General features: G+C 54.8%; 49 protein-coding genes and 1 pseudogene (1 of these 50 running past the window's edge). 13 read left to right on the forward strand and 37 right to left on the reverse strand.

Annotation, left to right across the window (positions count from 1 at the left end; genetic code table 11):
- Nucleotides 1–80: 80 nt before the first annotated feature.
- Complete coding sequence (locus KVG95_RS00005; RefSeq protein WP_217854088.1) at nucleotides 81–848, reverse strand: CHAD domain-containing protein; 768 nt, start codon at nucleotides 846–848, stop codon at nucleotides 81–83.
- 44 nt (nucleotides 849–892) lie between these two features.
- Nucleotides 893–1,171 carry a hypothetical protein gene (locus KVG95_RS00010; protein WP_052964059.1) on the reverse strand — a complete coding sequence of 93 codons (279 nt, stop codon included), beginning with the start codon at nucleotides 1,169–1,171 and terminating at the stop codon, nucleotides 893–895.
- A gap of 232 nt (nucleotides 1,172–1,403) precedes the next feature.
- On the opposite strand from KVG95_RS00010, the gene KVG95_RS00015 reads away from it, so the two are divergent.
- Nucleotides 1,404–2,453, forward strand: coding sequence for a patatin-like phospholipase family protein (locus tag KVG95_RS00015; RefSeq protein WP_217854089.1), 1,050 nt, complete (start codon nucleotides 1,404–1,406; stop codon nucleotides 2,451–2,453).
- Between the two features lie 130 nt (nucleotides 2,454–2,583).
- Here the strand turns inward: KVG95_RS00015 and KVG95_RS00020 are convergent, their stop codons facing one another.
- The 6 genes from KVG95_RS00020 to kdpF form a co-directional block, all read right to left on the reverse strand.
- On the reverse strand, nucleotides 2,584–3,282 hold the full coding sequence (locus tag KVG95_RS00020) for a response regulator (protein ID WP_217854090.1): 699 nt from the start codon (nucleotides 3,280–3,282) through the stop codon (nucleotides 2,584–2,586).
- Between the two features lie 48 nt (nucleotides 3,283–3,330).
- Entirely contained in the window at nucleotides 3,331–5,982 is a 2,652-nt protein-coding gene (locus KVG95_RS00025; protein WP_217854091.1) for a DUF4118 domain-containing protein, read from the reverse strand.
- A 156-nt stretch (nucleotides 5,983–6,138) separates the two neighbouring features.
- Nucleotides 6,139–6,684: a potassium-transporting ATPase subunit KdpC gene (kdpC, locus tag KVG95_RS00030; protein ID WP_217854092.1), complete on the reverse strand. Its 546-nt coding sequence runs from the start codon at nucleotides 6,682–6,684 to the stop codon at nucleotides 6,139–6,141.
- Nucleotides 6,685–6,898: 214 nt separating this feature from the next.
- On the reverse strand, nucleotides 6,899–8,956 hold the full coding sequence (kdpB, locus tag KVG95_RS00035; protein ID WP_217854093.1) for a potassium-transporting ATPase subunit KdpB: 2,058 nt from the start codon (nucleotides 8,954–8,956) through the stop codon (nucleotides 6,899–6,901).
- 24 nt (nucleotides 8,957–8,980) lie between these two features.
- Complete coding sequence (kdpA, locus tag KVG95_RS00040) at nucleotides 8,981–10,678, reverse strand: potassium-transporting ATPase subunit KdpA (RefSeq protein WP_217854094.1); 1,698 nt, start codon at nucleotides 10,676–10,678, stop codon at nucleotides 8,981–8,983.
- 8 nt (nucleotides 10,679–10,686) lie between these two features.
- The gene (gene kdpF / locus KVG95_RS00045; protein WP_007899818.1) at nucleotides 10,687–10,776 is read right to left on the reverse strand and encodes a K(+)-transporting ATPase subunit F; all 90 of its coding nucleotides are present in this window, start codon (nucleotides 10,774–10,776) and stop codon (nucleotides 10,687–10,689) included.
- 404 nt (nucleotides 10,777–11,180) lie between these two features.
- Between kdpF and eat the strand changes: the two genes are divergently transcribed.
- A complete protein-coding gene (eat, locus tag KVG95_RS00050; protein WP_008006002.1) occupies nucleotides 11,181–12,545 on the forward strand; it encodes an ethanolamine permease in 1,365 nt (454 codons plus the stop codon).
- A 145-nt stretch (nucleotides 12,546–12,690) separates the two neighbouring features.
- Complete coding sequence (locus tag KVG95_RS00055; RefSeq protein WP_008006000.1) at nucleotides 12,691–12,858, forward strand: DUF2897 family protein; 168 nt, start codon at nucleotides 12,691–12,693, stop codon at nucleotides 12,856–12,858.
- 212 nt (nucleotides 12,859–13,070) lie between these two features.
- On the opposite strand, the gene KVG95_RS00060 is transcribed toward KVG95_RS00055, so the two are convergent.
- The 6 genes from KVG95_RS00060 to KVG95_RS00085 form a co-directional block, all read right to left on the reverse strand.
- Nucleotides 13,071–13,922 (reverse strand): urea carboxylase-associated family protein, encoded by an 852-nt coding sequence (locus KVG95_RS00060; protein ID WP_217854095.1) that lies wholly within the window; start codon nucleotides 13,920–13,922, stop codon nucleotides 13,071–13,073.
- Between the two features lie 15 nt (nucleotides 13,923–13,937).
- Nucleotides 13,938–14,591 (reverse strand): GntR family transcriptional regulator, encoded by a 654-nt coding sequence (locus tag KVG95_RS00065; RefSeq protein ID WP_217854096.1) that lies wholly within the window; start codon nucleotides 14,589–14,591, stop codon nucleotides 13,938–13,940.
- A 74-nt stretch (nucleotides 14,592–14,665) separates the two neighbouring features.
- On the reverse strand, nucleotides 14,666–15,940 hold the full coding sequence (gene fabF / locus KVG95_RS00070) for a beta-ketoacyl-ACP synthase II (protein ID WP_052964075.1): 1,275 nt from the start codon (nucleotides 15,938–15,940) through the stop codon (nucleotides 14,666–14,668).
- Nucleotides 15,941–15,972: 32 nt separating this feature from the next.
- The gene (locus KVG95_RS00075) at nucleotides 15,973–16,767 is read right to left on the reverse strand and encodes an SDR family NAD(P)-dependent oxidoreductase (RefSeq protein WP_123723166.1); all 795 of its coding nucleotides are present in this window, start codon (nucleotides 16,765–16,767) and stop codon (nucleotides 15,973–15,975) included.
- Between the two features lie 209 nt (nucleotides 16,768–16,976).
- On the reverse strand, nucleotides 16,977–17,312 hold the full coding sequence (locus KVG95_RS00080; protein ID WP_217854097.1) for a ComEA family DNA-binding protein: 336 nt from the start codon (nucleotides 17,310–17,312) through the stop codon (nucleotides 16,977–16,979).
- 112 nt (nucleotides 17,313–17,424) lie between these two features.
- Nucleotides 17,425–19,419 carry a polysaccharide biosynthesis protein gene (locus tag KVG95_RS00085; RefSeq protein ID WP_217854098.1) on the reverse strand — a complete coding sequence of 665 codons (1,995 nt, stop codon included), beginning with the start codon at nucleotides 19,417–19,419 and terminating at the stop codon, nucleotides 17,425–17,427.
- A gap of 362 nt (nucleotides 19,420–19,781) precedes the next feature.
- Between KVG95_RS00085 and KVG95_RS00090 the strand changes: the two genes are divergently transcribed.
- The 8 genes from KVG95_RS00090 to KVG95_RS00125 all read left to right on the forward strand — a co-directional run bounded on the left by KVG95_RS00090 (nucleotide 19,782) and on the right by KVG95_RS00125 (nucleotide 32,812).
- Nucleotides 19,782–20,801: a glycosyltransferase family 2 protein gene (locus KVG95_RS00090; protein ID WP_225922852.1), complete on the forward strand. Its 1,020-nt coding sequence runs from the start codon at nucleotides 19,782–19,784 to the stop codon at nucleotides 20,799–20,801.
- A 127-nt stretch (nucleotides 20,802–20,928) separates the two neighbouring features.
- Nucleotides 20,929–21,765 carry an ABC transporter permease gene (locus tag KVG95_RS00095; RefSeq protein WP_217854099.1) on the forward strand — a complete coding sequence of 279 codons (837 nt, stop codon included), beginning with the start codon at nucleotides 20,929–20,931 and terminating at the stop codon, nucleotides 21,763–21,765.
- Nucleotide 21,766: 1 nt separating this feature from the next.
- The gene (locus tag KVG95_RS00100) at nucleotides 21,767–23,167 is read left to right on the forward strand and encodes an ABC transporter ATP-binding protein (protein WP_225922853.1); all 1,401 of its coding nucleotides are present in this window, start codon (nucleotides 21,767–21,769) and stop codon (nucleotides 23,165–23,167) included.
- A 4-nt stretch (nucleotides 23,168–23,171) separates the two neighbouring features.
- Complete coding sequence (locus tag KVG95_RS00105; RefSeq protein WP_217854101.1) at nucleotides 23,172–27,179, forward strand: glycosyltransferase; 4,008 nt, start codon at nucleotides 23,172–23,174, stop codon at nucleotides 27,177–27,179.
- Between the two features lie 18 nt (nucleotides 27,180–27,197).
- Nucleotides 27,198–29,657, forward strand: coding sequence for a rhamnan synthesis F family protein (locus KVG95_RS00110; RefSeq protein WP_217854102.1), 2,460 nt, complete (start codon nucleotides 27,198–27,200; stop codon nucleotides 29,655–29,657).
- Between the two features lies 1 nt (nucleotide 29,658).
- On the forward strand, nucleotides 29,659–30,591 hold the full coding sequence (locus tag KVG95_RS00115) for an NAD-dependent epimerase/dehydratase family protein (protein ID WP_217854103.1): 933 nt from the start codon (nucleotides 29,659–29,661) through the stop codon (nucleotides 30,589–30,591).
- Complete coding sequence (locus KVG95_RS00120) at nucleotides 30,588–31,574, forward strand: glycosyltransferase family 2 protein (protein ID WP_217854104.1); 987 nt, start codon at nucleotides 30,588–30,590, stop codon at nucleotides 31,572–31,574. The genes KVG95_RS00115 and KVG95_RS00120 overlap by 4 nt, the downstream gene beginning before the upstream one ends.
- Before the next feature lie 2 nt (nucleotides 31,575–31,576).
- Nucleotides 31,577–32,812, forward strand: coding sequence for a rhamnosyltransferase WsaF family glycosyltransferase (locus KVG95_RS00125; protein WP_217854105.1), 1,236 nt, complete (start codon nucleotides 31,577–31,579; stop codon nucleotides 32,810–32,812).
- Between the two features lie 93 nt (nucleotides 32,813–32,905).
- Here KVG95_RS00125 and KVG95_RS00130 read toward each other — a convergent pair whose 3' ends face one another.
- Complete coding sequence (locus tag KVG95_RS00130; protein ID WP_217854106.1) at nucleotides 32,906–33,982, reverse strand: acyltransferase family protein; 1,077 nt, start codon at nucleotides 33,980–33,982, stop codon at nucleotides 32,906–32,908.
- Nucleotides 33,983–34,206: 224 nt separating this feature from the next.
- On the opposite strand from KVG95_RS00130, the pseudogene KVG95_RS00135 reads away from it, so the two are divergent.
- A pseudogene (locus KVG95_RS00135) lies at nucleotides 34,207–34,358 on the forward strand (transposase domain-containing protein); the annotation flags it as partial.
- A 257-nt stretch (nucleotides 34,359–34,615) separates the two neighbouring features.
- Here the strand turns inward: KVG95_RS00135 and KVG95_RS00140 are convergent.
- The 19 genes from KVG95_RS00140 to KVG95_RS00230 all read right to left on the reverse strand — a co-directional run bounded on the left by KVG95_RS00140 (nucleotide 34,616) and on the right by KVG95_RS00230 (nucleotide 53,359).
- A complete protein-coding gene (locus KVG95_RS00140; RefSeq protein ID WP_217854107.1) occupies nucleotides 34,616–36,940 on the reverse strand; it encodes a hypothetical protein in 2,325 nt (774 codons plus the stop codon).
- Nucleotides 36,937–37,776 (reverse strand): glycosyltransferase family 2 protein, encoded by an 840-nt coding sequence (locus KVG95_RS00145; protein ID WP_217854108.1) that lies wholly within the window; start codon nucleotides 37,774–37,776, stop codon nucleotides 36,937–36,939. The genes KVG95_RS00140 and KVG95_RS00145 overlap by 4 nt, the downstream gene beginning before the upstream one ends.
- Entirely contained in the window at nucleotides 37,776–38,132 is a 357-nt protein-coding gene (locus KVG95_RS00150; protein WP_217854109.1) for an EamA family transporter, read from the reverse strand. Before KVG95_RS00150 ends, KVG95_RS00145 begins: the two co-directional genes overlap by 1 nt.
- A gap of 2 nt (nucleotides 38,133–38,134) precedes the next feature.
- Nucleotides 38,135–38,971, reverse strand: coding sequence for a sugar phosphate isomerase/epimerase family protein (locus KVG95_RS00155; protein ID WP_217854110.1), 837 nt, complete (start codon nucleotides 38,969–38,971; stop codon nucleotides 38,135–38,137).
- A complete protein-coding gene (locus KVG95_RS00160; protein ID WP_217854111.1) occupies nucleotides 38,968–39,762 on the reverse strand; it encodes an NAD-dependent epimerase/dehydratase family protein in 795 nt (264 codons plus the stop codon). The genes KVG95_RS00155 and KVG95_RS00160 overlap by 4 nt, the downstream gene beginning before the upstream one ends.
- Nucleotides 39,755–40,936, reverse strand: a complete 1,182-nt coding sequence (locus KVG95_RS00165) for an NAD(P)/FAD-dependent oxidoreductase (RefSeq protein ID WP_217854112.1) — start codon at nucleotides 40,934–40,936, stop codon at nucleotides 39,755–39,757. Before KVG95_RS00165 ends, KVG95_RS00160 begins: the two co-directional genes overlap by 8 nt.
- Nucleotides 40,936–41,961 (reverse strand): glycosyltransferase, encoded by a 1,026-nt coding sequence (locus tag KVG95_RS00170; protein ID WP_217854113.1) that lies wholly within the window; start codon nucleotides 41,959–41,961, stop codon nucleotides 40,936–40,938. Before KVG95_RS00170 ends, KVG95_RS00165 begins: the two co-directional genes overlap by 1 nt.
- 487 nt (nucleotides 41,962–42,448) lie before the next feature.
- Nucleotides 42,449–44,008 carry a hypothetical protein gene (locus KVG95_RS00175; RefSeq protein ID WP_217854114.1) on the reverse strand — a complete coding sequence of 520 codons (1,560 nt, stop codon included), beginning with the start codon at nucleotides 44,006–44,008 and terminating at the stop codon, nucleotides 42,449–42,451.
- Nucleotides 44,009–44,257: 249 nt separating this feature from the next.
- Nucleotides 44,258–45,640, reverse strand: coding sequence for an FAD/NAD(P)-binding protein (locus KVG95_RS00180; protein WP_217854115.1), 1,383 nt, complete (start codon nucleotides 45,638–45,640; stop codon nucleotides 44,258–44,260).
- Nucleotides 45,637–46,230, reverse strand: a complete 594-nt coding sequence (gene cysC / locus KVG95_RS00185; protein WP_217854116.1) for an adenylyl-sulfate kinase — start codon at nucleotides 46,228–46,230, stop codon at nucleotides 45,637–45,639. The genes KVG95_RS00180 and cysC overlap by 4 nt, the downstream gene beginning before the upstream one ends.
- 109 nt (nucleotides 46,231–46,339) lie before the next feature.
- Entirely contained in the window at nucleotides 46,340–47,353 is a 1,014-nt protein-coding gene (locus KVG95_RS00190; protein ID WP_217854117.1) for an MraY family glycosyltransferase, read from the reverse strand.
- A complete protein-coding gene (locus KVG95_RS00195; protein WP_217854118.1) occupies nucleotides 47,350–48,312 on the reverse strand; it encodes a UDP-glucose 4-epimerase family protein in 963 nt (320 codons plus the stop codon). Before KVG95_RS00195 ends, KVG95_RS00190 begins: the two co-directional genes overlap by 4 nt.
- Nucleotides 48,309–49,232: a glycosyltransferase gene (locus KVG95_RS00200; RefSeq protein WP_217854119.1), complete on the reverse strand. Its 924-nt coding sequence runs from the start codon at nucleotides 49,230–49,232 to the stop codon at nucleotides 48,309–48,311. Before KVG95_RS00200 ends, KVG95_RS00195 begins: the two co-directional genes overlap by 4 nt.
- A gap of 56 nt (nucleotides 49,233–49,288) precedes the next feature.
- Nucleotides 49,289–50,179: a glucose-1-phosphate thymidylyltransferase RfbA gene (gene rfbA / locus KVG95_RS00205; RefSeq protein ID WP_052964110.1), complete on the reverse strand. Its 891-nt coding sequence runs from the start codon at nucleotides 50,177–50,179 to the stop codon at nucleotides 49,289–49,291.
- Nucleotides 50,176–51,069 carry a dTDP-4-dehydrorhamnose reductase gene (rfbD, locus tag KVG95_RS00210; RefSeq protein ID WP_217854120.1) on the reverse strand — a complete coding sequence of 298 codons (894 nt, stop codon included), beginning with the start codon at nucleotides 51,067–51,069 and terminating at the stop codon, nucleotides 50,176–50,178. The genes rfbA and rfbD overlap by 4 nt, the downstream gene beginning before the upstream one ends.
- Nucleotides 51,066–52,142, reverse strand: a complete 1,077-nt coding sequence (gene rfbB / locus KVG95_RS00215; RefSeq protein ID WP_217854121.1) for a dTDP-glucose 4,6-dehydratase — start codon at nucleotides 52,140–52,142, stop codon at nucleotides 51,066–51,068. The genes rfbD and rfbB overlap by 4 nt, the downstream gene beginning before the upstream one ends.
- A 227-nt stretch (nucleotides 52,143–52,369) precedes the next feature.
- Entirely contained in the window at nucleotides 52,370–52,609 is a 240-nt protein-coding gene (locus KVG95_RS00220; protein WP_123723144.1) for a LapA family protein, read from the reverse strand.
- 24 nt (nucleotides 52,610–52,633) lie between these two features.
- Entirely contained in the window at nucleotides 52,634–52,930 is a 297-nt protein-coding gene (gene ihfB / locus KVG95_RS00225; protein ID WP_007899751.1) for an integration host factor subunit beta, read from the reverse strand.
- A gap of 150 nt (nucleotides 52,931–53,080) precedes the next feature.
- The gene (locus KVG95_RS00230) at nucleotides 53,081–53,359 is read right to left on the reverse strand and encodes a hypothetical protein (RefSeq protein WP_007899746.1); all 279 of its coding nucleotides are present in this window, start codon (nucleotides 53,357–53,359) and stop codon (nucleotides 53,081–53,083) included.
- Between the two features lie 287 nt (nucleotides 53,360–53,646).
- Between KVG95_RS00230 and KVG95_RS00235 the strand changes: the two genes are divergently transcribed.
- Nucleotides 53,647–54,756 (forward strand): acyltransferase family protein, encoded by a 1,110-nt coding sequence (locus KVG95_RS00235; protein ID WP_217854122.1) that lies wholly within the window; start codon nucleotides 53,647–53,649, stop codon nucleotides 54,754–54,756.
- A gap of 275 nt (nucleotides 54,757–55,031) precedes the next feature.
- Here KVG95_RS00235 and rpsA read toward each other — a convergent pair whose 3' ends face one another.
- From rpsA to KVG95_RS00250, 3 genes are all read right to left on the reverse strand, one after another.
- Entirely contained in the window at nucleotides 55,032–56,723 is a 1,692-nt protein-coding gene (gene rpsA, locus KVG95_RS00240; RefSeq protein ID WP_008005961.1) for a 30S ribosomal protein S1, read from the reverse strand.
- A 120-nt stretch (nucleotides 56,724–56,843) separates the two neighbouring features.
- Nucleotides 56,844–57,533 carry a (d)CMP kinase gene (cmk, locus tag KVG95_RS00245; protein WP_123723142.1) on the reverse strand — a complete coding sequence of 230 codons (690 nt, stop codon included), beginning with the start codon at nucleotides 57,531–57,533 and terminating at the stop codon, nucleotides 56,844–56,846.
- Nucleotides 57,530–57,671: the final stretch of a bifunctional prephenate dehydrogenase/3-phosphoshikimate 1-carboxyvinyltransferase gene (locus KVG95_RS00250; protein WP_264082242.1), read on the reverse strand. Its footprint extends 2,066 nt past the window's final position; 142 of the gene's 2,208 nt are visible here — the last part of the coding sequence; the start codon falls outside the window, past its right edge; its stop codon occupies nucleotides 57,530–57,532. Before KVG95_RS00250 ends, cmk begins: the two co-directional genes overlap by 4 nt.

The following is a 57,671-nucleotide window of genomic DNA, read 5'->3' on the forward strand; positions in this document are numbered from 1 at the left end:
GACAGAGCGAATATCAACCCAAAGCTGGTTGAGGGCTTCCCTTCAACCATAGAATCTCCCACGGTTGATCTTTGGTGGTTTCAGGATTTGAAGCAGGCGGCGCTGAATTTGTCGAGGACGCGGTCGGCGCGCGCTTCGGCCTTGGCCAAGGTGGTTTTCCAGACTGCGACACAGGGCTGCAAATCGGGCTCTTCTTTGGCACGGTCCAGCCACTGCCAGCTGTCGTGCCAATCACCCAAAGCAGCCTGCGCCGATTTCAGGCTGGGCAGGGCCGCTTCCGGCAAGCGATCCAGTTCGGGGTAGGCTTCGATGCCATAGCGCACGCGCTTGATCAGCAGGCGCAGGCGATGGCGGTCATGGGCGGGGTCATGCAGGGCCTGATCGAGTTTCTTCCATTGTTTGCCCAAGCGTTTTTCGATGCGCTTGCGTAAGCCCTTGAGCAAGCCCTGACGCTGGGAAGCCCGCAGGAAACGCGGAAAAGCGTCGAGGATCATCAGCATCTGCGCCACTTCCGGGCTCGCCGCGACGAGGGGATAAGCCTCGTCCATCCGCACCATGCGCCGATGCGCGGCCTCGGGTTGATCGTGCTCGAGCAAGTACGCCGCCAGCACTTCGCGATCGCGCAACGGCGTGGTCAGGTCACCGACCCGGGATGCCGCCGCTTCCAGTTGCTCGACCCCGGGTAAACCGCGCAAGGGCCTCAGCAGGCTGCGCAAACGCCGCACGGTGGTGCGTAGATCGTGCAGCGCTTCAGAGTCGGTGCGGGCACTCAAGCGTGCCTGACAGGCGAGCAGGCGAACGTCCAGGCTCAGAACACGAGCCACCAACCGATCAACCAAGGCAGACATCGCTTGCTCCCTGAATCAAATTCCCCCATTGGCTATAGCATGCTTCAGCGGCCGGCGCGAGACTCACGAATGTAGAAGCGCGCCTTCTCGGCCTTCTTGGTACAACCCTCATAGGCTTCGAATTGTTGCTGGGTCTTGGCACCGGTCAGCAACGACAGCGCCTTGGAGTAGCTGACGGTCCCGGCAAAGCCCTCGACCTTGGCCAGGTCCAGTTCATGCCAGGCGGCATCGAGCTGGCTACCGCAGCTGTCACGGTAAGCGGTTTTACCGGCACAACCGGCGAGTGCCAGGGCAATCAACGGCACACAGATCCAGACTTTCATCACTCACACCTCAAAGATAGGTAAACATGCATGCACGTAAGACGGTCTGGCACGTGAAAAGTGCCTTGGGCCGCAGTGGAAACCCGCCGTGGAAATCACAGCGCCCGCGAGAATACCCATTCGCCTTCCCAGAGTGTCAAAAAACGACGCACTGGCCTCGCCAAACGACCATAGCGATTGAAGCTTGCCCCTCGATAGGTGCATTGTTGAACCTTGTCAGAGAGGTCGATTCATGAAAAAGCGTGTCGCACTGGTGTTGGGCTCGGGTGGCGCCCGGGGCTACGCCCATATCGGCGTCATTGAAGAGATCGAACGGCGCGGCTACGACATCGCCTGTATCGCCGGTTGCTCCATGGGCGCGGTGGTCGGCGGGATCTATGCCGCCGGTAAACTCAAGGATTATCGCGACTGGATCGAGAGCCTGGATTACCTCGACGTCTTGCGCCTGGTGGACGTCAGCTTCCGCCTGGGCGCGATTCGCGGGGAAAAGGTCTTCGGGCAGATCCGCAAGATCGTCGGCGAAATCAACATCGAAGACTTGCGCATTCCCTACACGGCCGTGGCCACGGACCTGACCAACCAGCAGGAAATCTGGTTCCAGGAAGGCTGCCTGCACCAGGCCATGCGCGCCTCGGCGGCGATCCCCAGCCTGTTCACGCCGGTGATGCAGGGCAATCGAATGCTGGTGGACGGCGGTATCCTCAACCCATTGCCGATCGTGCCGGTGGTGTCGAGCCATTGCGACCTGATCATCGCGGTCAACCTCAACTCCACCAACCAGCGTCACTATCAACTGCCGGTGATCCAGCGCCCGGCCGCGTTCAAGACCCGCTTCGACAGCCTGATTAACTCGCTAGGCTCAAAAATGCCCTTCCGCCGCAAACAGGCGGAACAATTGCTGCTGCTGGAAAAGGAAGCGTTGATGGCGGAAGCGGCCGAGATTAATCCGTGGATCGAATCCGCCGCGCCCGAAGGCCAGCAACCGGCGGCCGCCCCGGAAAGCAACGGCGCACCGAAATCCGCCACCGGGTCGTTCATCATCGACAACGTCGGGCCGGCGTCCCTGCTGGACCTGATCAACCAGAGTTTCGAGGTGATGCAGACGTCATTGGCGCAATACAAGATTGCCGGGTATCCGCCGGATATCCTGATCAATGTGCCTAAGCGGGTGTGCCGGTTTTTCGAGTTCTACAAGGCGCCGGAATTGATCGCGCTGGGGCGTGAGATTGCTCGGGATACGCTGGATCGGTATGAGAATGAACGAAATGAAGATGGGCGATGACTGATCCGGCGCCTTCGCGAGCAAGCCCGCTCCCACAGTGGATCTTCAGTGTTCACATAGTTTGTGCTCATCACCGAACCAATGTGGGAGCGGGCTTGCTCGCGAAAGCGTCAGATCAATCAATACAGGACTAAAGGCTGTCCTCACTCAAAAGCCGATACCCCACCCCCGCTTCGGTGACGATGAACCGTGGCTGAGTCGGATCATCCGCCAGTTTCTGCCGCAGGTGCCCCACCACTATCCGCAGATAGTGGCTGTCTTCGGTGTGGGTCGGCCCCCAAATATCCTTGAGCAATTGCTGCTGGGTGATGACCCGCCCCGGATGCCGCGCCAGTTGCGCGAGTACCGCATATTCCTTGCGCGTCAGCGCCACTTCGATACCGTCCAATAGCACTCGGCGATAAGCCAGGTCCACGGTGAGCGGACCGAAACTGAGCGCCGCTTCCTGGGCCTCACCGGTCGGCGGCTGACGCAGCAACGCGCGCACTCGGGCCAGAAATTCCTGGATGCCGAACGGCTTGGTCACGTAGTCGTTGGCGCCGCCATCCAGGGCTTTTACTTTCTGCCCTTCGCTGGCGCGCACCGACAGCACCAGTACCGGCACCGTCGACCACTCGCGAAACTCGCGCAGCACCTGCTGGCCGTCCATGTCCGGGAGGCCGAGGTCAAGCACCAGCAGGTCGGGTTTGTTCAATGCGGCTTGGGCCAAGCCGTCCGTGCCGGTGCCGGCCTCCAGCACTTTGTAGCCTTGAGAGGCGAGGCTGATGCGCAGGAATTTGCGGATCTGCGGTTCGTCGTCGATGACCAAAATGGTCGAGGTCTGGCTCATGAATTCACATCAACACAAAGAAGTGGCAAGAGAGTAGCGCAGACGAGATCAGGCTTCACTGTCCAATCCCGGCTGAGTCTGCAACGGCAGGTGCAGCGTGATGCAGGTGCCGCGGCCTTCAATGCCGTCGGCGACGCTGATCCGCCCGCCATGGGCACCGACCATGCCCTGACAGATCGCCAGTCCCAGACCGGTGCCCTGCCCGCCGCGATCGCCGCGAGCGGCGGTGTAGAACATGTCGAAAACTTTCGCCCGTTCCTCTTCCGGAATCCCCGGCCCCTCATCGCTCACCGAAAAAAACAGCTCGCTGTCAGTGGCCCCGGCACGCAATTCCAGTCGCCCGCGAGGCGGTGAGAAACGCGCAGCGTTTTCCAATACGTTGACCAGCGCTTGCTCGATCAACGCAGCATGCACATAGAGCAGCGGCAGCTCGGCCGGCACTTCGGTAATGACTTGCAATGACGCCAGCACCGCACGCAGACGATTGAGCGAACTGCCGACGATGTCTGCCGGCGACACCCAATCCCGCGCCAGCTTCAAGGCGCCATGACCGAGGCGAGTCATGTCCAGCAGGTTTTGAATGTAGCGATCCAGCCGTTCGGCTTCATCGCGGGTGCCTTCAAGCAGTTCGCGACGGTCCTCCAGCGGAATCGCCTCGCCAAGCGCCAGCAGGCTGTCGATGCTACCGCGCATGGAAGTCAGTGGCGTGCGCAAATCGTGGGACACCGAGGCCAGCAGTGCGCTGCGCAGTTGCTCGGTTTCACCATGCAAGCGCGCCGCCTCAAGGTCATCGGCCAGTTGTGCACGGGCCAACGCCTGGGCCAGCGGTTGACTCAGTGCGGTCAGCAAACGCCGACGCTGGCCGCTCAGGGTCTGACCTTCTTTGGCACACACGCCGAGCAGGGCCAGCGGCCCATCGTCCACCGACAACGGCCACCACCACCAGCGCCCGAACGGCAAAGTGCCGGTGCCTGCGCCAGCCGGTTGGTCATGCTGCCAGGCCCAATCGGCGGCGGCGCGCTCGGCTTCGGAGAACTCCAGCGGCCCGCCGGTTTCAACTTTCCAACCGCTCTGGCCATCGCGATTGAGCAGACACAGTTTCAGGTCGGTCCAGCCGTTGAGGTGCTGCGCCGCAGCGCTGACCACGGCCTGACGGTCGGTGGCGGCGGTGAGTTTGCGCGACAGGTCGAGCAATTCGCTGGTTTCTTCCTGGGTGTCGCGCAAGGCCTGCAATTGCCGCCGTTGCCGAGCCGCCAGGTTGCCGGTGAGGGCCGCCATCAGCAGGAAAAACAGCAAGGTCAGCACATCCTCTTCACGCTGGATGCTGAAAGAGAAATTCGGCGGAATGAACAGAAAGTCATAGGTCAGAAACGACAGCGCCGCGCAGGACAATGCCGGGCCAAGGCTGCTGCGCACCGCCACCAGCAACACCGCCGCGAGGAACACCAGCGAAATGTTGGGCAGCGGCAAGAGGCTCTCCACCACCCAGGCCAGGGCACTGGCGAGCACTGTCGCCACCAGCGCCAAGGCGTAGTCGAACCAGACCAGCGATTGCGCCGAGCGTTGGCGCGGCTGATGCTGTTCCTGATCGCTGTCGAGCACGTTGATTTCCAGCCCACGAGCATTACGCAGCAAACGTGACGCCAGACCGCCGCCGAACAACCGTCGACGCAAACGCTGGCGTGACTGGCCCACCAACACCAGGCTGGCGCGTCGTTCAGCGGCGTGCTGGATCAACGTTTTCGCCACCTCACCGGCGCGCAGCAACACCACTTCGCCACCGAGGCGCTCAGCCAGTTGTTGAGCACTTTGCAGGCGCAGGCGCGATTGCTCGTCGCGCACACGGCCATTGTCCACATGCACCAGGCTCCACGGCAGATGCCGGCGCTGGGCGACACGACTGGCGTGACGCACCAGACGCTCGGCCTGAGCATCGCCATCGACGCCCACCAGCAAACGACCGCGCACGGCCGGTGCAGCCTGCCCCAACTGGCGATAACCCTGCGCCAGATCGTCATCGACCTGAGCCGCAGCGGTTTGCATCGCCAGTTCACGCAGGGCGGTGAGGTTGGTCTGAGTGAAGAACGCATCGATGGCCGCCCGCGCCTGCTCCGGCACGTAGACCTTGCCGTCGCGCAGACGCTCCAGCAACTCACGCGGCGGCAGGTCAATCAGCAGCAGTTCGTAGGCTTCTTGCAACACCCAGTCCGGCAGGGTTTCGCGCACCTGCACGCCGGTGATGCCGCGCACCTGATCGTTGAGACTTTCCAGATGCTGGACATTGACCGTGGTGAACACGTCAATGCCGGCGGCGAGCAATTCCTGGATGTCTTGCCAGCGTTTGGCGTGCCGACTGCCGGGGGCGTTGCTGTGGGCCAGCTCGTCCACCAGCACCAGTTTCGGCTTGGCTTTGATCAGACCGTCGAGGTCCATCTCTTCGAGCATCACGCCGCGGTATTCCGAGCGCACCAACGGCTGCTGCGGCAAGCCAGCCAACAGCGCTTCGGTTTCGGCGCGACCATGGGTTTCGACCACCCCGGCCATGACTTTCACGCCCTGGCGCAGTTGAGTGTGGGCAGCTTGCAGCATGGCGTAGGTCTTGCCGACCCCCGGGGCTGCGCCAAGGAACACCTTGAGCCGGCCACGGCCATCGCGGGGCAGGTCTGCTAACAGCGCGTCGGCGCGGCCGGAGTCACTCATGCTTGGGGATCTCTTTTTTCAGATGTTGATGTGGTGATTGTTCAGCCGCCTTCGCGAGCAAGTCGGATCGCCGCACCGCCGCTCCCACAAGGGATCTTCAGCGTTCACAGATCTAATGTGGGAGCGGGCTTGCTCGCGAATGGCGCCACCACCGATCTACAGTTTTTCCAGCGCCAAATTCAGCGCCAACACATTCACCACCGGCGGCCCCACCAGCGGCTGCTCGATGTGCGCATCCATTAGTTGCTCAAGCGTAGACACTGGCAGATTGCGCGCCGCCGCGACTCGCGCCAGTTGATAGGCAATCGCCGCCGGTGGCAAGTGCGGATCGAGGCCGCTGCCAGAGGTGGTCAGCATGGCCAACGGCACCGGACCTTGCCCTGGCACCTGCAATTTATTGGCCTCGTCGATTACCCGAGTGGCCAGCGCCGGATTGCTGGGCGAGAAGTTACTGGCGCTGCTCGACACGGTGGCAAAGGCACCGGCCGATGGCCGTGGGTGGAACCAGGCGTCGCCGACGAAATCCTGGGCGATCAGCGACGAACCGCGGACTTTGCCGTCGGCATCATGCACCAGGCTGCCATTTGCCTGATCCGGGAAGGCGACCTGGGCGATACCGGTGACCACCAAAGGGTAGGCGACGCCGGTGATCAGGGTCATCAGCATCAGCAGGCTCAGGGCCGGACGTATTAGTGTGGACATTTCACAATCCTCGATTCGAAGAATATTCATCACTCGGAAGGCACACACATCACCTGTGGCGAGGGAGCTTGCTCCCGCTCGGCTGCGCAGCAGTCGTAAACCCGGTGAATGCGATGTACCTGAATAAACACGGTGGCCTGAGGTGGGGCTGCTTTGCAGCCCAGCGGGAGCAAGCTCCCTCGCCACAAAAGCCCCCTGCCTCAAGCAGCAACCGTCAAACCAGATGCAACGCCGTCAACAACATGTCGATCGCCTTGATACCCACGAACGGCACCAGTAATCCACCCAGTCCATAGATCAGCAGATTGCGCCGCAATAACGCCGCCGCGCTCACCGCCTGCACCCGCACACCACGCAATGCCAGCGGAATCAGCACCACAATGATCAAGGCGTTGAACACAATCGCCGACAGAATCGCGCTCTGCGGACTGCTCAGGTGCATGACGTTGAGCACACCCAATTGCGGGTAGATCGAGGCGAACAGCGCCGGCAGGATCGCGAAGTACTTGGCCACGTCGTTGGCGATGGAAAAGGTCGTCAGCGCACCGCGGGTCACCAGCAATTCCTTGCCGATTTGCACCACGTCCAACAGCTTGGTCGGATCGCTGTCGAGGTCGACCATGTTCGCCGCCTCACGCGCCGCTTGCGTACCATCGTTCATCGCCATGCCGACGTCCGCCTGGGCCAGGGCCGGGGCGTCGTTGGCACCGTCGCCGCACATGGCGACCAGGCGACCGTCGTTCTGTTCATGACGAATGCGCGCCAGTTTTTTCTCCGGTGTGGCTTCGGCTAGCACGTCATCCACGCCTGCTTCAGCGGCAATCGCAGCAGCGGTCAGGGGGTTGTCGCCCGTGACCATGACCGTGCGAATCCCCAGCTTGCGCAGTTCGGCGAAACGCTCACGGATGCCAGGCTTGACCACGTCCTTGAGGTGGATGGCACCGAGCAATTTGCCGTCAACACAGACCAGCAACGGCGTGCCGCCACTCTGAGCAATCTTGTCGATTTCCCGCGACAAAGGCGCAGCCAGATCGGCGCGTTTCAGGCCGACAAAGGTCAGCAGCGAATCCACCGCGCCTTTGCGATAGACCCGGCCTTGATAGTCGACACCCGACAGGCGGGTTTCAGCGCTGAACGGCACGGCGGTCAATACGTCAGCGGACGGCTCGGGTTGCGGGTGAAGACCGCGCAGGTACTCGACGATGGATTTGCCTTCAGCCGTGTCATCGGCCAGGGAGGCAAACAACGCGCCTTCGGCCAGCTCTTTGGCGGTGACGCCAGGCGCGGCATAGACCGCGGAGCAGCGACGGTTGCCGAAGGTGATGGTGCCAGTCTTGTCCAGCAGCAGGACGTGCACGTCCCCCGCCGCTTCCACGGCGCGGCCGGACTTGGCGATCACGTTCAGGCGCACCAGACGGTCCATCCCGGCGATACCGATGGCCGACAACAAACCGCCGATAGTGGTCGGAATCAGCGTGACCAATAACGCCACCAGAAACACCAGCGGCAGGCTGCCGTTGGCGAAGTGGGCGAACGGTTGCAGGGTCACCACCACCAGCAGGAAGATCAGGGTCAAGCCGATCAGCAGGATATCCAACGCCACTTCGTTTGGGGTCTTCTGGCGTTTGGCGCCTTCGACCAGCGCAATCATGCGGTCGAGAGTCGACTCACCGGGGTTGGCGGTGATGCGTACCAGCAGCCAGTCGGACACCAGTCGGGTGTTGCCGGTGACGGCCGAGCGATCGCCGCCGGACTCGCGAATCACCGGCGCCGATTCACCGGTAATCGCCGCTTCGTTGACCGCCGCGATACCTTCGATCACCTCGCCGTCACCGGGAATCATCTCCCCCGCTTCGACGCGCACCACATCGTCCTTGCGCAGGCTGGTGGCCGGCACCACCTGAAAGCTGCCATTGGCGTTTTTGCGCCGGGCACTCAAGCCTTCGCTGCCGGCCTTGAGGCTGTCGGCACGGGCCTTGCCGCGACCTTCAGCCAGCGCTTCGGCGAAGTTGGCGAACAACACGGTGAACCACAGCCACAACGCGATCTGCGCGGCGACGAAAGTCGGCACGGCGTTGTCGGGAATGAAACACAGCACAGTGGTCAGAATCGCGGTCAGTTCGACCACCAGCATCACCGGCGCGCGCTGCAATTGCCGTGGGTCGAGCTTGACGAAGGCTTGCACCAGCGCTGGACGCCACAGAGCCGAGATCGCGGTTTTTGGTTGTTCCGGCGCCTTGACGGCGGCGGCTTTAGTTGCGGGCATATTCATCATTGATTCCCCTTAGCTCCTTATTCAAAAGGCAGCCATGCTCAGATGTTCAGCGATAGGACCCAGCGCCAGTGACGGCAGAAAGGTCAGGCCACCCACCAGCAAAATGGTCACGGTCAACAGGGTCACGAACAGCGGGCCGTGAGTCGGGAAGCTGTTCTGGCCAATCGGGGCGGTTTTCTTCATCGCCAGGCTGCCAGCCAGGGCCAGAACCGGGAGGATGTAACCGAAGCGCCCAATCAACATGCCGAAGCCCAACATCAGGTTGTGGAATGCGGTGTTCGCCCCAAATCCAGCAAACGCCGAACCGTTGTTGGCACTGGCCGAGGTGTAGGCATAAAGCAACTGGCTGAAACCGTGAGCACCGGGGTTAGTCACCGCCGCGACCGGGCCTGGCAGGCTGGCGGCAATTGCGCCGAGCACCAGCACGCCGACCGGCATCACCAGCAAAGTCACCACCAGCAACTGGACTTCCCGGGCTTGCAGTTTCTTGCCGAGGTATTCCGGAGTGCGGCCGATCATCAGTCCGGCGAGGAACACCGCGATCAGTACGTTGAGCAACATGCCGTAGAGCCCGGCTCCGACGCCGCCGAAGATCACTTCGCCGACCATCATGTTGATCATCGCGACCATCCCGCTCAGCGGGTTGAGGCTGTCGTGCATGCCGTTGACCGAACCGTTCGACGCCGCAGTGGTGGTCACCGACCACAGCACGGTGGCGGTGGTGCCGAAGCGCGCTTCCTTGCCTTCCAGCGGCGCGGTTTGTTCAACGGCGACGTTGGCCAGAGTCGGGTTGGGTTGGTATTCAGCCCACAGCGATGTCGCACCGCCGATCAAAAACAGCGCCAGCATGCAGGCGATGATCGCGCGGCTCTGACGCAGGTCTTTCACGTAATGGCCGAAGGTGAACACCAGCGCCACCGGGATCAGAATGATCGAGGAGACTTCGAACAGGTTGCTCCAGGCTGTCGGGTTCTCGAACGGATGCGCCGAGTTGACGCCGAAGAAACCACCGCCATTGGTGCCCAGTTGCTTGATCGCAATCTGGCTGGCAGCCGGGCCGAGCGGGATCACCTGATCGACGCCTTGCATGGTCACGGCATTCACGTAATGAGCGAAGGTTTGTGGCACGCCCTGCCAGACCAGAAACAGCGCCAACAGCAGGCACAACGGCAGCAGGCCATAGAGGGTGGCGCGGGTCATGTCGACCCAGAAATTGCCCAGGGTCTTGGTGGACTTGCGACCGATGCCGCGACATAGCGCGACTAACACAGCGAGGCCGGTGGCGGCGCTGACGAAGTTCTGCACGGTGAGGCCGACCATCTGACTCAGGTAGCTGAGGGTCGCTTCGCCGCTGTAGGACTGCCAGTTGGTGTTGGTCATGAAGCTGACGGCGGTGTTGAAGGCTTGCGTCCACTCCTGACCCGGCAGGTTTTGCGGATTCAGCGGCAAGTGATCCTGAAACACCAGGATCGCAAACAGCAGCAAAAAACCCGCGAGGTTGAAGGCGAGCAAGGCCAGGGTGTATTTCTGCCAACTCTGTTCGACCTGCGGATCAACGCCGGCCACTCGATAGCAACCACGCTCCACCGGCCCGAGAATCGGCGAAAGCCAAGTGCGCTGCCCTTCCATCACCTTGTAGTAGAAGCGCCCCAGAAACGGTGCCGGGATCAGCACCACGGCGAAGAAGGCGAGGATCAGCCAATAGTCATAACTGTGCATAGCCGCTCCTAGTTCCGGTCCGCGCGCAATAGCGCAACCAACAGATAAATGAACAGCCCCACTGCCAATAGCAGTGACACTCCGTCCAGAACGCTCATGGAAGTTCTCCGTGTTACGGCGTATTGCCGCGTGTGGAGTGATTGTCTGCAGGGAGGCTGTAAAGGCGCGAGATCGAGGGGTGGGGCGGGGCATAAAGAATGCGTAAATAGTAGGTTTATGCCGGGGTTGCAGTGGTGTTCGGGCGGGCCTCTTCGCGAGCAAGCCCGCTCCCACATTTGGAATGCGTTTACCCACACAACTCCGATCCCTGTGGGAGCGGGCTTGCTCGCGAAGACGGCAGAACAGGCAACAACGCCCCCAACTGGCGCACAAAAAGCACTCATCCAGCGGCGAACATCCCCGATACGACAGCTTTCAGCGCTTTACGACGCCCATCCGCAAAATGGCACGCCCACTGCACACGCCCTCCCCGAGCTTTTCCAAACCGTTCCGGGAGCAACGCATGAACACACAACTCAAACCCACGCTGGGCACGCTCCACCTGTGGGGTATCGCGGTCGGGCTGGTGATTTCCGGTGAGTACTTCGGCTGGAGTTATGGCTGGGGCGTTGCCGGGACACTTGGCTTCCTGGTGACCTCGTTCATGGTCGCCACCATGTACACCTGCTTCATTTTCAGCTTCACCGAACTGACCACCGCCATTCCCCATGCCGGCGGTCCATTTGCCTACAGCCGCCGCGCCTTTGGAGAAAAAGGTGGATTGATTGCCGGGCTGGCGACCCTGATCGAATTCGTCTTCGCCCCACCGGCGATTGCCCTGGCGATCGGTGCCTATCTGAACGTGCAGTTTCCCGCCCTCGACCCAAAACACGCGGCAGTCGGCGCCTACATCGTGTTCATGGGCCTGAACATCCTCGGCGTGAAACTGGCCGCGACCTTCGAACTGGTGGTCTGCGTATTGGCGGTCGCCGAATTGCTGGTGTTCATGGGCGTGGTCGCCCCGGCATTCAGCTTCAGTAACTTCGCCCTCAACGGCTGGGCCGGTTCTGATGTGTTCGGTGCGCCAGCGATTGCCGGGATGTTCGCGGCGATTCCGTTTGCCATCTGGTTCTTCCTGGCCATCGAAGGTGCAGCCATGGCTGCCGAAGAAGCCAAGGACCCGAAACGCACGATTCCGAAAGCCTACATCAGCGGTATCCTGACCCTGGTGCTGCTGGCCATGGGCGTGATGTTCTTTGCCGGCGGCGTCGGCGACTGGCGCACCCTGTCGAACATCAACGATCCGCTGCCGCAAGCCATGAAAGCCGTGGTCGGCGAAAGCTCCGGCTGGTTGCACATGCTGGTGTGGATCGGCCTGTTCGGCTTGGTGGCGAGTTTCCACGGGATCATCCTCGGCTACTCGCGGCAGTTCTTCGCCCTCGCCCGGGCCGGTTACCTGCCGGCATCCCTGGCCAAACTGTCGCGCTTCCAGACCCCGCACCGGGCGATCATCGCCGGTGGCGTAATCGGCATCGCGGCGATCTACAGCGACGGTTTGATCAACCTCGGCGGCATGACGCTGACAGCGGCGATGATCACCATGGCGGTATTCGGTGCGATCGTGATGTACATCATGAGCATGCTCAGCCTGTTCAAACTGCGCAAAACCGAACCGAACCTGGAACGCACCTTCCGCGCGCCCTGCTATCCATTGGTGCCATTCATTGCACTGGTGCTGGCGGTGGTTTGCCTGGTGGCGATGGCCTGGTTCAACACCTTGATCGGGTTGATCTTCCTCGGCTTCATGGCAGTAGGTTTCGTATACTTCATGCTCACCGCGCAGTTGCGGGCCGATGCACCGGCGGATGCGATGTTGACCGGGCTCTGACTTCACACACCGCGCCTGCAAGGATGTACGGCGTCTACGGCCTATCAGGCATAGAATGGAACCACTGCGAAAATTAATCGCTCAAAGTGGTATGCACGATCGGTCGGCGAAACCCGCCAATCGGCCTGCCCTCAAGGAGAGCCCTATGCCCTGGTATGCCTGGTTGATTCTGATCGTTGCCATCGGCTCGATCGTTGGCGGTTTGATGATGCTGCGCGACACTGCCAACAAGGTCGAATTGACCGAAGAGCAACGTAAACGCGTCGCCGAACGCAATGCAGAAGCGGATGCCAAGGATGCGCAGGACCGCTGACCGAAATTGTGGGAGGCTAGCCGCAATGCCTGTCAGTTAAGCGCAATCCGTGTGGGAGCGGGCTTGCTCGCGAAAGCGGTGTGTCAGGCGACATCAATGTTGACTGTGCTGCCGTCTTCGCGAGCAAGTCGAATCGTCGCACCGCCGCTCCCACAGGTTCCGCGCCTTAACTGACAGGCATTGTGGCTAGCTCCCTCGCCACAAAACCGTTTCTATTGCTCCCAATCGGCCTTGGCGATGTGCAAGCCATGCAGCCCTTTGTACGCCGCACGCTCCGGCTGGCTCCAGCCTTCAAGCAACGACTCCTCCAACCGATAAATCTCCACCCCCAGCGGCCGACACACACTCAGCGGATCCTGCGCATCCGGCCCCCACATGGCCAGCGACAAATCCCCACCCGGGCAGGTCGACAGCGCGCACAGCAAATCAATCTCGGCAAAGAACTCCAGGTAATCACCCTGTTTTGCCGGGCAGGCCTTCATGAAGTACATGTCATCGTGATTCAGGCCGGTGCACTGGAAAATGTTCAGCACATCATGCACGTCAAACTCGGTCAGGCCATGGGGCAACACCGCGCGAGTCAAATTCGAGTGGCAGTGATGATGGAAGTCCTCGCCGGTGAGCATTTTGTTCACATATGGATCGCAGCGCGTCCCCAGCAAGTCGTGTAAACGCCCGCCATGTTCGTCGATGCCGTACCCGGCCAGGCTATCGTCGGTAATGGTCACCAGCGGCCGTAAGAAAGGCAGGTTCGACCAGAGCCGGTCATGGGTGCTGACATGCGCCCCTTGCAACTGCCGGGTCCGCGCAGCCCACAAGCGTTCGCGCGGGTCGTGGGCGTTCCAGACATTGAAGTCCCCGACTTGGGGGCCGACCGGGGTCGTGACCCTGAACACATGCCCCGCCGGCACATTCCAGGCACGGCCGGTGCGGATCGGCACTTCGAACTGCTCGATCAGCGTGCGCCCCTCTTTCTTGTCCCGGACTCTCTCGTAAAAAGCCGTGTCCACCTGCAAGGCCGAGCCTTTGCTGACTTGATAAGCCGCCGGATAGTCTTTGTACATGGCACAAATCCTCGATCAGTGATGGGAAGAAGGGGCAAGCATCTGCAACAGGAGGTGTTCGGAGTCGTCGAGATAAAGGCTCATGGCATCGCCGGCCGCGCGCTTATCGCCGTCGGCCAGCAAGTCATGTATCTGCCGGTCACGCGCCAGCCAGGGCGCCTGAAAACGTGATTCATCGGGAGCGGTGCAAAACACCAGGCGCAATTGCGCGACGACGTTGGTGAAGAACTCATCGAACAATGGACTGCGCAGCAATCCGACGATGTGTTGGTGAAAGGCCAGGCTGTGGGTGCCGACGACACGCCAGTCCTCACGCTCCCGGGCCAGCTCGGTGGCCTCCAGGGCTTCAAGCATCCGGTCGGACTGATAATCACGCAGCGGCTGACTGGCGCTGATGGCTTGCAGTTCCAGGGTGCGACGGACCTTGAACAGATCGCGCACATCATCAGCCCCCAACCTTCGCACCATCACGCCTTTGTTGCGGATATAACGGGTCAACCCTTCCTGCCCCAGACGGTGCAACGCCTCGCGAATTGTGTTTCGCGAGGCGTTGTAAGCCGACACCAGATCGTTTTCCACCAGCGCCATGCCGGGCAGCAAACGACCGCCGATGATGTCAGCGCGTAACTCCAATGTGATGTGGTCGGCCAGGGACAGTCCGCTGTTCATACTCAACGCCTCGTGATTGTTCAACAATCGTCAGCGAATAAGTAATCACTATTCGTGCCATCACCTGTCGTGAACTAGTCCTCCCAATATTTGAACAACACGCTGGCGTTCACGCCGCCAAATCCGAAGCCGTTGGACATCGCGTACTCGATCGTCATTGGCCGCGCCTGACCATGAACAATGTCCACGCCTTGGGTGGCTGGATCCGGGTTATCGAAGTTGAGCGTGGCCGGCACCACCTGATCGCGGAGTGCCAACAGCGTAAAGATCGCCTCGATCCCGCCTGCGGCGCCGAGCAAATGCCCGGTCGCGGACTTGGTCGACGTTACCGCTATCTTGTTGTCCGAGCCGAACAGCGACTTGATGGCCGCCAACTCCCCCAAATCCCCAACCGGAGTCGAGGTCGCATGAGCGTTGAGATGTTGCACCTGTGCCGGCGAAATGCCCGCCTGAGCCAACGCCAGCGACATCGCCCGATGCGCACCGCTGCCATCTTCAGGCCCCGCGGTCAGGTGATAGGCATCGGCGCTGGTGCCGTAACCGACCAGTTCGGCCAGAGGCTGAGCGCCGCGCGCCAGGGCATGCTCCAGAGATTCGATCACCAGAAGGCCCGAGCCCTCGCCCATCACAAAGCCATCGCGGCCACTGTCGAACGGCCGCGAGGAGCGTTCCGGGGTGTCGTTGTAACCGCTGGACAAGGCCCTGGCCGCCGCGAACCCGGCGAGACTGACACGATCGATCGCCGCCTCCGCACCGCCACACACTGCAATGTCCGCCTCGCCACATCGAATCAGCCGCGCCGCATCACCAATCGCCTGAACCCCGGCCGCGCACGCCGTTACCGGAGCCCCCAAAGGCCCCTTGAAACCGTGCTCGATCGACACATGGCCCGCGGCGAGATTGACCAAAAACGAAGGGATGGTGAACGGCGACAAACGTCGCGGGCCACGGTTGTCGGTGGTGCGCACCGCATCGGCAATCGCACCGAAACCACCCACGCCCGAGCCGATGATAGTTGCAGTACGCTCCTGGGCATTGGCGTCCTGCGGTTGCCAACCCGCCTGTTCCACTGCCTGACGCGCCGCCTCCATGGCAAACATAATGAAGCGGTCCATCTTCTTCTGCTCTTTGGGCGGCGTCGCCCGATCCGGATCAAAACCCGCCTCGGGATCTTCCGCCAGCGTCTGCACCGCGCCACCGACCTTGGCCGGCAGATCGGCCACCACCTCGTCCGGTAACGCCCGCAACCCGGAGCGCCCGGCCAACAGACGCGCCCAAACCGCTTCGACGCCACTACCCAACGGTGACACCAGGCCCATACCCGTGACTACCACTCGACGATTACTCATAACGCAAATACCTCAAGTCGATTCATGGCGCCTCACTTGTAACGCGTGGCGGCCGTGCTTCTGGACAGATTCGGCGCCATCGCATGACGCGCCGCTACATAGGACTCCCACTCAGAGAGATTCGGCAAGGAAGGAATGGTGATCAACTCACCTTGGTCCAGACCCGACAACGCTGCGTCAACCATCTCCCCCGCTTCCATGATCATGTCCGCCGGAATCTGGGACGCATCGATACCGGAACGCTCCAAAATCTCGGTGCGTGTTACCCCCGGCAACACCGCTTGAACCTGGACCCCGGTGCCCGCAAGCTCCTCGTTCAACGACTGAGTCAGGCTCAACACATAAGCCTTGCTCGCGCTGTACGTCGCATTGAACCGCTCAGGAAACAACGCTACCACCGACGCAATGTTAATGATCGTCCCCCGACCGGCCTTGGAAAAACCGGCAGCCGCCGCCGAGGCCAGCCTCGTCACCGTGGTGACGTTCAGCTGAATCAAACGCTCCAGCTGATCCATATCAGCGTTGGCGAGCAAACCATCCGCCGCGACACCAGCGTTGTTCAGCAACAGGCTGATACTCGAATCGCTGCGCAGACGCTGCTCAAGCTTCAACACATCATCCTTTTGCGTCAGATCCGCCTTCAGTACCTCCACCTGAACACCATGCGCGGCGCGCAACTTACTCGCCGCAGCCTCCAGCCGTTCCTGATCACGGGCAACCAGCAACAAATCAAAACCACGGGCCGCCAACCGCTCCGCGTAAACCGCGCCGATGCCGGAAGAAGCACCGGTGACGAGGGCCGTACCTTGGTTCTGGACAGAATTCATGACAATGCTCCTGGAGGATGCTTGAGAGGAAGGCGAAGCGCCTCAATGTCAGAGCGCTTCAGCGAATGACGAATTTATTATAGACATAATTTAAACGCCATATGATAGCCGTAATTTTTCATCTTCTGATGAAAGGCGTCAGATCACCCTCTGCGGCAATATGCAAAAAGGCCGGTCAATGACCGGCCTCTTGGTGTGGACTTACAAGCTTAGTTCACTTCCAGCTTCTCGCGATTCTTGTCCAGAATGGCTTTGCCGATCCCCTTCACTTCCAGCAATTCGTCGACGGACGAAAACGGCCCATTACTATCGCGATAAGCAACAATTGCCTTGGCCTTCGCTTCACCAATCCCGGACAACTCGCGCTGCAGAGTCGGCGCATCAGCCCCATTGAGATCGACCTTACCGGTTTGAGCCTTGGCGGCAACGTCCAGCATCAAGGGTGCCTTGGCAGCCTCCGGTGCCGCTGTCGGCGCAGCAATGGCCGCAATAGAAGCGCTGGTGAGCAGGGCAAAAACCAGAGAGTAGAAATAGCCAGTACGCATAAGTGAAGCTCCATGACATCGAATGAGAAAGCAGCTTTTCCGAAGCTGCCTCCTAAACTTAGGCGATGTGGTGGAGCTGTCAAAAGTGTGTCTGTTGCAGGATGTGAAACAATCAGGGCTCGAGACGACGTTGCTGGTGGATCCAGTCGACAATCTCGCCGTCGGGGGTATAGCCGCTGACCGTTTCGCGCAGGAGCTGGCGCACGCGGGAGTAATCATCCTCCTCGACGGCGATCAGCAACTCAGTCAAACGGCCCTTGAGCACGTCCCAGGACAGATGGTCTTCGTTGGCGGACATGATCATCGGATGGGACGTCGCAGAGACGTTATCCCCGATCAGCAACTCTTCGTAAAGCTTCTCGCCCGGACGCAAGCCAGTGAACTCAATGGAAATGTCACCGTGCAGGTTCTTCTCCGAGCGGATGCTCAAACCGGACAAGTGAATCATCTTCTCCGCCAGTTCGACGATCTTCACCGGTTCACCCATGTCCAGGACGAACACATCACCGCCCTGCCCCATGGATCCGGCCTGGATCACCAGTTGCGCGGCTTCAGGAATAGTCATGAAGTAGCGAGTGATTTTCGGGTGCGTGACCGTCAATGGGCCACCGGATTTGATCTGGCTGTGGAACAACGGAATCACCGAACCGGACGACCCAAGCACATTGCCAAAACGAACCATGGTGAAACGGGTTTTGTTGACCCGGGATACATTCGCCTTGTCACCAAACAGTACCGGGGCGATTTCACGACTGAGGGCCTGAAGGGTCAATTCCGCCAGACGTTTGGTACTGCCCATGACGTTGGTCGGACGTACGGCTTTATCGGTTGAGATCAGCACGAAGTTGGCCACACCCGACTGAAGGGCAGCCTGAGCGGTATTCAACGTGCCCATGACATTGTTGAGCACGCCTTCAGCGATATTATGCTCGACCATTGGCACATGCTTATAAGCCGCCGCGTGATAAACGGTATCCACGCGCCAGGTCTTCATCACATCGAGCAACTTATGCGGGTGACGGATAGAGCCGAGGATAGGCAGCAACTTGACCGGTACCGACTCACGGCAGGCGCGCTGCTCCAATTCCGACAGGATGCTGTAGAGATTGAATTCACTGTGCTCAAACAGCAGAAGCGTGGTCGGGCCAAGGGAGAAGATTTGACGGCACAGCTCCGAACCGATCGATCCGCCAGCACCAGTGACCATCACGGTCTTGCCTTTGATACAGCGTTCGAGCAAATCGGCCTGGGCTGGCACGGCATCACGACCCAGCAAATCAGCGATATCCACTTCCTGAATGTCTTCAACCTTGACCCTGCCGCTGGCCAGATCGGTGAAATTCGGAACACTTCGTACGTGAAGCGGGAAACCTTCCAGCAGATTGAGAATTTCCCTGCGTCGTGCGCGGGTAGACGACGGTAGGGCGAGAAGGATTTCCTGTGCACCGGTGACGTCGATCATCTGCTGGATGTGTTTGGGTTTGTAGACCTGAAGGCCTGAGATAGAGCGATCGGCAATGCCGGGATCGTCGTCGATGAATGCCACGGGGCGCATGACTCGGCCCATGCGAAGCGCAGCAACCAACTGATTGCCTGCCACGCCAGCGCCGTAGATGGCGACTTTGGTGAGGCCGTCATCGCGGCTTGCGAACGGTACGTGCTGGGAAGCGGTGAACCAATCACCCATGAAGTATTGGCGCATGCACAGGCGCAGGCCGCCGATAATCACCATGCTCAGCCACCAGTAGTTGAAGATGATGGAGCGCGGGACGACGGTTTGGTGGTTGCTGTACCAATAAACGACAACCGCCAGGATCAGTGACGAAAGGCTGACAGCCTTAATGATGGCTATCAGGGCATCGTTGCCAAAATAGCGCATGACCGCTCGGTACATACCAAAGCGGATGAATAAGGGAATGGCTACAACCGGCGCGCAAGCGAAGAGCCAGAAGTGGACCTTCAGCGGGTTGTACATGTCGTCGATGCCGAGGCGGACGATGAAGGCAAGCCAAAGAGCTATCCACACCAGCACAACGTCGGTGGCGACTTGAATCAGCCGCTTGCGCCGTCTTGGGAGGCCTAACAGCAACGTCCGAACCTTATCCATAAATCCCTCACTCACCCCGGTTTTCTCCCTGCACCTTCAGCATCAGTGTCGTCAAATCAAAAGCGCACGCCCCCGCTCGTATCCGCACGGAATATCGCTCGCCCCCGTTTGACATCACCCATTCGCAATTAATTCGCGGCCGCGTATGATGTCACACCGTCCAAAACGTCCCAAGCACAGAGACTGAGAGTAATACACAAGCAAAATTGAGAGCGGTGAGCGGCCAAACAAAACCACTGTAGTCGACAGCAGCGCAAACAGGCCCTGACGCTTGAGTTTTCGACGAGCAGCAGTATTTGGCCCCGGCTACTGCGCCGTGTAAAACATTGACAAACCCGGTAAACTAGCGCGCTCGCTGCGATATGAATACCTTACTCGTCACCATGGAAAGAGCGTTCAAACTTGTGCCAACCTCCTCGCGCTCAGCTGCCGCTGCACCTTTGAACAGTCTGGCAAAAAACGTCGGGAGCGTGGCTGTACTACTGTGTACATTCAATGGTGGCCGCTTTCTCAGGGATCAATTGGAATCGATTGCCGCTCAAAGTCATTCGAACTGGATGATCTATGCTTCGGATGATGGTTCAACGGACGAAACCGTCGAAATCCTGCAGCAATACCAGAAAATCTGGGGTGAAGATCGCCTTGTGCTCAGCCAGGGACCACAGTCTGGATTCACCAACAATTTCCTGACTGTTCTGGGCCGGGCTTGTGGGCAACATGCGTACTACGCCTTTTGTGACCAGGATGACCACTGGCACCCCGCCAAGCTGCAAAGAGCCCTAAGCTGGCTGGAACGGCAACCTGTCCGGCAACCCTCGCTCTATTGCGGTCGCACGAGAGTCATTGATGTCACCGGAAAAGCGCTCGGCTTTTCGCCATTGTTCAGCAAACGCCCAAGCTTCGAGAATGCTTTGATGCAAAGCCTGGCAGGTGGCAACACGATGGTGATCAACCAGGCAGCATGTTCCCTTCTGAGAGAAACCTCGACAGACATGCCATTGGTGTGCCATGACTGGTGGACGTATTTGCTAGTGACCGGTTGTGGCGGAAACGTTTATTACGATCCCACTCCAACTCTTGATTATCGCCAGCACAACCAGAACGTCATTGGCGCCAACACGTCAATCAAGAGCCGCCTGAATCGCCTTGTTCACATGCTCAAAGGCTCCCTCCGCGAATGGAATACCACGAATATTGCAGCGCTCAATACCCTCTCGTCCCGGTTGACTCCAGATAATGCAGAGAGCCTCAAGCGTTTTGAGCAAGCTCGCAATGCTCCGCTTACCACAAGAGTAAAGCTCATGGTGAGCAGTCGCTTCTATCGACAGACCCTTTTGGGCAATCTCGGTCTGGCTCTGGCTGTTCTGATCAAAAGAATCTAGTGATACGCCCCCTCCTCTGGGAGAATGCGCAACCAGCCGCCGAAGCGATCAAACCCTCCGCGGGTAAAATGACGCTGCCTTGCAACGATACCTTCGCCTTATCATTTTCATTCGTCTGGATATTTTAATGAGTGTTCCGCAAAAGACATCAAGCCTGTATGGCCTATCCAAAAACTTGATATTGCATCGCCATCTGATCTTTCAGATGACCAAGCGTGAAGTGATTGGCCGTTATCGGGGCTCGGTACTGGGCTTGCTTTGGTCATTCCTTAATCCGCTTATGATGTTGAGCGTCTACACGTTTGTGTTTTCGGTGGTGTTCAAATCGCGCTGGGGGATTTCACCTCCCGGCACCGAGGAGAGCAAAACCATGTTTGCGATCATGCTGTTTGCCGGGCTGATCGTGCACGCGGTGTTCGCGGAGGTCATCAACCGCTCTCCGAGCATCGTTTTAAGCAACGTCAACTACGTCAAGAAAGTGGTTTTCCCTCTGGAGATCCTGCCGATCGTGACGCTCGGCGCAGCGCTGTTTCACGGACTGGTCAGCCTGTCCGTATTGATCCTGGCCTACGTCATTTTCCAGGGGGTTCCCCACCTCACCATTCTGTTGGCTCCAGTGGTGATGCTCCCTCTGATTATCCTGATACTGGGCCTGGCCTGGATACTGGCATCCTTGGGGGTCTACCTTCAGGACGTGGGGCAGACCACCGGCATCATCACGACGATCATGCTATTCCTGTCACCAGTCTTCTTCCCGCTGAACTCCCTTCCCGCGCAGTATCAGACCATTATCCTGCTCAACCCCCTGACCTTCATTATCGAACAAATGAGGGAAATCGTTATTTGGGGGAGATTGCCCGACTTCATGGGACTGGGCGTCTATTTGATCGTCTCCGTATTTATCGCCGCGGCCGGATATGCGTGGTTCCAGAAAACAAGATCGGGTTTTGCAGATGTCCTCTGAAATGATTACAGCAGATCAGTCTGCAGCACTGGCACCTGCATCGACGTTTGCCATCCGCGTCGAGAACCTGAGCAAATGCTTTCATATCTACGATCGCCCTCGCCAGCGTTTACAGCAACTGCTGCTGGCGCCAATCAAAAGCCGGATCAAAGACGCAGAAGTCAAATACTATCGAGAGTTCTGGGCACTCAAGAACATCAACTTCGAAGTGTACCGCGGGGAAACGGTTGGCATTATCGGTAAAAACGGATCCGGCAAATCCACCTTGCTGCAGATTATCTGCGGAACCCTGACGGCCACTGAAGGCTCGGTAGAAGTCAATGGCCGAATCGCTGCCCTCCTGGAGCTGGGCTCCGGTTTCAACCCAGACTTCACGGGCCGGGAGAATATCTATCTCAACGGTTCGATATTAGGCCTCAGTCGCCAGGAGATTGACGAGCGCTTCGCCGAAATCGAAGCGTTTGCCGACATTGGCGACTTCATCGATCAGCAAGTCAAATCGTATTCCAGCGGCATGGCGGTTCGCCTGGCATTCGCGGTGGCGATCAACGCCGATCCGGAGATTCTTATCGTCGACGAGGCATTGTCTGTCGGGGATGAACTGTTCCAGCGCAAATGCTTTTCCAGAATTGAAGCCATTCGGCAAAAAGGCGCGACGATTCTATTCGTGTCCCACGCTGGCAGTGCCATTGTGGAACTCTGTGACCGCGCGATTTTGCTCGATAGCGGCGACAAGTTGACCGAAGGTGCGCCCAAGCAGGTGGTCGGCAACTATCAGAAAATGCTGTACGCAGCCGCGGATCGCCGGTCTATCATTCGCCAGCAAATCATCTCGGGGCAGGCACAGACGGGTGTGGATCCGGACACCGAAGAGTCCGTGCTTATCGAGATCGAACATAACATTGAAGAGAGTTTCGACCCCGACCTGAAGCCTAACAGCACGATCGAATACGAAGACAAGGGCGCACGGATTCGCGACGCCGGCATTTACACCCAGTCCAACATCAAGGTTAACAATCTGGTTCGCGGGCGCAGCTACTTCTATCGCTACAGTGTCGACTTTGCCACCATTGCCGAGCGGGTGCGGTTCGGTATGTTGATCAAAACTGTGAGCGGCGCGGAACTGGGAGGCGCGGTTTCCGCATCGTCGGTAGCGCACTCGGTCGAGTGGGTTGAAGCTGGCAGCAGCGTGCAAGTTCAGTTTGAGTTTGCCTGCAACCTGACGCCCGGCCTGTACTTCCTCAACGCTGGGGTAACCGGTATTTCCGACCAAGTCGAAACATTTCTGCATCGTGCCCTGGACGTTGCGGCATTCCGCGTCATCACGGAATCTGGCTGTCTGGCCACCAGTATCGTGGACTTCCACTGCGTGCCGACGCTGACATTTTCTCAAGGCATTTGAATTGATGAACACCAAGAAAATCATCATTGTACTGGGCATGCACCGTAGCGGGACAAGCGCTCTGACCCGAGGCCTCAGCACCCTGGGCGTCGCCTTGGGCGATGCACTGCACCCTCCCGGCCCGGACAACCCTACAGGGTTCTGGGAAGACAGCGATGTCATTGCCATCAACAATCAGATTCTCGGCCTTCTTGGCTCGGCACATGACCGCATGGGCGTGATCGACGCCAATGTCTTCGACTTGCCTGGCATTCAGCAGATTTATCAAACCGCCAAGGAGTTGGTCGAGCAAAAGACCGCCTCAACCTCGATTTGGGGCATGAAGGATCCGCGTATTACGCGATTGCTGCCATTCTGGAAAAAGCTGCTGAATGAACTCGGATTCAAAGTCGGTTACGTGATTGCCCTGCGTAACCCGTTGAACGTCGCGGCGTCGCTGACGGCGCGTAACCAGCTTGCACCTGTCAAATCCTACGTACTCTGGCTGGAACATATGCTGCAAGCGGTAGCCTCCACACAGTCGGAAAATCGTCTGGTGGTGGGCTACGACAATCTTCTGAGCGACCCTTACAAGCAGTTGCAACGGATTTCCGCAGCACTGGACCTCTGCACTCCGACGCAAGAGCAGTTTGACGTCTACGCAGACGAGTTTCTGGATAAAGGGTTGCGACATGGCCAGCACAACGATGATGAGCTGTTCAACAGCAACATCGAACCAGCCATCCTTGCACAGACCTATCAACTGCTGCGCGAATGCGCGCTTGATGAGTTGAACATCAACAGTGCCGAGTTCGTCCAACAACTCGACCCATTGATGTCCGCATTGCGACGGATGTTGCCAATGCTGCAGCTCGTATCGCAGGCGGAAGCCGCCACCGTAGCGGCCAACGAAGGGATTGTCGCCAGGGATCGTCATATCGAAGCACTAAACGTGCACATCAACAGTTTGTCCTCGGAGCTGGAGGAGCTCAAGGCGTCCGAGACCCGGCAGGCTACCCGCGACATCGCCCTCAATGCATCTGAGGCTGAACAGCGCGCGCGTTTCACCGCACTCCAGATTGAGCAGACTTCACGCTACATTACACTCGCTGCATCCAAGGCTGAGCAGGCTAGCCTCAACTCCGCACTCGAGAACTCTCTGATTGAGCAGACTGCCAGAAATGTCGCACTCAAGTCAGAACTCGAAGAACGTCAGTCTGCGCTTGATCTCGTTATTGCCCAGAAGCAAGCGCTCGACCAACAAACGAGCCACCTGACACTCTCGCTGAGTGCCGCTCAAAACAGTCTCCTGACCGCCAGTGAACAGATCAATACGCTGAGCAATACTTGGGCGACTTTCTTTGTGTCAAGAACCTGGCGATCGCTTCGTTTCTTCGGCAAAGACACAGGCAAACCGGTCATTATGCTGCCCAACGGCAGCCAATTCGACGACTGTTTCTATTTGAGCCACTATCCGGATGTGGCAGCCTCAGGCATGTCTGCGCGGGAGCATTTTCTTGGCGCCGGTCTTCGCGAAGGCCGTGCTGCTTCGGCTGAACTGGTGGCTCGTCCTCTTTCTGAGGTGCATCGTTCTCCGGTTGTCAAAGAATCTGAAGCCCCGATCGAACCAGCCTCCCCGGTGGCATTGCCGGAAGTTTTTGAGGCTGATGCCAGCGACAAAGGAATGGTATTTGACGTCACCTTTTATCTCGCCATGTACCCCGACATTGCGAATTGCGGTATGGATCCGCAACAACACTTCCTGATGCACGGCCAGCACGAAGGCCGCATCGGATCGGTTCCGACAATCACACTAAGCCGCTCCATCGACGCTCAGGACAACAGCAAGCAGACCGTGTTGCTGGTCAGTCATGAAGCGTCTCGTACAGGAGCGCCCATCCTTAGCCTCAACATCGCCCAGCAGTTGACAGAGCGCTTCAATGTCGTTGCGCTGCTTTTAGGCCCCGGCTCGTTGACTGACGCTTTCGTTGACGCAGGAGCAATAGTTGCCGGCCCTCTGGACCGCAACAATCCGGTCGGCACATCCTGGGCGGTCGCCGAATTCCTGGATAAGTATCGAATCGATTTCGCAATCGTGAACAGTCTGGAATCCAATCTGGCCCTCAAGCCATTGGCCGACCGCTACATCCCGTCGGTCAGCCTCATCCATGAGTTCGCGGTTTACACCCGACCTCGCTCGGCAATCCAGAATGCGTTGCTGTGGGCGAGCCAGACGGTATTTTCGTCAGATGTCACGTTGGACAGCGCCGTGCAAGTGTTGCCGCAGCTCAACGACTGCAGCATCCCCGTGCTGGCGCAGGGCAAAAGCATTGTGCCAGCCGAGGCACGGGATGAAGCTCAAGTCGACGCTGAAAGATTGCGGCTTCAGCATGCCATACGGCCACAGGATCAAGACGCCGACACCATCATCATCCTCGGAGCCGGCCGCGTACAGGTCCGCAAAGGTGTCGACATCTTTATCGAGTGCGCCACGCGGGTCATCAACTCCCCGATCGGCCACAAATGTCGTTTTGTCTGGATTGGCGACAACTACAATCCGGAAACGGATATTGCGTATTCGGTCTACCTGTACGATCAGATTCAGCGCAGCGGCATTGCCGAGCAGTTCACGATCATTTCCGAGACCGCTCAGATCGAAGAAGTTTATGCAATGAGCGACATGTTACTGCTGAGTTCCAGGCTGGATCCTTTGCCCAACGTAGCCATCGATGCGATGGTTCGCGGCCTGCCTGTCCTGTGCTTTGACCGGACCACAGGTATCGCCGACATCCTCAAGCGCAATGATTTGGAGACAGACTGCATAGCACCGTACCTCGACACCGGCAGCATGGCGGACAAAATCATTCGCCTGGCATCGTCCGACAGTGCCAGGGCGAACGTTGGCGCGCAGGTGAAAGCCATTGCCGCACGTGAGTTCAACATGGCCAACTACGTTGAAAAACTTGTCGATATCGCCACTAGCCGGGGTGAGACGAGCCAATTTGAGAAACTGGATACCGCGACGATAGCAGAAGCCGGGGTACTGGACATCAGCTTCTATACCCCTGCAAAAGTGGCACTGGAAGATGAGGCATCGGCGATCCGTCGTTACGTTCGCTCATGGAGCCGCGGTGTACTCCGTCGCAAACCGTTTCCTGGGTTTGATCCAAGCCTCTATCAAGAGCTCAACGCAGATGCTGTGGGTCAGCACGATCCACTTGCCCATTTCCTTCGGGCAGGTCGGCCGCAGGGCCCATGGAACTCGAACAAACTCGACTGGGCAAAACCGCACCAGACGTCAGAAGCGCACAAGGCACTTCTATTCGTCAGCATCGAGTTGCCAGAGCAACTCCTGAATGTTCTTGATCAGATCATGGTATCCGGCATTGATGTGACGGTGATCGTCCAGACAAACGACGAATCCACTCGACTTGCCCTGCAAAACGCCCTGAGCAAAGATCGCAATCTGCCCCTCGACATACAGGTATGCGAACGAGGGACGCTGTCTGCATTATTGAGTCATCTGACGACTGCTGACTATCAGGAATTCGACCTGATCGGGCACCTCGATCTGCAAGCAGAACCTGTTGATTCGGAGTTCACGAGCCAGGTTGCCTATCACCGCTACCTAATTGAAAACATGATCGATGGCGAGCATCTGGCGCTGAGAACCATCGCCAACCACCTGACCGAACGCAATAGCGTTTCCCCGATCGGGCTTGTGTTCCCTGAAGATCCGACGATCAGCCACTTATCCCAAGACTCTGCACTGGTCAACAATCTTTGCAAAGCTATTGGATTGCAGCCGCCCCGGCATGAACACCTGCCCTACCCGATAAATGGCGTATTCTGGAGCGTCCCTGCAACATTATCGCCACTCGTCAACGAGTTACCGCGCCTGAAATCGGCCATCAAGGAAATGCACCTTTCCCCATTGGTCGAAGATCGAATTCTGGCGCGCATGTTGCCGCTGGCCTGCGCCAGCAAAGAAATGCTCATAAACACAACTGTCGTTGCTGGCGTCACTTATTAACTTAATGCAGTCGATTGGATGAACGAGTTGAAGAACAAGATGCGTAATAAAGGCCGCCAGGTGAAGCAATTGGCACTAGGGATTGCCCAAGGCCTCTATGCGCGAGCCTATATCAAAGCCAAGGGAGACTCCCTCGGCTTTGACCCGGTTTTTTACCTTAACCAGTATCCGGACATTAAAAACTCTGGCACCGACCCTTTCAGCCACTACGTTTTTCATGGTCGCAAAGAAGGACGTGTCGGTCATTCCCCGGTACTGAGCCAGAGCAGCTTCGAACTTGCGGAGCTTGATCCTTCACGGGATACCGTGATTGTTGTCAGCCATGAAGCCTCCAGGACTGGGGCGCCGATTCTGAGCCTGAATCTGATCATGATGCTCAAACGTCATTACAATGTTATTGCAATGGTGTTGGGTGGTGGCGAATTGACAGATGAGTTCAAGAACTCCGGCGCCGTGTTTATTGATTGCGCAGGGCTGCGGTTCAACCCCGATCACGCACGCGTGCTGATCGATAAAATCTGCAGCCTCAACAAAATCAAGTTTGCGTTGATCAACAGCGTCGAATCCCGTGTCGTGTTGCAAGGGTTGGCGGCCAACTTCGTTCCGACGATCAGTTTGCTTCATGAGTTTTCCGCCTACACCCGCCCAAAAACAGCCTTTATGGAAACCATGTTCTGGTCAACACGCACCGTGTTTTCTTCCTCGGTGATTCACCAGAGTGCCGTGCGGGACTTTCCGAATCTGGCCAACTATCCGGTGCATATCCTTCCCCAAGGACGTTGCGACGTTACATTCGCCGACGTGGACGAAGAGAAAGTTGTACTGGAAGAAGTGCGGCTCAGAAACATATTTAAAGCGCTGAAGAAGGGAAATAAACGAATCGTTCTTGGCGCTGGATTGATTCAATTGCGCAAGGGTGTGGATCTTTTCATTGACTGCGCTGCCCGCGTCCTTGAAAACGGTGAAATGGACGGCTTGCACTTCGTCTGGGTCGGTAAAGGCTATGACCCGGAGAATGACGTGCAGTACTCGGCGTATCTCCACGATCAGATGCTGCGTGCAGACCTTCAAGATCACATTACCTTCATTCCTGAAACTTCGGCGATTCATGTGGTTTACGATGAGTCCTCGGCAGTTTTGATCACCTCGCGCCTGGATCCGTTGCCGAACGTGGCCATTGATGCGATGAGCCTGGGACTTCCGGTGCTTTGCTTCGATAAAACCACCGGCATCGCTGACTTCCTTGATGGCTGCGGCCTTCGAGAGGCTTGTGTAGCACGCTATCTGCACGTCCCGGACATGGCGCAGAAGCTGAGTGCTCTGATGGCCGACGAGGCAACCGTTTCGGCCATCGGTGAGACGCTCAAGTCGGCATCAGCGCGTCAATTCACCATGCAGACCTACGTGGATGGCCTGGAATCCATCGCGAAGGAAGCGATTGCCCAGACAGCCCAGGAAAAGCTCGATTACACCACCATCGAGCAAGCGGACGTCTACAGAGGCGACTTCATCCCCCGTTATCACAGAACGATTTCCGACTTCGACACCTTGCGTATGCATGGCCGGTCCTGGGCCAGCAACATCAAGGAGCGGAGACTGTTTCCGGGCTTCCATCCCGCAGTTTTCGCTGAGCAATCCGACGACTACAAGGCTGGCCAGAATCCGCTCGCCTGCTATCTGCGGGCCGGAAAACCTGAAGGCCCGTGGATTCATGAAGTACTGACCCCGTCCTCCCCCGTCAGTGCTGATGTTGAACGCGGCCGGATTGCACTGCATATTCATGTCTTCTACGCTGACCTGTTCGAACAGATCCTCGATTGCCTGTCCGTCAACAAGGTGCGCCCTGACTTGTTCCTGAGCGCCCCGAACGAACAGGTCAAGGCGGAACTGGAGGCAATGACTCCCAAGTACTCCGGCAACGTGGTCGCAATCGAAGTGGTGCCGAACAAAGGCCGCGACATTGGCCCTTTCCTGAGCGCATTCAACCGACGCCACCTGCGTGAATACGACATCATCGGCCATCTGCACACCAAGAAAAGCAAGGATCAGAGCAATCCGGAGGTTGGTAGCATCTGGTACGATTTCCTGATCGAAAACCTGTTGGGACGAACCAACCCGATGGCCGATGTCATCACTTCCAGATTGCTAAGTGATTCGCGCATGGGCATGGTGTTCGCTGATGATCCGCATATTGTCTGCTGGGGTAAAAATCGTCCCTACGCCGAAGCGCTCCAAGAGCGCCTTGGCCTGAATCCATTGCCGGAAAACATCATATTCCCGGTTGGGACCATGTTCTGGGCGCGGACCGAAAGCCTTCGCTCGCTGGACGCGTTGGAGCTAACTTGGTCAGACTATCCCGATGAGCCACTGCCGTACGACGGCAGCATGCTGCATGCGCTGGAGCGTTTGTTCCCCCTCATCGTGCAAAGCAATGGCTATGACATCGCTTTGACCAATGTTAAAAGCATTACGAGATAACATGAAAATATTAATCTTTGGTGGTGGTGGTTTCATTGGCTCGGCGATTGCCGACCGTCTGCTGGCTGATGGTCATTCACTGCGCATCTTCGAACGACCGAGGGTTGAGCCCTATCGAAAATTCGAATCGACCGAGTCCGTGGAATGGGTGACCGGCGACCTGATGAGCAAACATGACGTCAGTGAAGCCGTGGATGGAATGGACGCGGTTCTGCACCTGGTTTCCACTACGCTGCCGAAGACATCGAACGACGATCCGATTTATGACGTTCAGACCAACCTGGTCGCAACCCTGCAGATGCTCAACGCAATGGTTGAAAAGCACGTCTCGCGTATTGTGTTCATTTCCTCTGGAGGCACGGTATATGGGGCTCCGACCTATCTGCCGGTCGATGAGACGCATCCTACCGACCCTCAGGTTTCGTATGGCATCACTAAACTGGCCATCGAAAAATACATATTGATGTACCAACACCTGCACGGTATCAAGGCGACCGTGCTCCGGGTGACCAATCCCTATGGCGAGCGACAACGTGTCGAAACCGCTCAAGGCGCAGTTGGAGTGTTCCTGAGCCGTGCGCTTAAAAACGAGTCTATCCAGATCTGGGGTGATGGCAGTGTGACCCGCGACTATGTCTATGTTTCGGATGTCGCTGAAGCCTTCGCCTTGTCTCTGAAGTATGAAGGTCCTTATAGCGTCTTCAACATCAGCTCCGGCACTGGTGTCAGCATTAACGAGCTGATTGAGCGAATCGAGACTGTGATCGACGGAAAGATTGCCAAAGAATACCTTCCAGGCCGGCCTTACGATGTTCCTGTGAGTGTACTGAATAATACATTGGCCGCCAGAGAGTTGAACTGGACACCCAAGGTCCGCCTGGATGACGGGTTGAAGCTGACCACTGCCTGGATGAAGAGAACAATGGGCAAATGATGGACGCTTCCGTTATTAAAGTGTCGGTAGTTATCCCCACAAAAAATGGCGGAAGCCGCTTCAAGTCAGTTTTGAGTGCCGTTCTGAAGCAGCAGACAGAATGGCCCTTCGAAGTCATTGTCATTGACTCCGGATCGAGTGATGAAACCTTGGCAATTGCCCGTGCAAACCCAACGGTGCGCATCATTGAGGTCGAACCTGCAGACTTTCAGCATGGACGTACGCGTAACGTAGCGATCCAAAGCGCGAAAGGGGAATACATCGCCATGATCACTCAGGATGCGCAGCCGGTTGCAAATACCTGGTTGCGTACTCTCGTCGCTGAAATTGAGGCTGATGAACAAATTGCCGGCGTGTTTGGCAAGCATGTTGCCTACGACGATGCCTCTCTTTTTACCCGCGAGGAGTTGGTACAGCATTTCGCGGGCTTTGAAATGCAACCCATGGCACAAATGACGGACCCGGAGCGCTACCGGCGCGATGCCGGTTACCAACAGTTCCTTTATTTTTTTTCCGATAACAATGCACTAATCCGGCGTTCGGTTTGGAAACACTATCCTTATCCGGAAGTGGATTTCTCCGAAGATCAGGCGTGGGCACGTATCGTCATCGAGGCCGGTTTCAAGAAGGCCTACAGTCACGATGCAACTGTTTATCACTCTCACAATTACGGTCTTTGGGAGCGTTTCCAGCGAAGTTTTGATGAAAGTATGGCCTTGGAAGATCTCTTTCATTACGACCATCCCAAGGGATTCATTGTTTTGCTGAGAAGCTGGGTCGGCCTGACGCTGCGGGATTTCAAGTTAATACGTCAGCATCTGCCCAATGATGGCTGGAAGTTGATACTGCCGGCGATAAGAATGCCAATCGACAACTTTATGCGGGTATCAGGCAGTTGGCTGGGAGTCCGGGGGGGATTCAATTGTCCAGCGCTGATAGCGTTTTGTTCTCGTGATAAAAAACTTAAACGGGTGAAACGTTAACCGTGAATACTCATCTACTCGCAGCCCAATTAAAAAAATCACTGAACCATATCAAACAGGAAGGTTTCTCCTCTTTCTTCAACATACTGTCACGTCGTTTCAGAAGCTCCCGCTCGCTGTTCACCAAACCTGATGTTATGTATGCCTACCGATTCTTGAAGTTCACACCGACCGTTCAGCAGCCGGACAATGCCTTGAGCAACGGAGATAAAACCATCAATTGGTATATCCCCCCTATAGGCAAAGGGTCCGGCGGACATCTTAATCTCTTCAGATTCATGCAGCACCTTGGACAACTAGGATTCACCAACCGAGTCATTATTGTCGAGGACGATAACGACGTACCAGCTGCGAAGATCAAATCGACGATATCGGACTGGTTCGGCATTGATAATGTGGACGTTTATTACATTGATGCGTCCATCCCCTCTGCAGCGGTGTCAATTGCAACATCATGGCAAACCGCGTATGCCGTGAACAACATTAGCGCAAAAACTCATAAGTGCTATTTTGTTCAGGATTACGAACCCTGGTTCTATCCTGTCGGCACGGAGTACGCGCTGGCTGAGCAAACCTATCGGTTTGGCTTCCATGGGTTTACGGCTGGAAGCTGGCTATCCAGTCTGCTGAACCAACAGTTCGGCATGCAGGCGACTGCACTTGGTTTTTCATATGATAGAGCGCTGTACAAGCCTCATCCCACAGCTGATCGAGGGACTGCCAAGCGCGTCTTCTTTTATGTGCGGCCTCCAACAGCGCGAAGGGCTTTTGACCTTGGCGTATTGGTTCTGGCGGAGCTTGCCCAGCGAGTTCCGGATATGACAGTGGTGATGGCGGGATGGGACGTGCACCACTACACATTCCCATTTACCTGTGATCACGCTGGCCTGAAGAACCCCAACCAACTTGCGGAGCTGTACAGCTCTTGCGATGCAGCGCTGGTATTATCGCTAACGAACCTGTCGCTTTTACCTCTCGAGATCATGGCCTGTGGCGTACCGGTTGTCAGTAATCGCGCTGCATGCACCGAATGGCTACTCAACGATGACATCGCAATGTTGACTGAACCTACAGTCAATACGTTGGCGGATGCACTGGAAAAGATCTTGCGCTCGCCAGAACTGGCACAGCAAATTAAGGAAAACGCTTTCGCGTTTGCAGCATCAGCCTCGTGGTTGGAGGAAGGGGACAAAATGGCTCAAAGGCTTGAGGAGATTTTGTCCAGTCCGCAACCGTAATATCCCGGCTGAACGCCTTGCGATTGAGACTTGGCCCGCCCCCCTCCCAAAAAAAATACCCGCACGACGATACGGGTATTTTTTATCTTGGCTTTAAACCTCAGCAGATACTTCAGGCTGTACCCTTTTTGATCCTGCGCCCAGATAAGTTCGCAATCCTAACGCCGGCTTCTCAATGAGCTTCCAAGACAAGTAAGCCAACGGGAGCACTATCAAGCTTGAATACAGCGCATTGGTATAAGCACTCTGCCCTGTTGTCCATACCAATTGCTGGATGGGCCACGCATAGATATAAACCCCATAAGAGATATCACCAAACTTATCCATATCAATATGAGGAAGGCGATAGACAACCATCAGCGCACTGTACACAACAGCCGGAATATAGAAGTAAGGATACCAGCCTGTACCAGAAAAATAAAACACCGCCAAAATTAAGCCCCCACATAGAGGCCAACTAAGAGGAATATAGTCACGATTAACCCAAAAAAGGCATCCTACAACAAAAAACAAAAGCGGCTCATGAAATTGAGCATTGCTTCCAAAAAGCGGAACCATAAGAAAATTAAGCTTGATCAACAGCAACGCTGAAAGCAGAGATATATTTGCTATCTCTCGGGAATTAAACAACCCCAAAAACCCCAGTATAAAAACTGCCATATAGCAGCGAAGTTCCGCCGGCAGTGTCCAGGTGGCGCCATTGGTCGAACCTGCAAATGGTCGATCTGAGAATACATACGGAAGGTTATAATTCCACTCCCAAAGTGTCGCATTCCATAGATTATTCCATGGGGTACTCTGAAAATATTGAGTCAAACTAACGCTTGTTGCAATTGGACCAATAATAAAAATGGCGACAAGTGAATACACGATAACGGCTGGGTACAGACGAAGGCAGCGGGAAATCACAAAATCTCTTAGACTTCTATTTGATATCGATGCAGTCACCAGAAAGCCACTAACCGCAAAAAAACCACCGACCGCTATACTCCCGATCCACGCATGTGGAAGGATAAGCATAGTAATAGGATCGCTACCATTACCGCTAATGGGGAATGAGTGACCAAAAAGCACCGCAAAAGCAAGAACAAACCTAAGAACAGTGAAGTTATTCTCTCTGATCCCATCAAACTCACCTAATCGATTAGTTCTTAAAAATTCTCTAAGCATGAAACGTTCTCCGTAGCCGTTCCCATGAAATCAAAGTAAATCACTGCCTGGCCTTTTGATAACAAACTAAAAGTCGGTGGATTTTATGTGCTTTACAAAAAACACTCAAGGACGCATCGCTTCTGCCTATCACTATGAAAGAAAGATTTTATAGATACCGGATGATTGGGGCGTAAGCGCAATAGGAAGCTGACTTCGAACCGATACGGCGCGAAAGCTTTTCTGGGAGCTACTCAAGTGCACAGATCCACAGCCTTATCGAGACCAACCCTATACGCGGCTACGCCACGTACTGGAGCAGCTGCCGCATGCACATTCGGAGGCTGACTACGAAGCGTTGTTACCGTGGAACTGCTCACCGAAAATGCCGCGGTAAACGGACAGCGCATCTAGCAGTAGATGTACTTCGTGGATCGCATACCGAATTCTGCCCATCATTTCCATGCTGATCGCCCTGTGTTCTTCTGCTCGAAAATTGAGCAGAAGAACACAGGGGTCAGTTTTCGGTCAGCGGCAACAGTTTTACCTCTCGCCAGGGAGGACGGTTTGTATAGATGAAAGGCACCAGACCTCCCCTGCCATATCAATACGCCAAGGAAGACCTGAGTGATCCTGAGATACCTGAATAGGAATCTATTTTTCAACGGTTACCGGAATTTCAAACTGGCTACAACTGTAAAATTCAGAGCCACGCAAACCACCCATACCTAATTTATAGGTTCCACTCAGCGTCGAAAGATCCAACAATCCGTTGAATCCCGCAGCATTTAGAGCAGGATTTTTAAATGCCACTCCGATATCACCGCGAGCCTCACCATTGGTCAGGACAAATATCCTACTACCTTTTTTATCAGTAAGGGTCAAATATGTCTTATCGAACAGCGTGCCATTCTTGGTTGAATGAACAAGCCAGCCTTGCAGTTTCAAAAGATCCGTCACGTTCAAGGTCGTGGAAGTCGGACCTGCCCCATTCATCAAATCAATACTGCCTTCACAGGCTATTACAGAATTCTTCAAAATACCTGAAATTGACGTTGAGACACTATTGACTGCAATAGCTTTATTGTGAACTTTCGGGACTTGCACACCTATCCACGCGGAGTTGAACTCAGACTTAAAATAATGAGTAGAGTCCGAAACGAACATAACAGAATCAACTGCATCACCGGAAAACTCAAAATTATCAAGCAACGGAGTTACCCAAACACCACTTTTTGAGTTCAAGATATTCAGCCTGTATTCACGAATACCGCCTGAAACAAGCTTGTATCTAACCTTCAGAATATTCCCGCGAAACAATAAATTCTTCAAGCGAGCGTAGAGTGTGAGTTCAAAATTCGGAATAACTTTAACCACCCCTCCCGAAAACTTTGGAACCTTGTTCCACTCGCCGAACTTCATTAAAGTTTCAGACAATTGCGTCTCAGAGTAAACGGCCCGCCCGTCATTAGCCTCCAAGAGCATTAGTGGCACACCACCTTTACCCTTTGAAACGCTGACAACGTGATAATTCAACAAAATAGCATTTACTGTCAGAGGGTCTTCATTCAACGAAAACTTCTGATCAAATGCATCAAATACGTTACAGCTTTCAGATCCACAAGCAACACCGGCAGTCCACAGAACAAACTTTGGACGCGCAGAAGACTCAAAGAAAGCCTTGTTCATCGAATCTAAGGCTGGGGTAAGCGTCATGTAGTTTTGGAACGAAGGGCGATGCGTGTAGTTCAGCTTATTGGCAAATGCATATTCATTATTATAAGGATATACATCAATAGTCGAATCACCAACTCTCTTTAACAAACCATCATCAAGCTTGAAGTCTGAATACAAACCCTGCATGCGCTCCTGATATCCAGCCCTAAAATCTATTGCCGGAAGCAGCGAATCTTTAGTTGGAGCCCCCGAATAACTTGGATTAATTGATAGATAATACAGGCAAACCATCGCCATTACGAACAGCGCTCGCCCAAGCCAGTTTCTGTCAAAAACCATGATAAGTGCCAACGCAGCCGTTGGAATGACAAAATAGCCAAGATAATGATCTGTGCGACTAAAACCAAGTTTAAAAAGAAGCAACAACAAAACGTTAACCGTCAGCAAAAGCGATCTACGCTTAAGCAAAAGATACACATTCAAAAGGGCAGCCACCAAAAACGCAGCAACAAACGTCCTTCGCGAATTGACAATATCCAGCGTCATGTCCACCGAGTTACCAAAACTCAGGTTTTTGTTAATAATCAAATAGTTAACAATGCTGGAGTTGTCATGGAAAATGACCAACCCAACAAAAACATAAGCCACTATTACCGCCGCAACAAAACAAACCAACCTTGATATTTTCTTCTCAGAAAAAAGCCTGACAAAAAAATAGGACCCGAATGTCGCCAACCCAACCAGGCCGTAGAAAAAGCGTACATAAAACAAAAAACCGACCACGGCACCGAGGACAGCCATCCATTGCGCACTCACAACTAACGGCTTATCTTTAGAGCACTCGAAATATGCGACCAACGCAAACGGCAGAAGGAAGAACGCCGCAGAAAAAGCCAACCCGTTAAAAAACAGAAAGAACGCCACCGCAAAAAAAACATAAGAGCGCGCCCTATTGACCAAGGTAAAGACCAGTGACCAAAACGCTCCATTAACGAGGCTCACAAACAGGATTGCCCCCCAATAAGTATAGATACTGTACTGCGACGAACTCCCCCCCACCAACCAATAAAGAGGGCCATAACTAAACAGAAAGTCACGCCCCTCATAAAACACCTGATTGGTTAAATTAACCCACTGCTCGACATTACCGCTAGACGCCGCTGTCGAATACATTTTCATGGAGGAAAACACAAGAATAAAAACAGAAAAAAAAGCCAGCACTTCCGTTTTATATCTTGCCAACAAGGACTCTAGATCACCGCCTGCACTTCTTATACTAACAACACTAGATAAATCGCTCACTTTTCGCCTTCTTTCTTGACGTTATAGTGCCCAAAACAACTTTTTAGTAATATGCTCAGCACCGAAAAATTACCTTTGACACTACTGATCTTGGTCGGCACTTCACCTTTTGGGTATCGTCGGACGGTGCCCAGTTCAACACAGCGATAGCCCAACTTTGGGGCACGATACGAAAGATAAGCCAGCAACTCGTAAGTCATGAATACATCGCGGAACGGCGCTACTTTCGGGTCAAGAAGCATCTTGCGGCTATAAGCACGAAAACCCTGAGTGGTATCAGTCCAGCCAAACCCGGAGAAAAGACTCAACATCGGCGCATGAATAAAACGAATAGCGAAATCTCGCGACTTTGGCGTGTTCTCGGCCACACCGCCCGCCACGAAGCGAGAGGCTTGCACAAAATCAATGCCTTGCTTCAACGCCTCAATAAACCGTTCGATGGCATCAGGATCATCCTTGTCATTGCCGTCAATCGTGACGATACCTTCATAGCCTTGGTCGAGCGCGAAGGCATAGGCGCAACGTAGTTGGGCACTCAGTTTGCCGGCAGACGTCTTGAGCAACAGGCCTCGCACGCCCACTTGTTCCAGCGCCGGCAACTCCAGGGAGCCATCCGTAGTACCCCCATCAACAATGATGATGTCGGCAATATCGGCAATCTTGAGCGCCGCCATTCTAGCCAGCAGACTCTTGATACGCTCTCCCTCGTTGATGACGGGTATCACCACGCACCAAGGATGCTGACGACCGAGCCACATTTGCGTGTCATAGGAAGGTACTTGCCACGTCTGGCGGGCAGCAGGAGAAATATCGAGAGAAGTCATCATGTTCACCATCAAGCCACGCGAGCTGTAATCAGCCCTACGCCGGCGATTACCAATACGATCCCTGCACCTGTAGTCCAGTGGAAGGATTCACGAAAAAATACGACCGAAAACAAGGCGACAGTCGCCACAGCTCCGGCGGTCAGAACCGGATGCGCCACATTCAGTGGCAGGCGCGCCAAGGCAGCGGCATAGAGCAGAAACGCGCCTCCATAAAGCCCGAGTCCCAGCCAAAACGGCCAATTGCTCAACGCCGTCATAGGGTCACTTAGCGAGGGAAACTTGCGCGGAGGCATCATGGCCATCTTCACCAAAACACTGGCGGATGCATTGGATAGGATACCGAGAATAAGGATCAACCACTTCATACTCATCTGCCCACCTCAACATCAGTCCGGCGGTAATGCTGTGTCGCCACCTGAAGAGCTCGCTCAATGGAGACCAAATGTGGCTCATTTTTGGTCGCAACCATCTCGATCGAGACCACATGTCCAGGCAGATACTGGAGAAGAGCGGCAGCCATTTGCCCATGTGCGGTGCCGCCATCGCCCAAAGGCAACAGATCGGGTTCGCTGGCATGCACGTGTCCGATCAAATCGGCGCAGTCGCACAGGATCGCCTGCGGATCTTCCTGGTTAATCGTGATCGCACCGGTATCCAGTTGCATGCGAATCGCGGGATGCGCGACTTGCTTCACAACCTCGGAGGTTTCGGCACTGGCGGTCATAAAATTGGCGCCATAGCAGACAGGGTTGGGCTCCAGACAGATCGTCACCCCCCAAGCCTGAGCGATGTCTCCCAATTGCCTGAAAAAGGGAATCGCGACATCCAGCGCCTCTTGATCGTTCAACCCACTGCGATCACGGTTCCTGGGGGAGCCAAAAACCACTCTGGTCGCTCCAAGCCCACCGCCGATACGGCATACGGCCCCAAGGTGTTTCAATAGTGCGGTCTGAGTCTCGACCGCACCAAACACGTTCAGGCCCGCTGTACCAAACAACAGCGCCTGCATTCCGGTGATATCAATACCGCGCTCACTCCACCAGCCTTTGACCCGGGAAATATCCTCATCGGTAGCCTTGGCGGGCTCGGGAAAGTACTTACCGGGCGCGATATCAATCGCATCAACGGAAAAGCGTTGAAGCAACCGGGCAACCGCCTCATCCTCAACGGGATCCCACGCAATATTGGAAATCGCTAGTCTCATACCTGCGCACCCGTCTCCACTTTTATCGTGAGCGGCTCGGATTGCGCGTAGGCCCTGACTGCCTGGATCGTTTCGCGCGCACTGTATTGATAGCGACCAACCCCACCAAACACCCCGGCATGTTTGCTTTGCAGGTCATAGAGCCCCGTTGGATTACCCAAGACATTCGCAAAAGGCTTACCGAAGCCTTGCAGGGAAATGTCCGCCACGCAGACAGGTGCTGCGGTGAGATGAACCAGTTTCAGACCGGCATTGAGGGCCGTATCAATGTCAAACCAGAGGTTGACCATCGGATAGAACTGGAACACTCCCCGGCTATCGATCATCTGAATATTGTTGTCATTGAGAAAATCGAAAATGACGTTCTTGCGCAGCCCTGGGCCAACTAACCCCGGCAACCGAACAATCAAATGGTTCGGAAAATGCTCTTCGACGAATTTCTCCAGCAATCGACGGTGCAGGCCATAGGCATGCAGATCCGACTCATCGACAATCGAATCCTCGTTAACGCCTACAGGCGTCTTGAAGACATCCACCGTACTGATCAAAATAAACGTTTTGCACTTTACAGTTCTCAGGTGTGCAATCAACTCTTCGATCTTTTGTCGATCGGCTTGCGGCTCACGGTTGGCAATCCATTTCTGCGCAGGCGCACCGGCACACACCACCGTATCGAACGTCTGATTGTCAATATCAGCAATATTTGTCGATCGGTAAAGTGATGAAAATGTTTGTTGTTTTAAGAGAGTGCTACCTACGAAACCTGAAAAACCAATAAGAGAATTAAACATTCACCACTCCACCGTTGGACTTTTCTTGACCATCGATACCTGAAATATTTTCCTTTTCAAGCGTTTCAATGACGTCATAAATATTGTCGATTTTTCCGCCCAGGATGGAATAACATCCCGGCAACTCCATATGCCGCTCAAACAGGATCGGTCTTCCGTCATCGCCCTCGTTCTTCATCAGAACGGTTTTGACTTCAAACAACGAATCCACATGTTTGGCTTTCAACACATCAGGAATATACCGTCCGACGTCTCTAACCATTCGATCCACACGGGTTTCACGCGCGTAATGCTGCAGCCTTGCATATGGATCAAGATCTGACTGATCGTTCCAATGCAAGTGTGGCGTATAGCGAACATGGGATAGTGTGTGCAGTCCACGCGCAGGAAAGGGCATCATCGAAAAGAACGGGCCATCCATGACGGTAATTCCCAAGCCATCGAGAGACTCAGGCATCTGCATCAGCGCCATTTCCGTAATTTCTTGCTTAAGACCGGTGCTAACGCCTGGGAAATCGCCCTTGAACTGATTGAGGCCACTGTAAGTGCAGTTGAAAACATAGCGGCAATTGATCACCTCCTGGTTTCCCTGCGTGGTCTCAGTAATAACCTGCAATGGCGACTGCGCCCCCTTGGAGATCGCGGTTACACGGCTCTGGTAGCGGATTTGCACCCCGCTCTCACTCAGCTCACGCCTTGCCCAACTCGCGAGCTTCGTCGTATCGAATGCATACTCTTCGACCAGAAACACATCTTCGATCAACCGCGGTTCAAACAGCCCCCGCAATGCAGTATTTACAGGTTGTATATCCGCGCCAATGTCCCGGCAAAAGCGCTCGAACTGCTTGGCTGTGACCTTTGAGTTCCGCCGGGCAATCGCATAGAGCTTGGTGAAGTCTCGCTTAACCGCCCCTGGCCAATCCACTACAAACTTGGGTAGATTTATCCGGCTTCTGTAAGCCGTCGTGAAACTACGGGGATAGTGATACCCGTTATGCACTCGCGCTTGATTATTGTAGGAGGCACGCATCAGCAATGCGGGTTCGCGCTCAACAAGCACAATGCGTTTTAATCCTCGCTGCCTCGCTAGGTAGACCGCAATGGCGGTGCCATAGAACCCGCCACCGACTACCACGGCGTCCTGACTAGTTGGGTCTGCTTCAAAACCAGACATCAGGAAGGACGTTCCCAAGCCGAGACGGGGGACTTGGCTGCATCTGATACAACTTGTTCGATATTCAGCTTTTCACGTCGAGTCATGCGAGCACTAGTGAACTCTTGGCCCACATGATAGAGCGGCCCCTCATTCGACAGGCTGGCCATGTTCAGGATGTATTCACCCAACACCAACAGCACTAGCGAGATCAGGAAAAACATGCCCGACTGTTGCAGCGAAAAGCTGACCCAGCCTGGTGCAACATCGGTTTTCAAAATGCCAACCACCAGCACGTAAACGCTGTACACCAAATTGGCAATGGCACCGAACAGGGAAAGCGAAGTGACCAGACGCATCGGCGCACGCGTCGTCGACACCAGCAGGCGCATTCCGCGATCAATACTCTCCCCCAATCGCTTGGGACTCGAAGTCTTCGGTGTAGCGCTGTAATCTAGATAAGCGCGTGCAAAACCACCCGTAGCGGGAAGATGCCGGTAGGTCATTGACGGTTGTGGATGCTGCAGGATGAAGTTGATCACCCGCTTGCTGAGGATTCGGTATTGCGGCGCGTCTTTCGCCAAATGGACACCATTGAAATGGTTGTAGAGGCTATGGAACACGACGTTGGCGCCACGGTAGGCAAGGCTCTGCGCGGGCTTTTGCGAATTGTTGGCGAACACCACATCCGCACCGGCGACCGCTTGGTCAAGCATCTGAGGAACAAAGCTAATGTCATCGATCAAGGGATCGATAACGGCGACGAAGTCGCCCAAGGCATTCTCCAGACCTACCCAGGAAGCGGTATCTGCATCCACCTCTTTGGTCAGGGCATACACCTGCAAATTGGCCAGCCCATTTTCAGCAGTCAGGCGTTTCAGTTGTAAAATGCTGTCGTCTTCCGAAGCGTTATCCACCACGATCAACTCATAATCGCTGACTGTGGAAGCAATGATCGAAGCTGCGTCAGAAAGAATTTTTTCGATTTGCTCTGACTGATTACGAACAACAAATACTACAGACAAAAAACAGGGGAAAAAGGCCATCTTAAATTCTCTTGAAACCTACTGGCTATAAACCAAGAATGTCGGATTTAGCGAACAAGCCGAGCTGATAAGGGACACCGCCATGCCAGCAGCCAATCGGATGCGCTTCAGAGATGACGAGAGGGGCAAAGGTAGTCGCTCATCGTCTCTCTGAGCTCTGGCCAACCGAACAGCTCTAGCCAGGAAAACAAATAAAACAACGCTGCCGATAGCAGGCTTTAATTTGCACGCAAAGTAGCATGAGTAGGCTGTTTCTGCCAGCACCTGGGCCTGAACCACCCTGCTATCAACCAACGATACGACCTCCAGAGCTTGCTCCTGACGCCATCACACAACAGTGACAAGAGCGTTTGGCTCTACGTCAAGAGACCTGTTTTAGCCCGTTATCCAGCGAAGATGTATCCAAATGTATCGCACCAAGAACAACGAACGGGCCCGGGAGAACCTTGAAAAATCCAAGACAGCCAATTGCCAAACCCGAAATACTTCAGGACTTATGACCGCACAACACGACAACCTTTGAGAACACCGCCAAACTGATACAACCTCGAACAATGACAAAAACCATAGCTTGAACAAAACCAAAATACCAAAGCACATAGTTCAGATGAACATGTATCGCCGAGTGCTTCTGGACTAATACAAACCAGCTGAGCGAAGCCAAAGCGGTAACAACCAAAATAACAATATCACGCTTTAACTCTTTATCTCTGAGACAAAACTGTATTACCAGCGAAGAGACAGACAGAACTAGCATCACCCTAAAAACACTTTCATTACCAAACCAAAACAAAACAGGCGTCTTCCATTCATTCACATACTCACCCAGTATAAAACCGAGCGGAGTTCTGGGAATAACGGCATCACTCATCGTTGTCAGAGCACTGTATTTTATTGCATCTGTACCAAAGGTCTGGCTGAGGCCTTCTACTATCGTATTTGCTCGCATATCGGCATGAACAAGATTCGCCAAAATAAATCCGAGGATGGCCAAGCAGCCAAGTTTGAAAGCAGCCTTCATCGACTCACCGAATCCGTGCCGGGGTTCTGATTTGAAAGGATCAATAAGAAATATGCACAGAGAAAAAATAACAATTGTGGAAATATACTCGTAGCCAGCAAGACATTTGAGAAAAACGCTGAAACAAAAGAGAACCATGAGTGACAGTCTTTTACGCGTACCAGGCTCTGACCGATAGACCATCATTGCGACAACGGCTGGTAAAAACCAGAGAAAGGATGCCCAGTAAAGATTCCTGGCAACCGCCACAAGCCAGGGAGATCCAATTATTGATAAAAAAAACACTCCCGCAAACATCGCAGAAACAGACAGTGATATCTCGCGAACCAATAAGGTAAAAACCAGCGCTGCCGCTGCTGCGATCAAAAACTGAAGAGCAAAAACCGAACTAAAAAAAGGGATATTTCGATACAACCATGAAAGCGCTACTGCCTGCCCACCAAACTGCTTGGGGTATGCACTGTATGCATAAGGCCGATGTTCAATCACGCTGATAATATAAGGTTCTTCAAGCCCCACCCCAGAAACTCTGCTCCCGGAATATGATACATTCAAAAAGCCTCCTGCCTGTGTCAGCTTTGTGATTTCTCGACTTTGCCCATCAGGAAAAACAAGTTCCTGACCCACCACTAGCTCATTACTTGAATAACCCAACGTTGCAGTTTCCGCGACCCGAACCAAAAACGCATTATCATAGTTTCCAAACCCATTACTCCAGTTCAGATCGGAGAATTTTAGCGGAACAATACTCTTCGGGTGATCTATACGACCATAAACCGAAAGTACGTTAGAACCATTAGTAATGAACTCTTTCTCGACAAAGCCCATATTACTGTGACCGGTATCAATTCCATTGACATCGGAAAATATTTTTCCAAGCACTAGCGCTTCAGAGCCATCACGATATGTTTTGAACTGAAAGTCAGAACTTGTCTTAAGAAAGTTAAACTGAAAAACCAGAACCAGAACCAGAAAAGAAAGACAGTACCGCAGGGAAATTATCTTTTGAATTAAAGTGTTATTCACAATACTGTCCGTTCGATTGCGGCCTTAGCCGTTATCCATAATTTGTTGACCGAGCAGCCTAACAGGTCTGTTATAGCGGGTAAAGTCATGACCTTCTGATAAAGTCCGACAAAAAATAATCCGTACCACTGAACACCTCTTTCCTGAGGTCGTGTGCTTAGGTACTGTAAATACTCACACTCCATGCACGACCTCTAGCACTCTCCTCAAACTGACTCAATCCAGCTAGGGAGCAGGAGGCGAAACAAGCTATATCGACCCACCTTCAACTGCCGCGAAGCGTTCGGCAACGTCAACAGCCAAAGCGTGTGCATGCTGACGAAGCTCAGGAACCGCGGTAGCCTCCCATAGTCGAGCCCTGAGCATCGGACCTACATAGCTCAACCACTCTATACTATTCCCCGAAGCATCCACGACGGAGTAATTTCTACCGACGTTGATTCCAAGGTTCAATGCATCAGCACAGATCATTGCTTCGCTCAACAAATACGAAATAAACGGGTCAGTAATTTTCTCGATATCCGTGCATGGCCCGGTGCAGTTAATGATTTGATCAAACACGCCTTCAACAATATTGTCAGTGCCTCTTGTCTTGATACGCACCAAAACGCACGCCCCTTCAACCGCAATCGAAACAATCCGTCCCGCGATCGAGCTGATACTGGAAGTCGAAAACGCCTCCTGATAAGTACGGAAAGTCTGTGGTGCCAATCGATGCCGATGAACATCCCAATGGGGCTGCACGTGACGCAAAAAACGTTTGCGCTCATCAAGCGACAGGCCCTCCCACAGCTCGGACGTAATCGGCCTGAGTGCAGCTACAACTTCGCGCCAGTGTTCTGGCGACCGGGCCACCTCTCGACGAACCAGTCTCATGTACGAGGACACTGACGGTGCAGTCGCCAGCAAATCCGCGCAAATAGTTGTCGAAAAACCCCGAGGAGGCATCCGGTCGCGGTGAGCTGTAGGCAATAATCCGCGACGCGAAACCATTGTAACTTTGGCCGCCGGATGGGATTGACGCAGGGAGACCAGGGTATCGACCGCTGTCAAACCACTACCTACCAGCAGAACGCGCGGCGCTTGATCGGAAGAGACCTGTGCCGAAGGCGACCAAGGATCTTCGGTATAGCCCGAACAGCTATCGAGTTGCTGTAATCCTTGAGGCTTGGCGGGGGAAAAATTGCCGAACGCCAGCACAACGTGATCCGCAATAATACGCTCACCGGTATCTACTTCTATAACTGCACCCGCGCCATCAGGCTGGATCGAAAGGACCTCTCCTGTAATTCGCGAGCATTTTACCCTCGACTGCGCTTCGGCCTGGTTCAGCAGCTCACTTAGATAAGTGCCGTACAACTTTCGCGAAACGAAACTGCCGGAATGAGTTTCAGGATCGATCCTTTGGCAAAAGGCAAGGAATGAGTCTGGTTGATCAACCAGAGCGGACATATTTCCCGCAGGCACGTTTAGCAAATGATGAGGGCTGTTTGTACCATATGCCAAACCACGCGCCATCTTTCCTGATCGATTGATGATAGTAAGGTGCGCCCCTTCAGGCGCACGCTTTAGAAACTCGATAGCTGTTACTGCCCCACTAAAACCTGCACCGATAATGACTAGGCGTTTCACTTGGCATTCCATTGTTCTAAATAAGCCATGACAGCATCCACGCCGTCGTCTACTGAATGAGTCAGCGTATCGATTGTGATCTGTGGAGAATCAGGAGCTTCATAGGGAGAATCAATACCCGTGAAGTTTTTGATCAGGCCCTGCCGTGCCTTGCTATACAAGCCTTTTGGATCACGTCGCTCACACTCGCTGAGCGGCGTATCGACGTAAACCTCAATAAAGGACTCATCGCCAATCACACTGCGTGCCAATGCACGATCACGATGGAATGGAGAGATAAAAGAAGTGATGACAATGAGCCCCGCATCCACAAACAGATTCGCCACTTCAGCAACGCGCCGAATGTTTTCTTCGCGATCACGATCACCGAAGCCAAGATCCTTGCACAACCCCATCCGGACGTTGTCACCATCCAGCAGATAAGTGTGGCATCCCTTGCTTACGAGTCGTTGTTCAAGGGCGTCTGCGAGGGAAGATTTCCCCGAGCCACTGAGACCGGTCAGCCAAATCACCACGGGACGTTGATTTTTTTGCTCGCCACGTACACGGCTGGTCGTCGAGATACGTTGGGAGGTGAGATTATTCTGCATAATTTCTCGTCATCTTAATGCCTTAACCATTCGTGAGTGGCGCACCACGTCGACTGATGAAAATGCTAAAGGCCAGTGCTGCGATTTTAGACCAGCCAGGCTGGTGTAACTACACGGTTTTGGCCTGACCCGCCCCCAATAAGTACGCTATGAAAATCAGAGGAACAAAGGCAATGAGCAAGCCAACCACTACGCTCAATTGATTCAGCGCTACCAGAATTGAAACAGGACACAAGAACACGACATTTACTGCGACGACTGTCAACGTGACTTTTTTATGCCCTACGCGACGTGCTGCATGCTGATAGCCATGGCTACTATGGGCCTGATACACCCTGTCACCACGAATCAACCGGCGAGCTAGCGTCCATGTCGCATCAACAATGAACACACCCAACAGAATGATCCAGCTCCAAAGTAATTCGGGTTTTTGCCAGGCTGCTCCTAATGCAAACACCCCAAGGATGAAACCAAGAAAACCACTTCCGGCGTCCCCCATAAAAATTCGTGCTGGCGGGAAATTCCACCAAAAAAACCCCGCCACGGCCACTGCCAGCATAAGCGGCGCCCAAATCAAGTCGACGCTTGCGCTTAACCAATAAACCAGACACATGCCCACGCAGGTACTGACTGCTTCAGCACTGGCCAGCCCATCGATACCGTCCATGAAGTTATAGAGATTCAACATCCAGACCAAATATATCAATGCCAACAGATGACCGAACCATCCCAGATCGATAGTTGTGTCGAATAACTCGATAGGCGCAAGGCCTTTCAACCAGAACAGCGCCCAGGCAGCTGCGATAAAATGCCCGAGCAAACGCCATCTGGCGGCGATATGCCCATGGTCATCGGCGAAGCCAATCACCGCGATTAGAAACCCCGCCCCCAGCAAACCATACAAGACCGCAGTGCCAAGCAGGTCCAATTCCGCAAGAATGGGCAACGCAAGGAGAAAGGAAATTACTATTGCCACCCCTCCTCCACGCGGAGTCGGTACCGAATGGGCGCTACGCTCATTAGGTATGTCCATCAAACTCTTCGCCAGGGCGTAACGATGCAAGACGAGCGTCAACACCCAGGAAACAGCGAATACCGCGCCTAGCAGCCACCAAACAGTCATTTCGTTTGCTTTTCCAGATAATGGCCAGCGGTTTGACGCATGGCTTTGTCCATGTTGATGGGTGGCGTCCACCCTAATAATTCGCGATTTTTGCTGATATCGACTTGTAGCGAGCCACATATGCGTTGAGCAACGGCTTGCTTGCCCAGTGTCGAGGCTGCCAGTTTCAACAGCCATTCAGGTAGAGGCAAGAGTCGGGCAGGTTTGCCTAGCGCCTTGGATAGACGACGCAGCAGTTGAGTTGTGGACAGGTCTTCGCCGTCACTGGCCAGAAAGATCTGATTGGCCGCGGAGGGATGATCAATGCAAGCCACTATTAGGCTCACCAGGTTTTCGATGGCTACCAGGCTACGTTGATTCCGAATCGAGCCGAGGGGCAAAGGAGTTCCCTTATTGAGCCAGCTCAGCATGCTCAGAAAGTTGGCTTTCACTCCCGGACCGTAGACCAGTGGTGGACGGATGATCACCACCTCCATTCCGGTGTCGTGACCTAGTTGCTTCAGAGCTTCTTCGGCTTCGTACTTGGACACACTGTAAGGATCCAGCGGATTCGGATGATCATCAGCTTTGAATGGTTTACCCGGGAGAGTGCTTTCGCCGTTGACCTTGATCGAGCTGATGAAAATAAAGCGTTTTACTCCCGACGCCGCAGCGCACTGAGCCAGCTTGAGCGTCCCTTCCACATTGACCTTGCGAAACTCGGCCAATGCATCCCCCGCGGTTTCATTCATGACATGCACTCGGGCAGCGGCATGAATGACTACCCGGACATCGTCGAGTGCAGGCAAGACCTTCGCATGGGTGAGATCGAATGGCACCACCGGACACAACCCATGCAACCGCGTAGCACCGCGAGCAGCTGCGATCGGGCTGAACTTCTTGTCCACCAACAGCCTGAAGACTAATGCCTCACCAACAAACCCGCTTGCCCCAGTGACCAATACCTTAGGGGCGGTCATTTGGCTTTCTTCCCTATCAATGCAGTAGCCCAGCAAATACAAAAGAAAAACACTTTATCCCGTACTCGCCGCCGGCAACGCCAGGCGCTGAAGGAAAGCTTCATGAGTTGTCTACGGCGCAGTTTCAGCCATGTCTGCACGAAAGGATCGACCCCCTGCCCTACCAACAGCGCAATCAATCGAACCTGATTGAACCACCAACCGTCATGAATGGTTTTGTAACGAGCAATCAGCGGACTCAAGCCCTTATTGGCGCCTACCTGGTTACGCTCATGCTGGCGATAGTCCATGGACGGCTCAGGGTCGATATACCAGCGATAGCCATGGCTACGAGCGAAGGCGTAGCAATACCAATCATGCAAGCTGACATCTTGCAGCTGCTGCCAATTGGCGAGCATCGAAGCCTTTAGCGCGTCCGCGAGTTTTTTGCTCATCACGTAGGTACAGCCGGGCCCAGCCGCTTCGAACAGGAAATCCCATGCGACCTGAGGCTGCGCCTTGTCCAGCACATGAGTACTGCCGTCTGGCCAGAAAGCCGTGACATTGCTGGAGTAGGCTTCTACGCGACGGGCCTGGATGGCTTGGGTCGCACGCTGGAGTTTATTCGAATGCCAAACATCATCCTGGTCGGCAAAGGCGACAAAGTCGTAGCCTTCAAGGTCGACATCGCGGATGAGGCGGAAGAAGTTGCGGGAGGCACCGCCAAAACTACCGGCGGCCGGCAAAACCAAAACCTCGGAGTGCTCAGCCGCATAGGCTGCACACCAGGTTTCGGTACCGTCAGTGGAGGGATCAATACTGATATAAACGGTTACGTCGACAGCGGACTGATCGAGGATCGAGGCCAACTGCTCCTCGATCCACTGCATGCCATTGTAGGCAGCCAGCAAAACCGCAACCTTGGGATGTTTTACTGGCATGCCATTCCTGCCTGGACTGGTTAAACGCTACTGTTCGAAAGGATTGAGCCTTCGAATCAGTGGGAAGGCGAGTCCAGGAGTTTCTGCAGATACTGACCGTAGCCCGTTTTCTTCAGGGCATCGGCCTGAGTACCCAACTGCTCGGCAGTGATCCAACCGTTGTGATAAGCGATCTCTTCGAGGCACGCCACTTTCAGGCCTTGACGCTGCTCGATGGTGTGCACGAAGTGACTGGCTTCCAGCAGCGAATCGTGGGTACCGGTATCCAGCCAAGCGAAACCACGGCCGAGCATTTCGACGTTGAGGGTCTTCTGCTCGAGGTACGCACGGTTAACGTCAGTGATTTCCAGCTCGCCACGTGGAGATGGTTTGATGTTCTTGGCGATCTCGACAACCTGGTTGTCGTAGAAGTACAGGCCAGTCACCGCGTAGCTGGATTTTGGCTTCAAAGGTTTTTCTTCGATGCTCAAGGCACGGCCGGCAGCGTCGAATTCGACGACACCGAAACGCTCTGGATCGGATACGTGATAACCAAATACAGTCGCGCCGTGCTCTTGAGTGCTGGCGGAACGCAGGTTTTCCGAGAAGTGCTGACCGTAGAAGATGTTGTCGCCCAGAATCAGGCAGCAAGGGTCTTTGCCGATGAATTCTTCGCCAATGATGAAGGCTTGTGCCAGACCGTCCGGGCTAGGCTGCTCGGCGTAGGTCAGCTTGATGCCGTACAGGCTGCCGTCACCCAGCAACTTGCGGAAACATGGCAGGTCTTCAGGGGTGGAGATAATCAGGATCTCGCGCATACCGGCGAGCATCAGCACCGACAGCGGATAGAAAATCATCGGTTTGTCGTAGATCGGCAGCATCTGCTTGGACACGCCGAGGGTCAACGGGTGCAGACGAGTGCCCGAGCCGCCAGCGAGGATAATGCCTTTACGATTTGTCGTGGTCATTTGTTCAGGACTTCCATAAGCATTCGGGTGACACCACTTTGCCAATCCGGCAAGTGTAGAGAAAAATTGTCGCGCAGCTTCTGAGTATTCAACCGGGAGTTCAGGGGGCGGCGCGCCGGTGTTGGGTAGGCGGTGGTGTCTATCGGATTGATCGCCGTGACGGCGAGTTCTTCACCGTTGGCCTTGGCAAAATCGATCACATGGCTGGCATAGCCGTGCCAGGACACTTCGCCGGCGGCCGCCAGATGATACAGGCCCGCCAGCTCAGGGCGCTGCAAGACTTGCTGAATAGCCAGAGCCGTCACGTCGGCGATCAAATCTGCGCCGGTCGGGGCGCCGATCTGGTCGGCGATGATGCTCAGGGTGTCGCGGTCCTTGGCCAGACGCAGCATGGTCTTGGCAAAGTTGTTGCCACGCGCGCCATAGACCCAGCTGGTGCGGAAGATCAGGTGCTTGCAGCCCGAGTTGGTAATCGCTTGCTCGCCGGCCAGTTTGCTGGCGCCGTAGTGATTCACCGGGGCGACAGCATCGGTCTCTTGCCATGGCTTCAGACCTTCACCGCTGAACACGTAATCGGTCGAATAGTGAATCAGCCAGGCACCCAGGGATGCAGCCTCTTCAGCCATGACCTGGCTGGCTTGACCGTTCACACGATCGGCCAGCTCGGTCTCGGTCTCAGCTTTATCGACGGCGGTGTACGCCGCTGCGTTGACGATGACGTCGGGCTTGACCTGACGAATCGTCGCACGCAGTGCATTGAGGTCGGACAGGTCTCCGCTCAAACCATCGACAGTGTGACGATCCAGCGCGATCAACTCGCCAAGCGGCGCAAGGGAACGTTGCAGCTCCCAGCCGACTTGGCCGTTTTTTCCCAACAGGAGGATTTTCATGCCTTGTCCGAACGATCCGTGTAGTTCTGGTCGATCCATTGCTGGTAGCTGCCGCTCTTCACGTGAGCCACCCACTCAGTGTTGTTGAGGTACCACTCGACGGTCTTGCGGATGCCGGTTTCAAAAGTCTCTTCCGGCGTCCAACCCAGCTCGCGCTGAATTTTGCTGGCGTCGATGGCGTAGCGCTGGTCGTGGCCCGGGCGATCCTGAACGTAGGTGATCAGGCTGGCATGTGGGCGATGAGCGGAGTCTGGACGCAGCTCATCGAGCAGTGCACACAGGGTATGCACTACTTCGATGTTTTGCTTCTCGTTATGGCCGCCGATGTTGTAGGTCTCGCCGATCACGCCTTCGGTCACAACTTTGTAAAGTGCGCGGGCGTGGTCTTCGACGTAGAGCCAGTCACGCACCTGATTACCTTTGCCATAGACCGGCAGCGGCTTACCTTCCAGTGCATTGAGGATGATCAGCGGGATCAACTTCTCAGGGAAGTGGCAAGGACCGTAGTTGTTCGAGCAGTTGGTCACCAGAGTCGGCAGACCGTAGGTTCGACTCCAGGCGCGAACCAGGTGATCGGAACTGGCCTTGCTGGCCGAGTACGGCGAGCTTGGTTGATACGGCGTGGTTTCGGTGAAGAGGTCTTCCGGACCTTCAAGGTCTCCGTAGACTTCGTCGGTGGAAATATGGTGGAAGCGGAAGCTGGCTTTACGCGCATCATCCAGTGCAGCCCAATAGTGGCGTGCAGCTTCCAGCAAGGTGTACGTGCCGATGATGTTGGTCTGAATGAACTCAGACGGGCCGGAGATCGAGCGGTCAACGTGGGATTCTGCGGCCAGGTGCATGATGGCATCCGGTTGGTGCTCACGCAGGACACGGTCCACTTGATCACGATCACAGATGTCGACGCGCTCGAACACATAACGCGAGTTCTGGCTGACTTCGGCCAGCGACTCAAGGTTACCGGCATAAGTCAGTTTATCGACGTTAACAACAGAGTCGTTAGTGTTGGAGATGATATGACGAATGACTGCCGAGCCGATAAACCCGGCGCCGCCGGTTACTAGAATTTTCACGCGAAACCATACCCTTAAGTTGCTGACAGGGCCGCCAACCGCGCACTGTCTAATCCATGAATGCAAAAGCCATCAAGTAAGCCGTGGCTTCTGACAGAGTCAGTCTGAACCGATTCGGGAATTGCCCTATCGACCAAGCGCAGCATTTTACAGCTTAATGAAGGTTTTACTAATGGATATGGACAAGCTGTGACGCAAATTCGACGCGTACGACGGGTTTGTCGCTATCAGACAAGGCGCTTGCGTGAGGCTCTAGACGTACGCCCCAGAAACCAGCCGAGAATCGGCCCGATCACCATGCCGATCAGCAGCGCAATCACCATGACCAGCGATACTGGCAACTGCGGGCCCGCCCAGCCCAGGAACAGCAGTGACACGCCTTGCTGGTTCTCCAGAACAAACGCCAGGATCGCCAGAACGAGTAACAGGACAAATACAGCGAGAAGTACGCGCTTGAGGTTACGCATCAGCGGTTCCTTGAAGTGCAACTGTCAAAGCCCCTCCTCCTCTTCCTCGTTCACGCGATCGCGCAGTTCTTTGCCTGGCTTGAAATGCGGAACGAACTTGCCATCGAGGCTGACGGACTGACCGGTTTTCGGATTGCGGCCTACGCGCGGCGCGCGATAGTGCAGGGAGAAGCTGCCAAACCCACGGATCTCGATTCGATCACCGGTGGCCAGACATTGGGACATTTGCTCAAGCATGGTCTTGATGGCCAGCTCCACATCCTTGGATGAGAGCAGCCCTTGATGGGTGACAATTCGTTCGATCAACTCCGACTTCGTCATATTTTTCCCTTCTTTTTCAAGCAGCTAGGAAAAGCGCTTCAAAGGTTTTAGCATGCCCGGAGAAATTTGAACAGCCCGAGTTTTGACATATCTTTCCCTGCAATGAGGTGCCCGATTTCGGAACATCCGAACATGGCTCAAACCCGGCATTCATCTACAGATAACCAGCATGGTGCGTGTCAGATAACCCGCGGGGTTGAAGCCAAAAGGGAACTCATCTTCTTCCTTCGCGTCATCGGACCTTACGACAACTTTATAACCTGCGCCCTTGCACTCCTTGGCGGCTCTCTTGTGACACTTCTCCCATCCGGAGCCCAATCCTGAACAATCGATCTCTATGCCACTGACTCCGCGTACCGCATGAGTTTTGGCGCTAGTGGTACAGCCTGCCAATGTCAGTACTGCTATCACGACAATGAGCTTGTTCATTTATTTCCTTAGCCGGACGTCGTCCGACTGTCGCTCGCTTCAAGCTAAAGACTAGCCGCAAATAAATGATTGATCCTACTAAAGAAAGAGACAGCTTTGGGAGGCGATTGGTTTCATGGGCATTTTTGGGAAGAAAGCGTGATCGCAAGATTCCGCCCCCCCCCCCAACCGATCCAGCACGAGGATTTTTTATCAAAATACCTCAGGCATCGTTACTGTTCTTGCAACGAAAGGATGCTGCTTTCACAATGACAGCGTGGAAGTATTTGGTTTAGGGAAGGGATCGCGTGTACAAACTTTCTTCGCTGCAAGCCGCCAGAGGCTTGGCAGCTCTTATGGTCGTTGCATTCCACTCACTGTTTATTAACGCCAAGTATGTAGAGAGCAAAAATCTTCTGCCTAAGATATTTTTCTTCGGACAAACCGGCGTTGATCTTTTCTTTGTAATCAGCGGTTTTGTGATGATTATCGCCTTCCGTGAAAAATTCGGAAAAAAAGGCGAAATATTCAACTTTCTGAAAGGCCGCTTCTTTCGTATATACCCTACTTATTGGGTTTACTTTCTCGCCGTCTTTCTTGTATTCCAGATAAAGCCCGAAATAATGAATGGTTCGCAAGGCGGCAATGTCGACCTCACGGCTTCCTTGCTGCTACTACCTGCCTCGTCACTGCCATTGCTGATGGTCGCCTGGTCATTAATCCACGAAGTATGGTTCTACCTGGTCTTTGCCGCGATTCTGTTGCTGCCGTCCAAATGGGTACCCGGTGCTTTTTTCTTCTGGCTTGTAACAATCATTTGCGCCTCTTTATTCGCGGCCACGCCGGATAACCCATATTTACGCGTGATGACTCATGCGTTTTCCCTTGAGTTCATCTTTGGTGCATTGGCTGGCATCGCCTATTTGAAGCTGTCGAAAAAGCCCAAGCCCTCACCTTACTCTGCCGTCTCGACGGCACTTACCGGCCTCGGCGCTATTGCTTATGCCTTGAGCGGAGGAGTCGTCAACGGCTCAGACGTGATTCAATCGATATCCTTGGAGCGAGCCTTCGCGGTCGGAGGCGGATACACCCTTCTTCTGTTGGCGTGCGCACTGCAAGAGTCAAACAACAGATTGAAAGCAGTCAGCTTTCTAAAGTTGACCGGAGACATGTCCTACTCACTTTATCTCTCGCATGTTTTGACACTAAGTGTATGCGGAAGGGTTTGGCTGTCGGCTGGATATACGGGGAGTGGCGCTTGGGGCGCGATAGTATTTTGGGCAGCTTCATACAGCGCTGTTATTTTAGTCGCCTACCTGAGTTATCGCTTGATCGAAAAGCCTTTACTAACACTTACGACCTTTTATAAAAAGCTAAACCTGGTTAAACACCCATCCGCTGCCAAGGGAGACATCTGATACACCAGCAAGAAAAAAGGATCGCCCGCCACAACCTGGGAACCTTCGCACTAGCCCCTTCGATGTATCTACACCAACGATTGCGCAGCCACCAACCAATGGAAAAACAGACACCCTTCTGCGGAGGAGAGTTTCTGACTCGCAAGCACTGACCTAGCCAGCTCAGCCAATCACCCTACCCCCGACGCACAAGAAGATGAAACTCGTTGGGCACATATATTCAAGACACAAAAAAGGGCGACCGAAGTCGCCCTTTTTTTATGGTCTGACAGAACTTAGTTCTGCTTTTCCATTTGTGCACGCAACAGGTCGCCCAGAGTGGTAGGACCAGCAGCGATGCTATCCGAAGGCTTGTCTTTCAAGCTTTGGATGGCTTCTTTCTCGTCTTCAACGTCTTTCGACTTGATCGAGAGCTGGATTACGCGGCTCTTGCGGTCAACGCTGATGATCTTGGCTTCTACTTCTTCGCCTTCTTTCAGAACGTTGCGCGCGTCTTCAACGCGGTCACGGCTGATTTCGGAGGCTTTCAGAGTCGCTTCGATATCGTCGGCCAGAGTGATGATGGCGCCTTTAGCGTCAACTTCTTTCACGATGCCTTTAACGATGGCGCCTTTGTCGTTCTCTTGAACGTACTCGGAGAACGGATCGCTTTCCAGTTGCTTGATACCCAGGGAGATGCGCTCGCGCTCTGGGTCAACCGACAGGATAACGGTGTCCAGCTCGTCGCCCTTCTTGAAGCGGCGAACGGCTTCTTCGCCCACTTCGTTCCAGGAGATGTCGGACAGGTGAACCAGACCGTCGATGCCGCCGTCCAGACCAATGAAGATACCGAAATCGGTGATCGACTTGATGGTGCCGGAGATTTTATCGCCCTTGTTGAACTGGCCAGAGAAATCTTCCCATGGGTTAGATTTGCACTGCTTGATGCCGAGGGAGATACGACGACGCTCTTCGTCGATGTCCAGAACCATAACTTCCACTTCGTCGCCGACTTGTACGACTTTCGAAGGGTGGATGTTCTTGTTGGTCCAGTCCATTTCGGAAACGTGTACCAGGCCTTCAACGCCTTCTTCCAGCTCAGCGAAGCAGCCGTAGTCGGTCAGGTTGGTTACACGAGCGGTAACGCGAGTGCTTTCTGGGTAACGGGCTTTGATAGCAACCCATGGATCTTCGCCCAGTTGCTTGAGGCCCAGGGAAACACGATTGCGTTCGCGATCGTACTTCAGAACCTTGACATCGATCTCGTCGCCAACGTTGACGATTTCGGAAGGATGCTTGATACGCTTCCAAGCCATGTCGGTAATGTGCAGCAGGCCATCGACGCCACCCAGATCGACGAATGCGCCGTAATCGGTGAGGTTCTTGACGATACCTTTGACTTGTTGGCCTTCCTGCAGGGATTCCAGCAGAGCTTCACGCTCGGCGGAGTTCTCGGCTTCGAGGACGCTACGACGGGAAACGACAACGTTGTTGCGTTTCTGGTCGAGTTTGATGACCTTGAATTCCAGCTCTTTGCCTTCCAGGTGCGTGGTGTCGCGCACTGGACGGACGTCAACCAGAGAACCTGGCAGGAACGCACGGATGCCGTTAACGTCGACAGTGAAGCCGCCTTTAACCTTACCGTTGATAACGCCCTTGACCACTTCTTCGGCTGCGAAGGCTGCTTCCAGAACAATCCAGCATTCAGCGCGCTTGGCTTTTTCACGGGACAGCTTGGTTTCACCAAAGCCGTCTTCAACCGAGTCCAGAGCAACGTGAACTTCGTCACCGACGTTGATAGTCAGTTCGCCAGCATCGTTGTAGAACTGCTCAAGCGGGATGAGTGCTTCAGACTTCAGGCCAGCGTGAACGGTTACCCAGCGAGCTTGGTAATCGATATCAACGATAACACCGGTGATGATGGAGCCTGCCTGAAGGTTCAGGGTTTTTAGGCTTTCTTCAAAGAGTTCCGCAAAGCTTTCGCTCATTTTAATTCCTGTTGAATAAGGGCGAAGGATACGCCCATCTCCACATCCCAGACGATGTGGGTTACGTTCATTTAAAGAAACGGCACAGGACTATGACTGGTCCCCTGGGTCGTTTCTTGGTCACCCGGCGATATCGCGAATGGCGATTTCACTCATGATGCGTTCCAGCACCTGATCGATGGATAATTCCGTGGAATCCAGCTGGATGGCGTCAGCCGCCGGTTTGAGCGGGGCTACCGCTCGCTGGGTGTCGCGCTCATCGCGCGCACGTATCTCATCTAGCAGACTCGACAGACTAACACCATCGACTTTGCCCTTCAACTGCAAGTATCGACGGCGCGCACGCTCCTCGGCACTGGCGGTCAGGAAAATCTTCAATGGCGCGTCGGGAAATACCACCGTGCCCATGTCGCGACCATCGGCCACCAGACCCGGTGATTCCTGAAAGGCCCGCTGGCGCTGAAGCAGCGCCTCACGAACGGCGGGCAACGCAGCAACCTGCGAGGCGCCCGAGCCGATACTTTCGGTGCGAATGATATCGCTGACTTCATCGCCTTCCAGAATAATGCGCTGCAACTGACCGTCGGTCGCAGCGATGAATTGCACATCCAGATGAGCGGCAAGTTTTTTCAGCAGCTCTTCATTCGTCAGATCGACGCCATGGTTATACGCCGCGAACGCCAGCAATCGATACAGCGCACCGGAATCCAGCAAGTTCCAGCCCAGGCGCTTGGCCAGCATCCCTGCGACTGTGCCCTTGCCAGAGCCGCTTGGCCCATCAATGGTGATGACCGGTGCGATGATTTTCACGACTGAGCCTCTTGTGCAACGCGGATACCGACCTGCGCACACAGCGCGAGGAAGTTCGGGAACGAGGTCGCAACGTTGGCGCAATCATGGATGCGGATCGGTGCGCTAGCGCGCAAAGAAGCCACGCTGAAAGCCATG

The sequence above is a fragment of the Pseudomonas farris genome (genome assembly GCF_019145235.1).
GTDB classification, from domain to species: Bacteria; Pseudomonadota; Gammaproteobacteria; order Pseudomonadales; family Pseudomonadaceae; genus Aquipseudomonas; species Aquipseudomonas farris.

What these genes read in the sequence shown, in the direction of transcription:
- KVG95_RS00005 (WP_217854088.1), bottom strand. Translation starts at nt 848, where the DNA reads ATGTCTGCCTTGGTTGATCGGTTGGTGGCTCGTGTTCTGAGCCTGGAC.
- KVG95_RS00010 (WP_052964059.1), bottom strand. Translation starts at nt 1,171, where the DNA reads ATGAAAGTCTGGATCTGTGTGCCGTTGATTGCCCTGGCACTCGCCGGT.
- KVG95_RS00015 (WP_217854089.1), top strand. Translation starts at nt 1,404, where the DNA reads ATGAAAAAGCGTGTCGCACTGGTGTTGGGCTCGGGTGGCGCCCGGGGC.
- KVG95_RS00020 (WP_217854090.1), bottom strand. Translation starts at nt 3,282, where the DNA reads ATGAGCCAGACCTCGACCATTTTGGTCATCGACGACGAACCGCAGATC.
- KVG95_RS00025 (WP_217854091.1), bottom strand. Translation starts at nt 5,982, where the DNA reads ATGAGTGACTCCGGCCGCGCCGACGCGCTGTTAGCAGACCTGCCCCGC.
- kdpC (WP_217854092.1), bottom strand. Translation starts at nt 6,684, where the DNA reads ATGTCCACACTAATACGTCCGGCCCTGAGCCTGCTGATGCTGATGACC.
- kdpB (WP_217854093.1), bottom strand. Translation starts at nt 8,956, where the DNA reads ATGAATATGCCCGCAACTAAAGCCGCCGCCGTCAAGGCGCCGGAACAA.
- kdpA (WP_217854094.1), bottom strand. Translation starts at nt 10,678, where the DNA reads ATGCACAGTTATGACTATTGGCTGATCCTCGCCTTCTTCGCCGTGGTG.
- kdpF (WP_007899818.1), bottom strand. Translation starts at nt 10,776, where the DNA reads ATGAGCGTTCTGGACGGAGTGTCACTGCTATTGGCAGTGGGGCTGTTC.
- eat (WP_008006002.1), top strand. Translation starts at nt 11,181, where the DNA reads ATGAACACACAACTCAAACCCACGCTGGGCACGCTCCACCTGTGGGGT.
- KVG95_RS00055 (WP_008006000.1), top strand. Translation starts at nt 12,691, where the DNA reads ATGCCCTGGTATGCCTGGTTGATTCTGATCGTTGCCATCGGCTCGATC.
- KVG95_RS00060 (WP_217854095.1), bottom strand. Translation starts at nt 13,922, where the DNA reads ATGTACAAAGACTATCCGGCGGCTTATCAAGTCAGCAAAGGCTCGGCC.
- KVG95_RS00065 (WP_217854096.1), bottom strand. Translation starts at nt 14,591, where the DNA reads ATGAACAGCGGACTGTCCCTGGCCGACCACATCACATTGGAGTTACGC.
- fabF (WP_052964075.1), bottom strand. Translation starts at nt 15,940, where the DNA reads ATGAGTAATCGTCGAGTGGTAGTCACGGGTATGGGCCTGGTGTCACCG.
- KVG95_RS00075 (WP_123723166.1), bottom strand. Translation starts at nt 16,767, where the DNA reads ATGAATTCTGTCCAGAACCAAGGTACGGCCCTCGTCACCGGTGCTTCT.
- KVG95_RS00080 (WP_217854097.1), bottom strand. Translation starts at nt 17,312, where the DNA reads ATGCGTACTGGCTATTTCTACTCTCTGGTTTTTGCCCTGCTCACCAGC.
- KVG95_RS00085 (WP_217854098.1), bottom strand. Translation starts at nt 19,419, where the DNA reads ATGGATAAGGTTCGGACGTTGCTGTTAGGCCTCCCAAGACGGCGCAAG.
- KVG95_RS00090 (WP_225922852.1), top strand. Translation starts at nt 19,782, where the DNA reads ATGAATACCTTACTCGTCACCATGGAAAGAGCGTTCAAACTTGTGCCA.
- KVG95_RS00095 (WP_217854099.1), top strand. Translation starts at nt 20,929, where the DNA reads ATGAGTGTTCCGCAAAAGACATCAAGCCTGTATGGCCTATCCAAAAAC.
- KVG95_RS00100 (WP_225922853.1), top strand. Translation starts at nt 21,767, where the DNA reads ATGATTACAGCAGATCAGTCTGCAGCACTGGCACCTGCATCGACGTTT.
- KVG95_RS00105 (WP_217854101.1), top strand. Translation starts at nt 23,172, where the DNA reads ATGAACACCAAGAAAATCATCATTGTACTGGGCATGCACCGTAGCGGG.
- KVG95_RS00110 (WP_217854102.1), top strand. Translation starts at nt 27,198, where the DNA reads ATGAACGAGTTGAAGAACAAGATGCGTAATAAAGGCCGCCAGGTGAAG.
- KVG95_RS00115 (WP_217854103.1), top strand. Translation starts at nt 29,659, where the DNA reads ATGAAAATATTAATCTTTGGTGGTGGTGGTTTCATTGGCTCGGCGATT.
- KVG95_RS00120 (WP_217854104.1), top strand. Translation starts at nt 30,588, where the DNA reads ATGATGGACGCTTCCGTTATTAAAGTGTCGGTAGTTATCCCCACAAAA.
- KVG95_RS00130 (WP_217854106.1), bottom strand. Translation starts at nt 33,982, where the DNA reads ATGCTTAGAGAATTTTTAAGAACTAATCGATTAGGTGAGTTTGATGGG.
- KVG95_RS00145 (WP_217854108.1), bottom strand. Translation starts at nt 37,776, where the DNA reads ATGGTGAACATGATGACTTCTCTCGATATTTCTCCTGCTGCCCGCCAG.
- KVG95_RS00150 (WP_217854109.1), bottom strand. Translation starts at nt 38,132, where the DNA reads ATGAAGTGGTTGATCCTTATTCTCGGTATCCTATCCAATGCATCCGCC.
- KVG95_RS00155 (WP_217854110.1), bottom strand. Translation starts at nt 38,971, where the DNA reads ATGAGACTAGCGATTTCCAATATTGCGTGGGATCCCGTTGAGGATGAG.
- KVG95_RS00160 (WP_217854111.1), bottom strand. Translation starts at nt 39,762, where the DNA reads ATGTTTAATTCTCTTATTGGTTTTTCAGGTTTCGTAGGTAGCACTCTC.
- KVG95_RS00165 (WP_217854112.1), bottom strand. Translation starts at nt 40,936, where the DNA reads ATGTCTGGTTTTGAAGCAGACCCAACTAGTCAGGACGCCGTGGTAGTC.
- KVG95_RS00170 (WP_217854113.1), bottom strand. Translation starts at nt 41,961, where the DNA reads ATGGCCTTTTTCCCCTGTTTTTTGTCTGTAGTATTTGTTGTTCGTAAT.
- cysC (WP_217854116.1), bottom strand. Translation starts at nt 46,230, where the DNA reads ATGCAGAATAATCTCACCTCCCAACGTATCTCGACGACCAGCCGTGTA.
- KVG95_RS00190 (WP_217854117.1), bottom strand. Translation starts at nt 47,353, where the DNA reads ATGACTGTTTGGTGGCTGCTAGGCGCGGTATTCGCTGTTTCCTGGGTG.
- KVG95_RS00195 (WP_217854118.1), bottom strand. Translation starts at nt 48,312, where the DNA reads ATGACCGCCCCTAAGGTATTGGTCACTGGGGCAAGCGGGTTTGTTGGT.
- KVG95_RS00200 (WP_217854119.1), bottom strand. Translation starts at nt 49,232, where the DNA reads ATGCCAGTAAAACATCCCAAGGTTGCGGTTTTGCTGGCTGCCTACAAT.
- rfbA (WP_052964110.1), bottom strand. Translation starts at nt 50,179, where the DNA reads ATGACCACGACAAATCGTAAAGGCATTATCCTCGCTGGCGGCTCGGGC.
- rfbD (WP_217854120.1), bottom strand. Translation starts at nt 51,069, where the DNA reads ATGAAAATCCTCCTGTTGGGAAAAAACGGCCAAGTCGGCTGGGAGCTG.
- KVG95_RS00220 (WP_123723144.1), bottom strand. Translation starts at nt 52,609, where the DNA reads ATGCGTAACCTCAAGCGCGTACTTCTCGCTGTATTTGTCCTGTTACTC.
- ihfB (WP_007899751.1), bottom strand. Translation starts at nt 52,930, where the DNA reads ATGACGAAGTCGGAGTTGATCGAACGAATTGTCACCCATCAAGGGCTG.
- KVG95_RS00230 (WP_007899746.1), bottom strand. Translation starts at nt 53,359, where the DNA reads ATGAACAAGCTCATTGTCGTGATAGCAGTACTGACATTGGCAGGCTGT.
- rpsA (WP_008005961.1), bottom strand. Translation starts at nt 56,723, where the DNA reads ATGAGCGAAAGCTTTGCGGAACTCTTTGAAGAAAGCCTAAAAACCCTG.